66 protein-coding genes, 1 other RNA gene and 1 riboswitch (2 of these 68 only partly in view) are annotated in these 53,652 nt (G+C 61.2%); of the genes, 41 read left to right on the top strand and 26 right to left on the bottom strand.

What is annotated here, in order from left to right; translation table 11 throughout:
• The 7 genes in view from murA to mlaF are tightly spaced (at most 19 nt apart) and all read right to left on the bottom strand, a layout consistent with a single transcriptional unit that may run on beyond the window.
• Window positions 1-1,211: the 5' portion of a UDP-N-acetylglucosamine 1-carboxyvinyltransferase gene (gene murA, locus AB7E19_RS10060; RefSeq protein WP_041211853.1), read on the bottom strand. 46 nt of this gene lie to the left of the window's left edge; the window shows 1,211 of its 1,257 coding nt (coding positions 1-1,211); it begins with the start codon at window positions 1,209-1,211; its stop codon lies beyond the left edge, outside the window.
• Between the two features lie 19 nt (window positions 1,212-1,230).
• The gene (gene ibaG / locus AB7E19_RS10055) at window positions 1,231-1,488 is read right to left on the bottom strand and encodes a BolA family iron metabolism protein IbaG (protein ID WP_010675882.1); all 258 of its coding nucleotides are present in this window, start codon (window positions 1,486-1,488) and stop codon (window positions 1,231-1,233) included.
• A complete protein-coding gene (locus AB7E19_RS10050) occupies window positions 1,488-1,760 on the bottom strand; it encodes an STAS domain-containing protein (protein WP_010675881.1) in 273 nt (90 codons plus the stop codon). The genes ibaG and AB7E19_RS10050 overlap by 1 nt, the downstream gene beginning before the upstream one ends.
• Window positions 1,757-2,389, bottom strand: a complete 633-nt coding sequence (gene mlaC, locus AB7E19_RS10045; RefSeq protein WP_039040470.1) for a phospholipid-binding protein MlaC — start codon at window positions 2,387-2,389, stop codon at window positions 1,757-1,759. The genes AB7E19_RS10050 and mlaC overlap by 4 nt, the downstream gene beginning before the upstream one ends.
• Window positions 2,390-2,391: 2 nt before the next feature.
• Window positions 2,392-2,889, bottom strand: coding sequence for an outer membrane lipid asymmetry maintenance protein MlaD (mlaD, locus tag AB7E19_RS10040; protein ID WP_010675879.1), 498 nt, complete (start codon window positions 2,887-2,889; stop codon window positions 2,392-2,394).
• A 7-nt stretch (window positions 2,890-2,896) separates the two neighbouring features.
• Window positions 2,897-3,676, bottom strand: a complete 780-nt coding sequence (gene mlaE, locus AB7E19_RS10035; protein WP_010675878.1) for a lipid asymmetry maintenance ABC transporter permease subunit MlaE — start codon at window positions 3,674-3,676, stop codon at window positions 2,897-2,899.
• Window positions 3,676-4,476: a phospholipid ABC transporter ATP-binding protein MlaF gene (gene mlaF, locus AB7E19_RS10030; RefSeq protein ID WP_029314846.1), complete on the bottom strand. Its 801-nt coding sequence runs from the start codon at window positions 4,474-4,476 to the stop codon at window positions 3,676-3,678. Before mlaF ends, mlaE begins: the two co-directional genes overlap by 1 nt.
• Before the next feature lie 205 nt (window positions 4,477-4,681).
• On the opposite strand from mlaF, the gene AB7E19_RS10025 reads away from it, so the two are divergent.
• The 10 genes from AB7E19_RS10025 (at window position 4,682) to npr (ending at window position 11,493) form a co-directional block, all read left to right on the top strand.
• Window positions 4,682-5,677, top strand: a complete 996-nt coding sequence (locus AB7E19_RS10025) for a KpsF/GutQ family sugar-phosphate isomerase (protein ID WP_029314845.1) — start codon at window positions 4,682-4,684, stop codon at window positions 5,675-5,677.
• Window positions 5,677-6,231, top strand: a complete 555-nt coding sequence (kdsC, locus tag AB7E19_RS10020; RefSeq protein ID WP_042015859.1) for a 3-deoxy-manno-octulosonate-8-phosphatase KdsC — start codon at window positions 5,677-5,679, stop codon at window positions 6,229-6,231. Before AB7E19_RS10025 ends, kdsC begins: the two co-directional genes overlap by 1 nt.
• Window positions 6,228-6,788, top strand: coding sequence for an LPS export ABC transporter periplasmic protein LptC (gene lptC / locus AB7E19_RS10015; protein ID WP_039040473.1), 561 nt, complete (start codon window positions 6,228-6,230; stop codon window positions 6,786-6,788). The genes kdsC and lptC overlap by 4 nt, the downstream gene beginning before the upstream one ends.
• Window positions 6,775-7,293, top strand: a complete 519-nt coding sequence (lptA, locus tag AB7E19_RS10010) for a lipopolysaccharide transport periplasmic protein LptA (protein WP_010675873.1) — start codon at window positions 6,775-6,777, stop codon at window positions 7,291-7,293. Before lptC ends, lptA begins: the two co-directional genes overlap by 14 nt.
• A 12-nt stretch (window positions 7,294-7,305) precedes the next feature.
• Entirely contained in the window at window positions 7,306-8,031 is a 726-nt protein-coding gene (gene lptB, locus AB7E19_RS10005) for an LPS export ABC transporter ATP-binding protein (protein ID WP_010675872.1), read from the top strand.
• 65 nt (window positions 8,032-8,096) lie between these two features.
• Window positions 8,097-9,536: an RNA polymerase factor sigma-54 gene (locus AB7E19_RS10000; RefSeq protein ID WP_041211850.1), complete on the top strand. Its 1,440-nt coding sequence runs from the start codon at window positions 8,097-8,099 to the stop codon at window positions 9,534-9,536.
• Window positions 9,537-9,556: 20 nt separating this feature from the next.
• The gene (gene hpf / locus AB7E19_RS09995) at window positions 9,557-9,844 is read left to right on the top strand and encodes a ribosome hibernation promoting factor (RefSeq protein WP_005305957.1); all 288 of its coding nucleotides are present in this window, start codon (window positions 9,557-9,559) and stop codon (window positions 9,842-9,844) included.
• 2 nt (window positions 9,845-9,846) lie between these two features.
• On the top strand, window positions 9,847-10,293 hold the full coding sequence (ptsN, locus tag AB7E19_RS09990) for a PTS IIA-like nitrogen regulatory protein PtsN (protein ID WP_010675870.1): 447 nt from the start codon (window positions 9,847-9,849) through the stop codon (window positions 10,291-10,293).
• A 40-nt stretch (window positions 10,294-10,333) separates the two neighbouring features.
• A complete protein-coding gene (gene rapZ / locus AB7E19_RS09985) occupies window positions 10,334-11,200 on the top strand; it encodes an RNase adapter RapZ (protein ID WP_010675869.1) in 867 nt (288 codons plus the stop codon).
• A gap of 20 nt (window positions 11,201-11,220) precedes the next feature.
• Complete coding sequence (npr, locus tag AB7E19_RS09980) at window positions 11,221-11,493, top strand: PTS phosphocarrier protein NPr (RefSeq protein ID WP_010675868.1); 273 nt, start codon at window positions 11,221-11,223, stop codon at window positions 11,491-11,493.
• Between the two features lie 15 nt (window positions 11,494-11,508).
• On the opposite strand, the gene AB7E19_RS09975 is transcribed toward npr, so the two are convergent.
• From AB7E19_RS09975 to AB7E19_RS09920, 12 genes are all read right to left on the bottom strand, one after another.
• The gene (locus AB7E19_RS09975; protein WP_427935119.1) at window positions 11,509-13,413 is read right to left on the bottom strand and encodes a BglG family transcription antiterminator; all 1,905 of its coding nucleotides are present in this window, start codon (window positions 13,411-13,413) and stop codon (window positions 11,509-11,511) included.
• Window positions 13,414-13,516: 103 nt separating this feature from the next.
• Window positions 13,517-14,257 carry a 2-dehydro-3-deoxy-phosphogluconate aldolase gene (gene dagF, locus AB7E19_RS09970; RefSeq protein WP_113978331.1) on the bottom strand — a complete coding sequence of 247 codons (741 nt, stop codon included), beginning with the start codon at window positions 14,255-14,257 and terminating at the stop codon, window positions 13,517-13,519.
• Complete coding sequence (locus tag AB7E19_RS09965) at window positions 14,257-15,372, bottom strand: DgaE family pyridoxal phosphate-dependent ammonia lyase (RefSeq protein WP_427935117.1); 1,116 nt, start codon at window positions 15,370-15,372, stop codon at window positions 14,257-14,259. Before AB7E19_RS09965 ends, dagF begins: the two co-directional genes overlap by 1 nt.
• The gene (locus tag AB7E19_RS09960) at window positions 15,356-16,495 is read right to left on the bottom strand and encodes an amidohydrolase/deacetylase family metallohydrolase (RefSeq protein WP_427935115.1); all 1,140 of its coding nucleotides are present in this window, start codon (window positions 16,493-16,495) and stop codon (window positions 15,356-15,358) included. Before AB7E19_RS09960 ends, AB7E19_RS09965 begins: the two co-directional genes overlap by 17 nt.
• 142 nt (window positions 16,496-16,637) lie before the next feature.
• The gene (locus AB7E19_RS09955) at window positions 16,638-17,288 is read right to left on the bottom strand and encodes a DUF4310 family protein (RefSeq protein ID WP_010675863.1); all 651 of its coding nucleotides are present in this window, start codon (window positions 17,286-17,288) and stop codon (window positions 16,638-16,640) included.
• Window positions 17,289-17,299: 11 nt separating this feature from the next.
• Entirely contained in the window at window positions 17,300-18,076 is a 777-nt protein-coding gene (locus AB7E19_RS09950) for a DUF4311 domain-containing protein (protein ID WP_010675862.1), read from the bottom strand.
• 25 nt (window positions 18,077-18,101) lie between these two features.
• Window positions 18,102-18,398 carry a DUF4312 family protein gene (locus AB7E19_RS09945; protein WP_041211841.1) on the bottom strand — a complete coding sequence of 99 codons (297 nt, stop codon included), beginning with the start codon at window positions 18,396-18,398 and terminating at the stop codon, window positions 18,102-18,104.
• Complete coding sequence (locus AB7E19_RS09940) at window positions 18,398-18,763, bottom strand: SFCGS family glycine-rich protein (protein WP_010675860.1); 366 nt, start codon at window positions 18,761-18,763, stop codon at window positions 18,398-18,400. The genes AB7E19_RS09945 and AB7E19_RS09940 overlap by 1 nt, the downstream gene beginning before the upstream one ends.
• The gene (locus AB7E19_RS09935) at window positions 18,764-19,126 is read right to left on the bottom strand and encodes a transcriptional regulator (protein ID WP_010675859.1); all 363 of its coding nucleotides are present in this window, start codon (window positions 19,124-19,126) and stop codon (window positions 18,764-18,766) included.
• Window positions 19,127-19,434: 308 nt separating this feature from the next.
• The gene (degS, locus tag AB7E19_RS09930) at window positions 19,435-20,562 is read right to left on the bottom strand and encodes an outer membrane-stress sensor serine endopeptidase DegS (RefSeq protein ID WP_103858103.1); all 1,128 of its coding nucleotides are present in this window, start codon (window positions 20,560-20,562) and stop codon (window positions 19,435-19,437) included.
• Window positions 20,563-20,651: 89 nt separating this feature from the next.
• The gene (locus AB7E19_RS09925) at window positions 20,652-22,010 is read right to left on the bottom strand and encodes a Do family serine endopeptidase (RefSeq protein ID WP_103858102.1); all 1,359 of its coding nucleotides are present in this window, start codon (window positions 22,008-22,010) and stop codon (window positions 20,652-20,654) included.
• An 81-nt stretch (window positions 22,011-22,091) separates the two neighbouring features.
• Window positions 22,092-22,472 (bottom strand): YhcB family protein, encoded by a 381-nt coding sequence (locus AB7E19_RS09920; protein ID WP_010675856.1) that lies wholly within the window; start codon window positions 22,470-22,472, stop codon window positions 22,092-22,094.
• 139 nt (window positions 22,473-22,611) lie between these two features.
• Here AB7E19_RS09920 and zapE point away from each other — a divergent pair, with 139 nt between their 5' ends.
• The 8 genes from zapE to AB7E19_RS09880 all read left to right on the top strand — a co-directional run bounded on the left by zapE (window position 22,612) and on the right by AB7E19_RS09880 (window position 28,795).
• Window positions 22,612-23,706 (top strand): cell division protein ZapE, encoded by a 1,095-nt coding sequence (zapE, locus tag AB7E19_RS09915; protein WP_263308387.1) that lies wholly within the window; start codon window positions 22,612-22,614, stop codon window positions 23,704-23,706.
• 266 nt (window positions 23,707-23,972) lie between these two features.
• Window positions 23,973-24,401, top strand: coding sequence for a 50S ribosomal protein L13 (gene rplM, locus AB7E19_RS09910; protein WP_005336289.1), 429 nt, complete (start codon window positions 23,973-23,975; stop codon window positions 24,399-24,401).
• 14 nt (window positions 24,402-24,415) lie between these two features.
• Window positions 24,416-24,808: a 30S ribosomal protein S9 gene (gene rpsI / locus AB7E19_RS09905; protein ID WP_005336286.1), complete on the top strand. Its 393-nt coding sequence runs from the start codon at window positions 24,416-24,418 to the stop codon at window positions 24,806-24,808.
• A gap of 300 nt (window positions 24,809-25,108) precedes the next feature.
• Entirely contained in the window at window positions 25,109-25,699 is a 591-nt protein-coding gene (petA, locus tag AB7E19_RS09900) for a ubiquinol-cytochrome c reductase iron-sulfur subunit (RefSeq protein ID WP_010675854.1), read from the top strand.
• A 2-nt stretch (window positions 25,700-25,701) separates the two neighbouring features.
• The gene (locus AB7E19_RS09895) at window positions 25,702-26,919 is read left to right on the top strand and encodes a cytochrome b (RefSeq protein WP_010675853.1); all 1,218 of its coding nucleotides are present in this window, start codon (window positions 25,702-25,704) and stop codon (window positions 26,917-26,919) included.
• Window positions 26,916-27,650 carry a cytochrome c1 gene (locus AB7E19_RS09890; protein ID WP_039040484.1) on the top strand — a complete coding sequence of 245 codons (735 nt, stop codon included), beginning with the start codon at window positions 26,916-26,918 and terminating at the stop codon, window positions 27,648-27,650. Before AB7E19_RS09895 ends, AB7E19_RS09890 begins: the two co-directional genes overlap by 4 nt.
• A gap of 87 nt (window positions 27,651-27,737) precedes the next feature.
• Window positions 27,738-28,367, top strand: a complete 630-nt coding sequence (gene sspA, locus AB7E19_RS09885; RefSeq protein ID WP_039040485.1) for a stringent starvation protein SspA — start codon at window positions 27,738-27,740, stop codon at window positions 28,365-28,367.
• A complete protein-coding gene (locus tag AB7E19_RS09880) occupies window positions 28,364-28,795 on the top strand; it encodes a ClpXP protease specificity-enhancing factor (RefSeq protein ID WP_029314842.1) in 432 nt (143 codons plus the stop codon). Before sspA ends, AB7E19_RS09880 begins: the two co-directional genes overlap by 4 nt.
• Window positions 28,796-28,838: 43 nt before the next feature.
• Here AB7E19_RS09880 and dolP read toward each other — a convergent pair whose 3' ends face one another.
• From dolP to AB7E19_RS09860, 4 genes are read right to left on the bottom strand one after another with little or no spacing between them, the layout of a single operon-like run.
• The gene (gene dolP, locus AB7E19_RS09875; RefSeq protein ID WP_010675849.1) at window positions 28,839-29,417 is read right to left on the bottom strand and encodes a division/outer membrane stress-associated lipid-binding lipoprotein; all 579 of its coding nucleotides are present in this window, start codon (window positions 29,415-29,417) and stop codon (window positions 28,839-28,841) included.
• 4 nt (window positions 29,418-29,421) lie between these two features.
• The gene (locus AB7E19_RS09870) at window positions 29,422-30,012 is read right to left on the bottom strand and encodes a D-sedoheptulose-7-phosphate isomerase (RefSeq protein WP_010675848.1); all 591 of its coding nucleotides are present in this window, start codon (window positions 30,010-30,012) and stop codon (window positions 29,422-29,424) included.
• Between the two features lie 9 nt (window positions 30,013-30,021).
• Entirely contained in the window at window positions 30,022-30,417 is a 396-nt protein-coding gene (locus tag AB7E19_RS09865) for a YraN family protein (RefSeq protein WP_049637187.1), read from the bottom strand.
• The gene (locus AB7E19_RS09860; protein ID WP_319921790.1) at window positions 30,335-32,125 is read right to left on the bottom strand and encodes a penicillin-binding protein activator; all 1,791 of its coding nucleotides are present in this window, start codon (window positions 32,123-32,125) and stop codon (window positions 30,335-30,337) included. Before AB7E19_RS09860 ends, AB7E19_RS09865 begins: the two co-directional genes overlap by 83 nt.
• 199 nt (window positions 32,126-32,324) lie before the next feature.
• Here AB7E19_RS09860 and rsmI point away from each other — a divergent pair, with 199 nt between their 5' ends.
• The 16 genes from rsmI to lfiJ all read left to right on the top strand — a co-directional run bounded on the left by rsmI (window position 32,325) and on the right by lfiJ (window position 47,449).
• On the top strand, window positions 32,325-33,158 hold the full coding sequence (gene rsmI, locus AB7E19_RS09855) for a 16S rRNA (cytidine(1402)-2'-O)-methyltransferase (RefSeq protein ID WP_201888087.1): 834 nt from the start codon (window positions 32,325-32,327) through the stop codon (window positions 33,156-33,158).
• 62 nt (window positions 33,159-33,220) lie between these two features.
• An RNA gene (gene rnpB / locus AB7E19_RS09850) (RNase P RNA component class A) lies at window positions 33,221-33,607 on the top strand.
• Between the two features lie 219 nt (window positions 33,608-33,826).
• Entirely contained in the window at window positions 33,827-34,702 is an 876-nt protein-coding gene (lfiM, locus tag AB7E19_RS09845; RefSeq protein ID WP_319921791.1) for a lateral flagellar motor switch protein LfiM, read from the top strand.
• A 7-nt stretch (window positions 34,703-34,709) separates the two neighbouring features.
• Complete coding sequence (gene lfiN / locus AB7E19_RS09840) at window positions 34,710-35,087, top strand: lateral flagellar motor switch protein LfiN (protein WP_041211834.1); 378 nt, start codon at window positions 34,710-34,712, stop codon at window positions 35,085-35,087.
• The gene (gene fliP, locus AB7E19_RS09835) at window positions 35,087-35,821 is read left to right on the top strand and encodes a flagellar type III secretion system pore protein FliP (protein WP_041211833.1); all 735 of its coding nucleotides are present in this window, start codon (window positions 35,087-35,089) and stop codon (window positions 35,819-35,821) included. The genes lfiN and fliP overlap by 1 nt, the downstream gene beginning before the upstream one ends.
• Before the next feature lies 1 nt (window position 35,822).
• Window positions 35,823-36,092, top strand: a complete 270-nt coding sequence (gene fliQ / locus AB7E19_RS09830; RefSeq protein WP_041211832.1) for a flagellar biosynthesis protein FliQ — start codon at window positions 35,823-35,825, stop codon at window positions 36,090-36,092.
• Window positions 36,089-36,871, top strand: a complete 783-nt coding sequence (lfiR, locus tag AB7E19_RS09825; protein ID WP_104452187.1) for a lateral flagellar biosynthetic protein LfiR — start codon at window positions 36,089-36,091, stop codon at window positions 36,869-36,871. The genes fliQ and lfiR overlap by 4 nt, the downstream gene beginning before the upstream one ends.
• A complete protein-coding gene (gene flhB / locus AB7E19_RS09820) occupies window positions 36,868-38,004 on the top strand; it encodes a flagellar biosynthesis protein FlhB (protein WP_041214022.1) in 1,137 nt (378 codons plus the stop codon). The genes lfiR and flhB overlap by 4 nt, the downstream gene beginning before the upstream one ends.
• 3 nt (window positions 38,005-38,007) lie before the next feature.
• A complete protein-coding gene (lfhA, locus tag AB7E19_RS09815; protein WP_041211829.1) occupies window positions 38,008-40,083 on the top strand; it encodes a lateral flagellar biosynthesis protein LfhA in 2,076 nt (691 codons plus the stop codon).
• Between the two features lie 193 nt (window positions 40,084-40,276).
• Window positions 40,277-40,364, top strand: a riboswitch (cyclic di-GMP riboswitch).
• A gap of 251 nt (window positions 40,365-40,615) precedes the next feature.
• A complete protein-coding gene (gene lafK, locus AB7E19_RS09810) occupies window positions 40,616-41,878 on the top strand; it encodes a lateral flagellar response regulator transcription factor LafK (protein WP_286700740.1) in 1,263 nt (420 codons plus the stop codon).
• Between the two features lie 11 nt (window positions 41,879-41,889).
• Entirely contained in the window at window positions 41,890-42,216 is a 327-nt protein-coding gene (gene lfiE / locus AB7E19_RS09805) for a lateral flagellar hook-basal body complex protein LfiE (protein WP_128271445.1), read from the top strand.
• A gap of 17 nt (window positions 42,217-42,233) precedes the next feature.
• On the top strand, window positions 42,234-43,979 hold the full coding sequence (fliFL, locus tag AB7E19_RS09800) for a lateral flagellar M-ring protein FliFL (RefSeq protein ID WP_371175428.1): 1,746 nt from the start codon (window positions 42,234-42,236) through the stop codon (window positions 43,977-43,979).
• On the top strand, window positions 43,966-44,994 hold the full coding sequence (fliGL, locus tag AB7E19_RS09795) for a lateral flagellar motor switch protein FliGL (protein ID WP_041211827.1): 1,029 nt from the start codon (window positions 43,966-43,968) through the stop codon (window positions 44,992-44,994). Before fliFL ends, fliGL begins: the two co-directional genes overlap by 14 nt.
• A 12-nt stretch (window positions 44,995-45,006) precedes the next feature.
• A complete protein-coding gene (lfiH, locus tag AB7E19_RS09790) occupies window positions 45,007-45,699 on the top strand; it encodes a lateral flagellar assembly protein FliH (RefSeq protein WP_041211826.1) in 693 nt (230 codons plus the stop codon).
• Complete coding sequence (lfiI, locus tag AB7E19_RS09785; RefSeq protein ID WP_041214019.1) at window positions 45,692-47,023, top strand: lateral flagellar FliI-like assembly ATPase LfiI; 1,332 nt, start codon at window positions 45,692-45,694, stop codon at window positions 47,021-47,023. The genes lfiH and lfiI overlap by 8 nt, the downstream gene beginning before the upstream one ends.
• 9 nt (window positions 47,024-47,032) lie before the next feature.
• A complete protein-coding gene (gene lfiJ / locus AB7E19_RS09780) occupies window positions 47,033-47,449 on the top strand; it encodes a lateral flagellar protein LfiJ (RefSeq protein ID WP_041211824.1) in 417 nt (138 codons plus the stop codon).
• Window positions 47,450-47,453: 4 nt separating this feature from the next.
• Here the strand turns inward: lfiJ and flgN are convergent, their stop codons facing one another.
• From flgN to lfgA, 3 genes are all read right to left on the bottom strand, one after another.
• Entirely contained in the window at window positions 47,454-47,897 is a 444-nt protein-coding gene (gene flgN / locus AB7E19_RS09775) for a flagellar protein FlgN (RefSeq protein WP_042015073.1), read from the bottom strand.
• Window positions 47,894-48,166: a flagellar biosynthesis anti-sigma factor FlgM gene (flgM, locus tag AB7E19_RS09770; RefSeq protein WP_322131487.1), complete on the bottom strand. Its 273-nt coding sequence runs from the start codon at window positions 48,164-48,166 to the stop codon at window positions 47,894-47,896. The genes flgN and flgM overlap by 4 nt, the downstream gene beginning before the upstream one ends.
• 79 nt (window positions 48,167-48,245) lie before the next feature.
• Entirely contained in the window at window positions 48,246-49,037 is a 792-nt protein-coding gene (lfgA, locus tag AB7E19_RS09765; protein ID WP_322131486.1) for a lateral flagellar basal body P-ring formation protein LfgA, read from the bottom strand.
• A 61-nt stretch (window positions 49,038-49,098) separates the two neighbouring features.
• Here lfgA and lfgB point away from each other — a divergent pair, with 61 nt between their 5' ends.
• The 7 genes from lfgB to flgH all read left to right on the top strand — a co-directional run.
• Window positions 49,099-49,488 carry a lateral flagellar basal body rod protein LfgB gene (lfgB, locus tag AB7E19_RS09760; protein WP_322131485.1) on the top strand — a complete coding sequence of 130 codons (390 nt, stop codon included), beginning with the start codon at window positions 49,099-49,101 and terminating at the stop codon, window positions 49,486-49,488.
• A 2-nt stretch (window positions 49,489-49,490) separates the two neighbouring features.
• Window positions 49,491-49,916: a lateral flagellar basal body rod protein FlgCL gene (gene flgCL, locus AB7E19_RS09755; RefSeq protein ID WP_041211819.1), complete on the top strand. Its 426-nt coding sequence runs from the start codon at window positions 49,491-49,493 to the stop codon at window positions 49,914-49,916.
• Complete coding sequence (locus AB7E19_RS09750; protein WP_319894525.1) at window positions 49,917-50,600, top strand: flagellar hook assembly protein FlgD; 684 nt, start codon at window positions 49,917-49,919, stop codon at window positions 50,598-50,600.
• A gap of 17 nt (window positions 50,601-50,617) precedes the next feature.
• On the top strand, window positions 50,618-51,811 hold the full coding sequence (gene flgEL / locus AB7E19_RS09745) for a lateral flagellar hook protein FlgEL (RefSeq protein ID WP_041211817.1): 1,194 nt from the start codon (window positions 50,618-50,620) through the stop codon (window positions 51,809-51,811).
• A gap of 10 nt (window positions 51,812-51,821) precedes the next feature.
• The gene (lfgF, locus tag AB7E19_RS09740; RefSeq protein ID WP_041214015.1) at window positions 51,822-52,556 is read left to right on the top strand and encodes a lateral flagellar basal-body rod protein LfgF; all 735 of its coding nucleotides are present in this window, start codon (window positions 51,822-51,824) and stop codon (window positions 52,554-52,556) included.
• Window positions 52,557-52,631: 75 nt separating this feature from the next.
• Window positions 52,632-53,417, top strand: coding sequence for a lateral flagellar basal-body rod protein LfgG (lfgG, locus tag AB7E19_RS09735; RefSeq protein WP_041211815.1), 786 nt, complete (start codon window positions 52,632-52,634; stop codon window positions 53,415-53,417).
• A protein-coding gene (gene flgH, locus AB7E19_RS09730; protein ID WP_041211814.1) for a flagellar basal body L-ring protein FlgH crosses the window boundary here: on the top strand, window positions 53,417-53,652 show its 5' end (the start). 436 nt of this gene lie beyond the right edge of the window; the window shows 236 of its 672 coding nt (coding positions 1-236); it begins with the start codon at window positions 53,417-53,419; its stop codon lies beyond the right edge, outside the window. Before lfgG ends, flgH begins: the two co-directional genes overlap by 1 nt.

Genomic DNA, 53,652 nt, shown 5'->3' with positions numbered 1-53,652 from the left:
TGCTCGATGTCTTCGTAGCCACGGTCGATGTGATAGATGCGATCGACGATGGTGGCCCCTTCGGCCACGAAGCCGGCCAGCACCAGGCTGGCGGAGGCGCGCAGATCGGTCGCCATCACCTGGGCACCCTTGAGCTGCTGGGTGTCGCGGCAGATGGCCACATTGCCTTGCAGTTCGATGTCGGCACCCATCCGAACCAGCTCGGGCACGTGCATGAAGCGGTTCTCGAAGATGGTCTCGGTGACCATGCCGGTGCCCTGGGCGACCGCGTTCAGCACGGTGAACTGTGCCTGCATGTCGGTCGGGAACGCCGGGTAGGGGGCGGTCTTGATGGTGACAGGTTTCAGGGTGCGACCTGTCATGTCGAGGGTTATCCAGTCGTCACCCTTTTCAATCAGGGCGCCAGCCTCTTCCAGTTTGACCAGTACGGCTTCCAGCAGGCTGGGGTCGGTGTTGCGGCAGGTGATCTTGCCACCGGTCACGGCGGCGCCCACCAGGAAGGTGCCGGTCTCGATGCGATCGGGCTGCACGCTGTAGCTGCCACCGTGCAGACGTTCTACGCCGTCGATGGTCAGGGTATCGGTGCCGGCGCCCTGAATGTTAGCTCCGAGCGCGTTGAGGAAGTTGGCCAGATCGACCACCTCCGGCTCACGGGCGGCGTTTTCGATCACGGTGCGACCGTCAGCCAGGGTGGCGGCCATCATCAGGTTCTCGGTACCGGTCACGGAAACCATGTCCATCAGGATGTGGGCACCTTTCAGGCGGCCGTCGACGCGGGCTTTGATGTAGCCCTCTTCGATGACGATCTTCGCACCCATCAGCTCCAGGCCGTGGACATGCAGGTTGACCGGGCGGGCACCGATGGCGCAGCCGCCGGGCAGGGAGACGTCTGCTGCACCGAAGCGGGCTGCCAGCGGGCCCAGGGCCAGGATGGAGGCACGCATGGTCTTCACCAGCTCGTAGGGGGCGACATGATTGTTTACCGCGCCGGTCAGCACGGTCACGTTGCCGTTGACCTTGGTGGTGGCGCCCAGCATCTCCAGCAGCTTGAGGGTGGTACCCACGTCTTTCAGGCGCGGTACGTTGGAGAGTTGAACCTCTTCGTCACACAGCAGGGTGGCAAACAGGATGGGCAGGGCGGCATTCTTGGCGCCGGAGATGGTCACTTCACCGGAGAGGGTGCAGGGGCCGGTGATCTTGAATTTGTCCATGGTTTACTTCTTTACCAAATCAGGAGGGCAGCTGGAATTTACGCTCGCGTTTCCACTCGGCGTCGGTATAGGCCTTGATGGAGAGAGCGTGGATCTCGTTGGTGGCGATCTTGTCCATCAGCGGGGCATAGATGGCCTGTTGTTTCTTGACCCGGCTCATGCCGTCAAACATGTCGCCGACGGCGATCACCTGGTAGTGACTGCCGTCCCCTTTGACATGGACTTCGGACAATGGCAAAGCCTCGAGGAGTATCGCTTCAATTTCAGAGACTTGCATTATGAGTCCTCAGTTGTGAGCGGGGTTGAATGAAAGAGGCTGGCCACCCCGTAGAGGTTGGCCAGTGTATGGAAATCGTTAGAGGCACCCACCAGTGTCGGAGTGGCACCCCGTGCCAGTGCCGCCTTGGCCCACTTGACCAGCAGGGCAAGGCCGGCGGAATCCAGGGTAGTGACGGCACCGAGTTCGAGCCGATCGTCCTGCCACCAGTCGGCGCGGCGTTGCCACAGATCGTTGACCTGCGGGGCCTGCAAGTCACCGCTCAGGATCATGACTTGATCACCAGCGGCTTGGCGTTGTGTTCACGCAGCTGGGCGATCACCGCATCGATGCCGTTCTGGCGAATGAGGCCGCCCAGCTCGTTCTGCTTGGCAGAGAGCAGGCTGATCCCTTCGGCAACCATGTCGAAGGCTTTCCACTCGCCGGTCTTGTTGTTCTTGCGCAGCTTGAACTCGAGGAAGATGTCCGGCTTGCCAGCCTCTTTCACGCTGACGTTGACGGCGGTGATGTTGCTCTCGGCGGCTTTGCCGGGCTGGACCTTGACGGTCTGCTTGTCAAAGTGTGCCAGGGCGTCGGCGTAGGAGCTCACCATGTACTCGGTGAAGACGTCCACAAAGGCGTCACGCTGGGCAGGGGTCGTCTGTTTGATCTGGTTGCCGAGCACCTTGTAGGCGGCGAAGCGGTTGTCCACGTAGGGCAGCAGCTCCTCGCGGATGATAACGCGCAGGTGATCGGGGTTGCTCTTCACCTGGGCCTGATCGGCTTTCAGGCGGGCAAAGGTCTGCTGGGCGGCCTGATCCACGAGGGCATAGGGGTCCGAAGTGTTGACATCCGCACGGGCGACGAGGGAGAACAGCATGCTGGTCATCAGACCCAGCATCAGGGCGATCTTCTTGAACATGGTTACTCCTTGGTTGCGGGTGTGTTGGCCGGGGAGGACTGGCTGTAGAGGAACTTGCCAATCAGATCTTCCAGCACGATGGCGGACTTGGTGTCTTCGATCATGTCGCCATCCTTGAGCATGCTGGTGCCCATCTCCTCATCGCTGAACCCCGGTGCCAGACCGATGTACTGCTCACCGAGCAGGCCAGAGGTCAGGATGGAGAGGGTGCTGGTCTCGGAGAACTCGCCGGCACTCTTCTGCATCTGCAGGGAAACGATGGGGACCTGGCTCTTGGGATCCAGGGTGATGTCGCTGACACGACCGACGACGACGCCGCCGACCTTGACCGGCGAGCGCACTTTCAGGCCGCCGATATTATCGAAATGGGCGCGCAGGGTATAGGTTTCTCCTTCCGGTTTGAAACTCAATCCCGCCACTTGCAGTGCCAATGCCAGAATGGCCGCGATGCCAGCCAGCATGAAGGCGCCAACCAGAAATTCTACTTTGCTGAACTTCATCTTTCCCTTATCCAAACATGACTGCGGTGAGTATAAAATCCAGACCGAGCACGGCCAGGGATGAGTGAACCACGGTACGGGTGGTCGCCTGACTGATCCCGGCCGAGGTCGGTTTGGCATCATAGCCGTTGAAGAGCGCTATCCAGGTCACCACCAGGGCGAAGATCAGGCTCTTGATGGCGCCCTGCATGATGTCGTCCTGCCAGTCGACGGAGGCCTGCATGGCGGACCAGAAACTGCCTTCGTCCACCCCCAGCCAGTCGACACCAACCAGCTTGCCGCCAAAGATGCCGATCAGGCTGAACATGAAGGCCAGCAGCGGCATGCTGATAACCCCGGCCCAGAAGCGGGGCGCCACGACCCGACGCAGCGGATCGACCGCCATCATCTCCAGGCTAGAGAGCTGCTCGGTGGCCTTCATCAGGCCGATCTCGGCGGTGAGGGCGGAGCCCGCACGACCGGCGAACAGCAGGGCGGTGACCACAGGGCCCAGCTCACGGAGCAGGGAGAGGGAAACCAGAGGCCCCAGGCTCTGCTCTGCGCCGAAATCCTTCAATACGTTGTAACCCTGCAGGGAGAGCACCATGCCGATGAAGAGGCCGGACACCAGTATGATGGCGACGGATTGCACTCCCACCACATACAGTTGCTGCACCAGCAGCGGGAAGTGCTTGCGTGGCTGGGGTCGTCCTGCCAGTGCATGAAACAGCATGATGGTTGCCCGGCCGACGGCGTTGATGAAACGCACACCGCTGCGGCCCAGCTTGCTTATCTGACTTGTCAACATCACAGATCCTGTAGCAGGTCGCCTGCCGGAAAATGAAACGGAACAGGACCGTCGGGCAATCCCTTGAGGAACTGCTCGACTTCGGGATTGTGCTCCTCGCGCAGCTGCTCCGGTGTGCCGTGTGCCACTACCTTGCGGTTGGCGATGATGTAGGCGTAGTCGGCGATGCTCAGCACCTCCTTCACGTCGTGGGTGACGATGACGGAGGTGATGCCGAGGGCATCGTTGAGCTCCTTGATGAGCTTCACCAGCACCGCCATGGTGATGGGGTCCTGCCCCACGAAGGGCTCGTCATACATGATGAGATCCGGATCCAGCGCGATGGATCTCGCCAGGGCCGCGCGACGCGCCATGCCACCGGAGAGCTCGGACGGCATCAGCTTGGCCGCCCCGCGCAGACCGACAGCCTGCAGTTTCATCATGACGATGGTGCGGATCAGCTCTTCCGGCAGGCCGGAGTGCTCCCGCAGCGGGAAGGCCACGTTGTCGAATACGGTCATGCCGGTGAACAATGCGCCACTCTGGAACAGCATGCTCATCCGTTTCCGCACTTCATACAGGCGTGAACGGGAGAGCGTGGGAACGTCTTCCCCGTCAAACAGGATGTGACCGGACTCAGGCTTGAGCTGGCCCCCGATCAGGCGCAGCAAGGTGGTCTTGCCGATCCCGCTCGGACCCATGACGGCGGTGACCTTGCCACGGGGAATGGTCAGGTTGATCCTGTCGTACAGCAGCCGATCCCCGTGACTGAAGGTCAGGTCGGAGATGGTGATCAGGTCATCGTTCAAACAATTGTCCATCCGGTATAAATGAAGAGCGAATTTTATGGGCTAGTCTAGGTCTAAGCAACAGCGAGGAACAACTATTGAGCGGGTTTCCCCCCAAGTACGCGACAGTTTTATGTAACAACCTGCGTCAATGACCGCCCATTCCGCATCCGATTCGCTTATCTCGGCAGACTTTTTTATAATCCCGCAGCAAATTTCGGCCCGGAGCTGTGCCTTTATGTCTGTAAAGCCTGAAAAAGTGTCTGAATTGTTCGATTTCCGTCGCAGCGCCCGAGCGGTGCTGGACATAGAAAAACAAGCCATTGATGGACTCTACCAGTACCTTGACGAGGCGTTCGAGCGCGCCTGCGAGATGGTGCTGCGCTGTGGCGGCAAGATAGTGGTGACCGGCATGGGCAAGTCGGGTCATATCGGCAACAAGATTGCCGCGACCCTGGCCAGCACGGGAACGCCCGCCTTCTTCCTGCACCCGGGCGAGGCCAGCCACGGGGATCTCGGCATGATCTCAGCCGGGGATCTCATCATCGCCATTTCCAACTCCGGCGAGAGCGACGAGATCCTGGCCCTGCTGCCGGTGCTCAAGCGCCGCGGTATTCCACTCATCTGCATGACAGGCAATCCTGCTTCCACCATGGCGAAAGAGGCCAACGTGCACCTGTGCATCAAGGTGGAGAAAGAGGCCTGCCCCCTCGGTCTGGCCCCGACATCCAGCACTACCGCCACCCTGGTGATGGGGGACGCGCTGGCCGTGGCCCTGCTGGAGGCCCGTGGTTTCACCGCCGATGACTTTGCGCTGTCGCATCCGGGCGGGTCCCTCGGCAAGCGGTTGCTGTTGCGAGTGGGCGATCTGATGCACAGCGGCGAGCTGTTGCCCAAGGTGGGGATAGATGCCACCATCAGCCAGGCGCTGCTGGAAGTGAGCCGCAAGGGGCTCGGCATGACGGCGGTGGTGGACGATCAAGGGCTGCTTGCCGGTCTGTTCACCGATGGTGACCTGCGCCGCATTCTGGACCTGCAGGTGGATATTCATCACACCCCCATCAGCCGCGTCATGACGGTGAACTGTGTTACCGTAGGGCCTGAGATGATGGCGGCCGAGGCCGTCAAGCTGATGGAAACCAGGAAAATCAACGGGTTGTTGGTTGTGGATGGAGAGAGACACCCGCTGGGTGCCTTCAACATGCATGACCTGCTGAAAGCCGGAGTAATTTGATGCAAGACGTACCGACCCTCTATGGTCCGGTGACGCGCAGCCAGTACGAGAAGGCGGCGCAGATCCGCCTGCTGGTGTGCGATGTGGATGGGGTGCTCTCCAACGGCTTCATCTATATGGGCAATAACGGCGAAGAGCTGAAGACTTTCTGCACCCGTGACGGTGCCGGCATGCGTGCCCTGCTCAATGCGGGCATCGAGATTGCCATCATCACGGGGCGAAACTCCCGCATCGTCAGCGATCGCATGAAGAGTCTAGGAGTCCAGCACCTGGTGCAGGGGGCAGACAAAAAGCTGCCCCACTTCGAGGCCTTGCTGACCAAGCTCGGGCTGGATGCATCGCAAGCCGCCTATATGGGAGATGACACCATCGATCTGCCGGTGATGCAGGCTTGTGGCCTGGGTATCGCCGTTGCCGACGCCCATCCGCTTGTGCTGGCGAAGGCGGAGCTGGTGACGCGGCTTGGCGGTGGCGTCGGGGCCGTGCGCGAGGTGTGCGACCTTATCTTGCAGGCCCAGGGATTGGCTGACTATCAACCCGAGGCGTCGCGATGAACAAACAGACTGTGCTGTTCGGCCTGCTGTTTCTGGCTGCGCTGGCGGCCTGGCAGCTGGGGGAGATCGAGCTGGTCCCCGAGCCGACCACCAAGACGGAAAATTTTCAACCGGACTTCACCGCCAGAGAGTTGGTGACGACCCGCTTCAATGAGCAGGGCAAGCGCACCGAGCGGCTGGAATCCGAATATGCGGAGTACTACCAGGTGCTCGAGCAGGCCACTTTCACCAAGCCGGTGGTCTACATGTTCGATGACAAGGGCGCGGCCGAATGGAAGCTGACGGCCGAAACCGGGGTGCTCAACACCGATGACAATGTGATCCTCCGTGACAAGGTGCATCTGGACGGTCTGCTTCCCGCCTCCTTCATCTCCACACTGGATACCTCCTATCTGGAGCTGGATCTGGTGACGCAGGGGATGAGAAGCAACCAGCACATCAGCATTGTGGGCCAGGAGTTCCAGACCGAGGGCGTTGGCCTCAAGGGTCACCTGGAACGTAAATATTTCGAGTTACTGGATAAAGGCCATGCCACTTATTTCAATGAAAAACGTTAATCTGGCCCTCACGGCCCTGTTGCTGTGCGGTTCCCTGAATGCCAAAGAGTCCGACTTTGCCGAGAAGGTCTATGTGGATGCGGTCAAGCAGGTGGCCGAGATGCAGGACAACCGCATCACCTTCAGCGAGGATGTCATCATCACCCAGGGCACCATCAAGATTAAGGCCGACAAGGTGGTGGTGATCCGCTCCGGCGACAAGGGCGCCGAGGTGATGACCGCGTATGGCAACCCAGCCACCTTCTTCCAGGTGCTGGACAACGGCAAACCGGTCAATGCCCATGGCAACAGCATCCGCTACGAGCTCAAGAACCGACTGGTGACCATCACCGGCAACGGCCAGCTCAAGCAGGAAGACAGCCAGGTGACCGGCGATCTGATTCGCTACGACATCGTCAAGCAGAAGATGATTGCCGAGAGCAAGGGGCCCACCCAGCGCGTCAAGACGGTGTTCCTGCCGGATCAGGTGGAGAACTTTGACAAACCCGCCGATCAGAAGAAGTAGGAAACAACAGCCATGGCAGTGTTAAAAGCAACGGGTCTGCAAAAGAGCTACAAGCGCCGCATGGTGGTCAGCGATGTGAGCCTGGAGGTGGGAACGGGCCAGATCGTGGGCCTGCTCGGCCCGAACGGTGCGGGCAAGACGACCTCCTTCTACATGATCGTGGGCCTGGTGCAGCGGGATGCTGGCCTCATCACCATCGACGAGCAGGACATCAGCCTGCAGCCCATGCATATCCGTGCCCGCAATGGCATCGGCTATCTGCCTCAGGAGGCCTCCATCTTCCGGCGCCTGTCGGTGTTCGACAACTTGATGGGGGTCATGCAGACCCGCAAGGGGTTGAGCCGCGAAGAGCGGGAGGATAAGGTCGAACAGTTGCTGGAAGAGTTCAATATCACCCATATCCGCGACAGCCTGGGCCAGAGCCTCTCGGGTGGGGAGCGGCGCCGGGTGGAAATCGCCCGGGCGCTGGCGGCAGAGCCGAGATTCATTCTGCTCGATGAGCCTTTCGCAGGTGTTGATCCTATTTCAGTCATCGATATCAAAAAGATCATCCAGCATCTGAAAGAACGCGGGTTGGGTGTGCTGATAACGGACCACAACGTCAGAGAGACGCTGGATGTGTGCGAGAAGGCCTACATCGTCAGCCACGGCAAGATGATTGCCGAGGGTGCGCCGGCCGATATCCTCGCCGATGAGCAGGTCAAGCGCGTCTATTTGGGCGATCAATTCAGTCTATAGTAAGGGGGCACCCCTCATTTTTGTTAGGTGACTGCCTCGCTGAACATAAGGATATCCCGACGTAGATGAAGCCGACATTACAGTTGCGTCTCGGTCAGTCCCTGACCATGACGCCACAATTACAACAAGCGATTCGTCTGCTCCAGCTCTCCACCCTGGAACTCCAGCAGGAAATTCAGCAAGCGCTCGACAACAACCCCTTGCTGGAGCAAGAGGAGAACGAGGCGCAGGAAACCAGTCAGGCAGAGACACAGGACGCCAGTCAACTCGACTCCAGCGATGCCATGGCCCAGGAGAGCATGCCGGATGAACTGCCGGTGGACACCACCTGGGACGAGGTCTACTCGGCCGGTACGGCCCAGAGTGCAGGCCCCATCCATGACGGGGAAGACAGCGTCTATCAGGGGGAGACCACCGAGAACCTGCAGGACTACCTGCTGTGGCAGATGCGGCTCACCCCGTTCAGTGATGTGGATGCGGCCATCGCCCTTGCCATCATCGATGCCATCGACGAATCCGGGTATCTGACTGCCACCCTCGAGGATATTCAGGCTGCAGTCAGCAGCGAGGAGGTAGAAGTCGAACTGGATGAGATCGAAGCCGTGCTCAAGCGGGTGCAGCATTTCGATCCGGTCGGCATCGCCGCCCGTTCGGTGCAAGAGTGTCTGCTGATCCAGCTCGGCCAGTATTCGCCGGACCTGCCCTGGCTCGACGAAGCCAGAGAGGTGATCCGCGAACACATGGACCTGCTCGGCAATCGCGACTACCGCACCCTGGCTCGCAAGACCCGCCTCAAGGAGAGCGATCTCAAGGAGGTGCTGGATCTCATCCAGCAACTGGAGCCCAGACCCGGCAACGGCATCATCCAGAGTGAATCCCAGTACGTGATCCCGGATGTGTCCGTGGTCAAGAAGGGCAGCAAGTGGGTGGTTGAACTCAATCCGGATTCTGCTCCGCGCATCCGTGTCAACGAGGCCTATGCGGCCATGGCGCGCAATGCCCGCAGCAGCACGGATACCCAGTTCATCCGTTCTCATTTGCAGGAGGCCAAGTGGTTCATCAAGAGCCTGGAGAGTCGTAACGACACCCTGCTCAAGGTGGCCAGCTGCATCGTCGAGCAGCAGCAGGGCTTTTTCGAGTACGGCGAAGAGGCCATGAAACCCATGGTACTCAACGATATCGCGGAAGCGGTGGAGATGCATGAGTCGACCATTTCACGGGTCACGACCCAGAAGTACATGCATACGCCCCGCGGCATTTTTGAACTGAAGTTTTTTTTCTCCAGTCACGTCAATACGGAGGGAGGAGGAGAGTGCTCATCGACCGCTATTCGCGCCCTGATCAAGAAGCTGGTGACGGCGGAAAACCCCGCCAAGCCGCTTAGTGATAGCAAGATCGCGGATTTGCTGGCCGAACAGGGTATTATGGTGGCGAGACGCACGATCGCAAAGTACCGTGAATCCTTGTTGATCCCGCCATCCAATCAGCGCAAACGCCTGGTTTAGGCAAACAAAAGGAAGACGTTATGCAAATTAACCTGACCGGACACCATGTCGAGATTACCGAAGCTCTGCGTGATTATGTGAACAACAAATTTGCCAAACTCGAGCGTCACTTTGACCATATCAACAACGTACACGTGGTGTTGAGCGTCGAAAAACTGAACCAGATCGCCGAAGCCAAGCTGCATGTCAGCGGGGGAGAGGTGTTCGCCAATTCGCAGCATGCCGACATGTATGCGGCGATTGATACCCTGCTGGATAAACTGGATCGGCAGATCATCAAGCACAAAGATAAGTTAAATCAAAAATAACTATGCAACTTGAACACATACTGAGTCGGGACTGCACCAAGAGTGCGGTCCCTTGTACCAGCAAGAAACGCGCGCTCGAGATCATCAGTGAACTGGCCGCAGAGCGCCTCGGCGCTTCCCGCCAGGTCCTGTTTGAAAGCCTGCTGGCGCGAGAAAAGATGGGCAGTACCGGGATCGGAGCCGGTATCGCCATCCCCCACGGCCGGATTGACGACGCCTTCGCGCCGACCGCCGTGTTGATGACCTTCTCCGAGCCCATCCCTTTCGATTCTATCGACAATCAACCGGTTGACCTGCTCTTTGCATTGCTGGTGCCGGAAAGCGAGTGCAAGCAGCACCTCAAGACTCTTTCCCTGATGGCATCCAAACTGGGTGACAAGGCCGTCTGCCGCCAGCTGCGCCAGGCGACCAGCGACGAAGAACTCTATCAGATCATGACGTCGGCCTGAGGCCGGGTCTGACACAGCCACGTTGGCGTGAGGGGACAAGATGCAGTTAATAGTAGTAAGCGGTCGTTCGGGCTCCGGCAAGACGGTGGCCCTGAGGGTGCTCGAGGATCTCGGGTACTACTGCGTGGACAACCTGCCGGTCAACCTGCTGCCCCAGTTGATCGTGTCGGTGGAGAGCCAGTATGACAAGCTGGCTGTCAGCATCGACGTGCGCAACCTGCCTGCCCAGGCAGACAGGCTGGAGAACCTGCTGAGCCAGGTGCGCAACGAGGGGCGAGTCAAGTTTTCGAGCTTCTTCTTCGATGCGGACAACGCGACCCTGCTCAAACGCTACGGTGAGAGCCGCCGTCTGCACCCTCTGTCCCGCAACAAGCTTTCGCTGGACGAGGCGATCCGGGAAGAGACCCACCTGCTGGCACCGCTCTCCTCGACCGCCGACCTGCGCATCGACACCACCAACCTCAGCATTCACGATCTCAGCGAGCTCATCAAAACCCGGGTGCTTGGCAAGAAAGAGAACGAGCTGGTGCTGGTGTTCGAGTCATTCGGTTTCAAGTACGGCATTCCCAAGGATGCGGACTTCGTGTTCGACGCCCGTTTCCTGCCCAACCCGCACTGGATCCCGGAGCTCAAGCCCTTCACCGGCAAGGATGAGCCCGTGGCCAACTACCTCTCCAGCCAGCCGGATGTCATGCTGTTCATCCAGCAGATCGAGAACATGCTGGGGACCTGGTTGCCCCACCTGGAGCGCAACAATCGCAGCTATGTGACCGTCGGGATCGGCTGTACCGGCGGACAACACCGCTCGGTGTTCATCGCCGAGCGGCTGGCCAGCGCATTCCGGTTGCTTGGCAAGAACGTGCAGATCCGCCATCGCACGTTGGACAAGCGTTCAAACCCCGCCTGACAGATCCACAGGATGCTCAGATGACCGTTTCCGCCTCGGTAGAAGTCAAAAACAAGTTAGGCATTCACGCGCGACCGGCCATGATGCTGTTCGAGCTGGTGCAGGGGTTCGATGCCCACGTGTTGCTGCGCAACGAGGAGGGGGTCGAGGCCGACGCGGACAGCGTGATCGGCCTGCTGATGCTGGACTCCGCCCAGGGCAAACAGGTGGAGGTGCAGGTGGAGGGCCCCGAAGAGGTGGAGGCCCTGGCCGCCGTGGTGGCGCTGTTCACCTCGGGCTTCAATGAGGAGTAATACGCCTCGGCGTGCTCAAGGTGCGCTGCGAGCCAGCGCCTTGAAAGCGGCAAAATCCCGACAAGCCAGCAGACTTCTGCTGGCTTTTTCGTTCATCAGTGCCAGAAACAGATCATAAAGTCCCATGGCTTCCTCATAATCCGCCTTGGCGATGGCCAGCACGAAGATGAGGGTAGCGCTCTCGCCGTTGCCCCAATCGATCCCTTGGGGGGCCAGCACGGTATAGACCAGGGTGCGGCGCGCCAGCAGGCCGAGGGAGTGGGGCAGAGCGATGCCGTCCCCCAGCATGGTTGAGACGATCCGCTCCCGCTCCTGCAAGGATCCCCGGAATCCGCTCTGCACCAGATCCTCCGCCTCAAGCTGGCTGCAGATGCGATCAAACAACGCCCCCTGGCTGATGGGTTCATCAAGCACCATGAAGTGGTCGGCATCGAAATACTTGTCGAGCAGATAGGGACGGGTGCGATCGACGAGCACCAGCTTGCCGAGCTGCTCCAGCTGGTACTGGGTCGGGAAGGGGGAGACCTGCACCACGGGAGCATTCTTCTCGCTCACCTTGAGGGTGCTGATGACGAAATCCTGCTCGACTCGTACCAGTCCCTCATAGTCCCGCACCGACTCCAGCGTGGTCAGCTGCAGTTGGGGGTATTCCCGCCGGATGCGTGCTTCCAGCACCCGGAAGGTGGCGTTGCCCGCATCGCACAGCAGCAGCGCCTGGGGGCGCCGGGTGTAACCGATGTCGTAGTGGCGCTCCAGGCCGACCCCGATGTGGATCACCAGGTAGCCGATCTCGTGGTGGGTCAACCGGTAGGGGGTCTGCCTGATCCACTCAGAGATGGCCGCCAGGGTGATGTCGTAGGCGAGGGGGTAATACTGCTTGATGTGGTCCGCCAGGGGATTGTGGCTGCCAATCTGGTATTTGACCCGCAGCAGCATGGCGCCGATATGGGTCTGCAGGTCGGCTCGCAATTGCGGGTCGCCGCGCAGGTCATAGGGGTAGTGGTGGTGGATGTAACCCAGCAGGTGCGTAGTCAGCTGCTCGCTCTCGGCCGCCATGGCCGGGCTGAGCAGGGGCGTCTCTGCAGTGAGGCGAGCCTGGATCTGGATGGCGAGACAGGCGATCTCTTCCTGCCCCGGTGAAGTCAGGGTTGGCAGCTCGGCATAGATGTCGCGGGCCACCACTACCAGGGGCGGGGTGATGTCGTCGCTGGCAAACTGGCGCAACTCGTGGCCAGACGCCTGGCGAAGCAGGGCGACGGCACAGTAGACGGTGACTTGCTGCAGGCTCTCGTCGGCCAGGCGCAGCTGATGGCGACCGAGTTGCTCGTGAATGTGGTTGCCCACTACCTCCAGCGTCTTGCTGGGGCAGAGGGTGGGCAACAGGCTCTGGAGCGGATGCTGGTGCAGCAGCTCCTGGCAGAGCAGTTGGGTGAGGCAGGCGCGGATCGCCATCTCGCTTCCCGCAATGCGCATCCCCACTCTGGGTTTGCTGTCGATGGTGAGCCCGAAGTGGGCGAGCCGCTCCCGCACCTCCGTCATGTCCCCTTGCAAAGCCGCCCGGCTCAGATACCAGGTGTCCGCCAGCTCGTCGAGCTTGATCCCCTGTTCCGCCGTCAGCAGCAAGACCTGGAGGTGCAGCACCCGCTCGCGGCTGGTGCGAGGCAGAGGGCTCTCCTGCCCCTGGGCGGCCAGCAGCGCATCGAACAGTCCCTGATTGTAGATCTTGAGCTGGTAACCGCTGCCCCGCTGATGGATCAGGTGGGCGCCCCGGGTGGCAATGAGCTCGTTCAGGGTCGCCACGTCGGTACGCACCGTGCGGGTGGAAACATTGAGACGGCGGGCCAGCTCCTCCTGTGGCAGAGGCTCGGCGTGAAGCAGGGCGAGCAGTTGCTGGAGTCTGGGGTGGGGCAGCTTGGTCATGAGGGGGTGAGGACTCCTGTCGCGCATGGTGGGTCGATGTTAACAAGGGGGTCATTAACAAGCCAGGCACCGCCCAGTGATCGGACCGGTGCCTGTGGGATTGTTATGCCAGCAGTGCCTTCACCATGGCGAGGAGGGTACGCACATCCTCGGGGCGGGTCTGGCCACTGACACTGTCGATGATGGAGCTGTAGACGTGGGGGATCACCTTCTCGACTCCTGCCTCCAGCGCGATCCGCACTATCTCCTCGAAGTTCTCAAGATCGATGCCGCCGGTGGGCTCCAGCCAGAAGCCGTGGCGGGCACAGGCCTCGGCCACTGCCTGATATTCGGCGCGGCAGGCGAGTCCCCCCATGGGGAAGAACTTGACCGAGCTGCCGCCCATGTCCTTGAGCAGGGCAATGGCGGTGTCGATGGGGACGATGCCGTCAGTCTGCTGTGCGCTGAGGGGGCCAGTGGAGATCTTCACCATGCCGGGGATGCCGGTGGGGGAGACAAGGCCATTGACGAGGGTGTCAGCTTGACCGAGCAGCGCCCGGCTGGCCCCGACCCCGGTGAACACCTGATTGACATGCTGAGGCTGCAACTGGCGGGCCAGCTCGGCCACCATGGCGGACTGGCGCGGATCACCTGCTCCCAGCCCGATGGAGAGGGCGTTGTCGATAAGTTTGGCGTAGGCCTGCATGTCGGCGACGGCAGAGGGGATGTCCGGGTAGTTCTTGGAGAGCACACCGACCAGGACGTGGCCCTCGGCGGCCTCATAAATGTCGACGGCATTCTCTTTGGAACCTGCCAGCACGTTGAGGCAGACCCGATCGCGGTAGTAATTGGGGGTAAGAGACATCAGTTGTTCTCCTGAACGAGGTGGGCAATGGCGGAGTGGATCTGGTCGAGCTGGGGCAGGGTGACGCTGCGCACGTCTATCTCGATGTGCCCCTCGTTGGCCTTGTAGCCGCGGCAGTAGATGGCGGGGGTACCCTGTTGCAGACGGGAGACCACTTCCACCGTGGTCATGCCGATCTGCTGGTGGTCGAAGGCGATGTCGGTGCGGGCGATGTCGCGCCCCGCGCTGTCCCACACCACCTTGGCGCTGACGCCGGGCAGCTGGTTGAGGCGCTCGATGAAGGGGGTCATCTTGGCGACCATGGCGGTGCCGCTTTCCTTCTCTTTGGCCAGGTAGCGCTCGATGGCGTGGGTCAGGCCGAGGATCCCCTCCTTGCCCACCTTCATGGCACGGCCTATGCCGCCAGCCTGCTGCTTGACCCACCCCACATACTGACGCCTGCCGAGCACCAGGCCGCTGGTGGGCCCTTCGATGGCCTTGGCGCCGCTGTAGATGACCAGATCTGCACCCTGGTTGTAGTAGAGACGCAGATCCTCTTCGGCAGCTGCATCGACGATGAGCGGGATCCCGTGTGCCTTGGCCACCTCGGCCGCCTCGGCCACCGACAGAATGCTCTTCTGCACGCAGTGGTGGGACTTGATGTAGAGGATGGCGGCGGTATTGGCATGGATGGCGGCGGCCAGCTGGGCGGGTGAGCACTCGTTGGCGTAGCCTGCCTCCACCACCCTGCCGCCCCCCAGGTTGACCATGGTGCCGACGGGGGCACCAAAGTTCACGTTGTGGCCCTTGGGCAGCACGATGTCGCTCGGCACGTCGTGGGCATGAGCATGCAACTGCTCGAGGCGATAGGGGTCGCCGCGCACGATCACGGCGGCCACCGACTGGGCGATGCCGGCGCTGGCGCAGGAGACCACTACCGCATCTTCAACGCCCAGCAGATCGGCCAGATAGGCGCCGGTCTTGTTGACCAGATCCTTCACCTCGAAGTAGTGGCCGAGGCCGAAGTTGACCGCGTTGATCACCTCCTGCTCGGGGGTGGATACGCCGAGGATGGTCATGCGCCCGGAGGCGTTGATCACCGGTTTGAGCCGGTATTTCTCATACACAGAAGGCATGGTGTGATTTCCCGTAGTGAGTCAGAACCAGTTCGCCGCCCACCAGGGCGGCGAGAGGGAGCAGTTGCCGGTCACCGTTGCGGGTGCCGGCCTCGGTATCGGTAAAGAGAGTGGGGCCGCAGCTCACCTCGAACAGGGTGATGTCTGCATCGGCGCCCACCTCGAGTCGCCCCTTGCCGGGCAGGCGCAGGGCATCGGCGGCATGGTGAGTGACGCAGGCGAGTACCTGCTCCAGGGTCATGCCGATGGCGAAGAACTTCGACATCACGTGGGCAAGGCTGTAGACGGGCCCCTTGATGCGGTTCTTGCAGTAGATGTCTGAACTGATGGTGTGGGGCAGGATGCCCTGGGCAATGGCCAGCTCCGCCACTTCGAAGCTGAAGCTGGCGCCACCGTGGCCGATGTCGAGCAAGAGTCCCCGCCGCATCGCCTCGCGCACCGCCTGGCGCAGTTCACCCGCAGGGGTCAGGATGCGGTTGGGCTTGCCGTTGAAGCAGTGGGTCAGCAGATCGCCCTCCCCCAGCAGGGCGACGATCTCGTCCAGATCCGGCGGCGTGTTGCCCACGTGCACCATCAGTGGCAGGTTGCCATTGGCCTGCTGGATCTGCTTGGCCATGCGCAGGGGTTGCAGACCGCTTTCACCCACCACGCTGCCGCTCATGCGCGCCTTGATGCCGACGATGAAGCCGGGATGGCGCCGGATGGCCGCCTGGGCGAGGACGGGATCGATGTCTGCCGGATCCGCCAGCTCGTTCTGACGCAGCAGACCGATGCGGGAGATGTTGAGCAGGGCATGCACCCGGGTCTTGCAGGTGGCGGCTATGCGCTGGAAGTCGTCCACATCGTCGGCTCCGGTGCTGCCGGCGTCGATGACGGTGGTGACGCCGGATTCCACGCCCACCTTGTCCGGCTCATCGTGATAGATGGGAGAGGCGGGGTAGCAGTGGGTGTGGCCGTCGATCCAGCCGGCGCTCACATGGACCTGCCCGCCCAGAGTGAGGGTTTGCTTCGCCTCCGTGCTCTCTGGCAGCGAACCCAGCGCCGCTATCTTGCCATGCTTGATGGCGACGTCGACAAGCTGCCCGTTTCCCAGGCGTCCCGCCCTGATGATCATGTCGTACATGCTGATATCCCTCTTGGAACCTGCTTGTGCTCTTACTGCGAGGCCGCTTCCAAGGCTCATGTGTTGCTCTTCACCTTGCTGACGACCTTTCGCGACAGAGCGCAAACAGGTTCTTGAATGCCGCCCAAGAGACGGCCTTGGATTAAGCCAGGGCGATGGGGAAGACGGTCCCGAACAGCATGGCCCCCAGAATGGCGCCGCCCGTGATGGGCTTCTCCCAGATGTAAAACAGCAGGGCACCCAGCAGGGAGCCTATCCCGATGGGAATGGAGGCGCCCATGGCGGAGAGGATGATGAGGGGACCGAGGAAGCGGCCGGAGCTGTTGCCAGCCCCCATCATGACGTCCGCCCCGTAGGTGGAGTTGCTCTGGTTGATGGTGAACTTGCGCGCCAGGATGATCACGTAGCCGATGGCCATCCCAATCCCCATGCCGGTGATCAGGGAAGCGGTGAAGTTTTCCACCGGATAGATGATGCCGGCCCCCAGCAGCAGGGCGGGCACCCCGAGGCCGACTCCGGTCTGGATGGCGCCGCCGATGTCGAGGATGCCCACCAGGGAGCCCTCGATGATGCGGGCGAACAGGAAGCTGGCACCGAAGGCGGCGACTGCACCATAGGCCCCCGTGTCCATACCGGCCTTGAGCATGGCAACGAAGGCCACTTCGTTGAAGGCGCCGACCCCGTAGAGGTAGAACATGTGGGTACCGGCGAAGACGCCGGAAGAGAGCAGACCGACAAAGATGGGGAAGGACCAGTCGGCATACCAGAAGTTGTTTCTCAGTTTCTCATCCATGGTGTGCTTCCTTATTTTCCGCTCATGAGGTTGTGGACGTTTTCCAGCCACAGGGGAACGCCCAGGTGGAAGGATTCAATGAGTTTCATGTCAAAGCCGCGGAAGAAGCCGCTCAGCACGAACAGCAGGACGATGGCACTCATCATCACCTTGGTGACGTGGTTCCAGCCGCTCTCTTCCACCCCCTTGCCGATCAGGATGCCAAGCACCAGGCCTGGTACCGCGTTGCCCATGATGAGCTGGGCCAGACCGCCGAAGATGGTGGCCCAGAAGCCGGACTTCTTGCCTGCCTCGATGGCGGCCAGCCAGAAGATCACCGGCATGACGGTGTTGACCAGCAGGTTGGCGGCGGGCACCAGCACCTTGACCGCGGTCACCTGCAGGGCGGCAGGTACGGCGGCGGCCGTGCTGTTGAGGAAGGCGACCACGATGGCACCAATGATGCCGCAGGCGATGGCCATCTTTTTGGGATCATGGAGGGTGGTGGCGAGATCCCGGTTCTTGATCATCAGGGCCGCTGCACCCCAGTTCGGCAGGATGCGGTGATCCACGTCCTGAGTGAAGGCGCCGGCCGCGACCGTGGAGGCCCAGGCGTTGAAGAAGAAGCCCAGACCGAACGAGAAGTGGGATGCGGGGTCCCCTTCGCAGGAGTTGAGCTCGCCCAGGGTACGGAACGCGCCCATCCCCTGCACGGTCGGGGCGTGGAACATCCGCGCCGCGCCAGCCCCCACCCCGACGCCTACCAGGCCGCCGATGATGAGTGACTTCATCAAAATGATTAGAAACATCCAACTTGTCCTTTTGGTTGTGGGGTCAGGCCCGGGTGAAATCCACCTTGTCGACATCCAGGCTGGTGACCTTGACGGTGATCGCCAGCCGGACCCGGAACTCATGGCGCTGGCGTGGAAGGAAGAAGAACAGGAACTTCTCCACCCGTACCGACTCCTCGGCCTCGAGCACCTCGACTTCGAGGGGTTCGATGCGCAGCATCACCTTGGGGCTCTCCTTGAGCAGGCTGGGTTGCACCTGGCTGAGGGCTGCTGCGAACGCCTGCTGGCGAGTCGCCCCCTTGCCGTTGACCGTGATCCGGGTGGTGAAGTGCTCTTTCATCAGGCGCGTCCGTGTTTCTTGGCGAAGGCTTCGATCAGCTTCTGGCCCAGCTCTTCCTTGTCCATGAAGCCGAAGCCCAGTACCACGCACCCCTCGTTGATGGCGGTGACACCCTCTTCGATGGATCGCATGCCGTAGCGGCACTTGTAGCCGTACTTGGTCTGGGCCGTGATGGCGCCCGCGCCACCGCTGCCGCAGAAGGAGATGCCAAGGTCGGCCTGCTCCTTGTTCATCACATCACCGAGCTTCATGTCGGCGGCCATGCCGGGGATGACGGTCACGGTGGCGCCGGCGGCTTCTGCGCCTGCCCCCACTTTCTGACCCTTGCCGAGACGATCTCCAATCACGAGTTTGATGGCAGTCATTTAGCTTTCTCCTTTTACTGAGCTGAGTTCGTTTTCTTTGGCCACTTCAAAATGGACGGACAAGAGGTGCGCCTCCTCGTAGGCGAGGCGGTCGAGCCAGGCGACGACCTGTTCGGCCAGGCGCAGGGAGAGGGGGGAGATCTCCTCGAACAGGCTGAGGTCGACCTCCGGCAGGGATTCCCCGCTGTAGGAACGCCACACCATGGCCTTAACGTGGGAGGCCAGCATCTGTTGCTGCACGTCGTTGGGGCGTATGCCCTGATCCGCCAGCAGGTTGTGAATGCGGGCCAGGGTCAGGTCGGTCTTGCGCAGCAGTGCCGGGCTGTCCGGGGTCAGTGGGGCGTCATGGGTGTCGGTATTCAAGGTCTGCTCTCCAGGCTGGCAGAAAGGATGGGATCACCATAAAGCGGAGGAGAATGCGGGAGGAGGCAGGTTTTTTCCGATTCGAAGTGGAAATCCGGAGGGAAAGGCATCAAAAGAAGCCCTTTTGGCGATCAAGAAGAGGAAAGGAGCGGACTGGCGGCAAGGGAGTGTGATCGGTGGCGGGTTTTGACGGCACCTTCGCCCGATCGTTTATTGGCGCAATATGTGAGCTGTCTCACGCACAGGTGGGAGCTGGAGGAAAGCGGGCACAAAAAAGGGCCCTGTCGGGCCCTGCGAGGATCCGCCTCTCAGGTGGCGGGTGCCGCACTGCTGGTCGGCAGGGTCTGATTCTGGTAGCGCAGGTCCTCTTCGATGATGACATCGACGTCCAGCGGCTTGCCGTTGCGGATCACCGAGATGGTGAGCTTGGTGCCGGGGCGGCTCTCTACGATCTTGTCCATGACGGGACGCACGCCGGTGATGGCCTCTCCGTTGATCTTGAGCAGTACATCCCCACGTTTGAGACCGGCCTTGGTGGCTGGGCCATTGGGATCCAGGCTCTCCACCACCAACCCCTGCAAGTCACCCAGGTTCAGCATGCGCGCGACGATGGGATTGATCTCGACGCTGGAGATGCCGAGGTAGCCGCGGATGACCCGACCGTTGGCGATCAGCTCGTCCATGATGCGCTTGGCCAGCTTGTAGGGGATGGCAAAACTGATGCCATAGCTCTCCTGATTGCCGTTGAGGTGGTAGGCGGCGGTATTGATACCCACCAGATCGCCACGGCCATTGACCAGGGCGCCTCCGGAGTTGCCCTCGTTGATGGCGGCATCGGTTTGCAGCAGATCCTGTCTGCCATTGCTGTCCGGCCCCATGCTGGAGAGGCCGATACGCCCGGTGGCGCTGATGATGCCTTGGGTGATGGTCTGGCCGACGTTGTAGGGGTTGCCGATGGCGAGCACCACGTCTCCCACGTCCGGCAGACGATCCGGGTCCTGCGGGATCACCGGCAGGTTGTCCGATTCGATGTAGAGCACGGCCAGATCGGTCAGTTTGTCGGTGCCGACCAGCTCTGCACTGAATACCCGACCATCTTGCAGGGCGACGATGATCTGGTCCGCATCGGCGATGACGTGATAGTTGGTGAGCACGTGGCCGCGCTGGTTCATGATGACGCCGGACCCCAGCCCCTGGGGTCTGAGTTCGGCTTTTTCACCGCGATTGCCGGCGAAGCTGCGGGTGTAGATGTTGACGACGGCAGGGCCGGCGCGATGGGCCGCGTAGGAGAAGCTCAGCTCGCGGGCGTTGGTGATGAGGCCCGGCAGGGGAGTGCCTCCGCGAAAATCGGGGAACACCAGCAACAAAAGCGCAGCCATGGCGAGGCCAAAGCCGACGGACTTGCCCAAGTAGCTGATCAGTGGTGGGATTTTCATGTCATTCTCGTCCGTACAGGCTGCGGGCAGAGAATAACATTATCGATGGATAAAAATCACCCGCGGCGGTTGCCGCGGGTGTGAGGGGCTTAACGGATCACCAAATAGAGCGAGGAGTCGCCGCGCTGGATGTTCAGCGCCAGGACTTCCGGCTTGTTTTTCAACACCTTGGTCAGTTCACCCATGGAGTTGATGCGCTGGCGGTTGACTCCGATGATGATGTCACCCTTCTGCAGGCCGGAGGCGGCTGCCGGTGAGCGGGGATCGATGTCGGAGACGGCCACGCCGGACACGGGGTCCGTGATGGTGCTCAGCTTGGCCCCTTCCAGGGCCGGATGCAGGGCGCTGGCCAGGATCTCGCTGTCATCCGCTTTCTTCAGGGTGACCTTGACGGTCTGCTCCTTGCCGTCACGAATGAGGCCGAGCGAGACCTGCTTGTCGGCCCCCATGGTGGCGATTTTGGCACGCAGCTCGCCGAAGGAGCGGATGGGCTTGCCATCGATGCTGATGATGATGTCGCCTGCCTTGATGCCTGCCTTGGCGGCAGCGGAGTCAGGCATGACCTGGTTGACGAAGGCACCGTCCTTCTTGTTGTAGCCGAAGGTCTTGGCGATTTCGCTGGTGAGCTCGGTGCCGGTAATCCCCAGCTGGCCACGGCGCACTTCGCCGTATTTCACGATCTGCTCGGAGAGATCGCGCACCATGTTGGACGGGATGGCAAAGCCGATGCCGATGTTGCCGCCGTTGGGGCCCAGGATGGCGGTGTTGATGCCGATCAGCTCCCCGCGCAGGTTGAGCAGGGCGCCGCCCGAGTTGCCGGAGTTGATGGCCGCATCGGTCTGGATGAAGTTCTCCAGATTTTCGATGTTGAGGCCGCTGCGACCCAGGGCGCTGACAATGCCGGAGGTGACGGTCTGGCCCAGGCCGAACGGGTTGCCGATGGCCAGCGCGTAGTCACCGACTCTCAGCTCGTCGGAGTCGGCGAACTTGATCTGCACCAGATCCTCGGCCTTGATTTGCAGCAGGGCGATATCCGACTGTTTGTCTTCCCCTATTTTCTTGGCTGCATACTCACGGCCATCCTTCAGGTTGACCTTGATTTCGTCCGCCTCGTGGACCACGTGGGCGTTGGTGATCACGTAGCCTTTCTTGGCATCGATGATGACGCCGGAACCAAGCGCCTGGAAGGGCTGCTCGCTCACCTGCTCGTCAGGCATGTTGGGGCCGAAGAAGAAGCGGAATTGTTCCGGCAGGCGCTGGCGGGTGATCTTCTTGCCAGAGACGGAGATGTTGACCACGGCAGGGGTCACCTGCTCGAGGACGGGGGCCAGGCTCGGCATCTCCTGGTTGTTCGCCATCAGGGGCAGTGCGGCCTGCGCCGGTGCTGAGGACATGGCGATACCGACACTGAGGGCTAAGACACTGAATACAGAAAGAGATTTACGCATATGAGAAACAGCTCCCAGAAAAAGTTGCAGTGCAATCGTCAAGGTCTGACCACGATAAAGCGTAATTAGTTCAACCGACGATCAGCCCGGCTGCTTGAGCAGGCCGGACGCACCGGCGTAATCGCGGGGAGGAAGGCCCGGCTCCTCGCTGTTGGCGGCATCGCCTGTTTCTTCCACTTCGGGTTCGCGGAACAGTGGTTCCTGTACCTTGGCCAGGAACTTGCTCTGTTCCGCCATATGGCGATAAAGGGTCTGGTACTGTTCGGCCAGTTGCTCCATCAGGGCTGCGCTGTCGGCGAAGTGGGTGGTGATCTGCCCCTGGTAGCTTTCCAGCTCCTTGTGGGCTTTTTTCAGCTCCTGTTCCAGGCGTCCGGCATCCCGGCTACGGACAGAGAAGCGGCCGATCAGCACGCCGATGATCAGGGCGGCGATCGCCAGCAGGATCCCGTTAAACAGAGTCATAGAAGCTCCTTGTTACAGCTAACACGATGAATTTGAAGCGGTCGGATGGACCGCAACGCCTCGTTGGCACTATACCGTGCCCCCCGAGAGCGTGATACCATTTTGTCCCTCATTCAGGGACTTGGAGGCGGTTTACAGGATGACCCCGCAGCAAAAATATCAGCAGGATTTGCAGCGCCCCGGCTTTGTGGCCGATCCGGCCCAGGCCATGGCAGTCGCCCGCCTGGAGCGACTCTATCAGGATCTGTGCGCAAGCCCGACTCCGACCAGATCCCGTGGCCTGCTGGGTTGGCTGCAAAAGCCGAAAACCCGTGACCCCGTCCAAGGGTTATATATGTGGGGCGGTGTGGGCAGAGGCAAGACCTGGCTGATGGATACTTTTTTTGAGAGCCTGCCGGGGGAGCGCAAACTGCGCATCCACTTCCACCGTTTCATGCACCGTGTGCACGACGAGCTCAGAGGGCTGACCGGTCAGTCCGATCCGCTCAAGCTGATCGCCCGCAAGCTGACCGACGAGACCGACGTCATCTGTTTCGACGAGTTTTTCGTCTCGGATATCACGGATGCCATGCTGCTCGGCACTCTGTTCCAGGAACTCTTTGGCCATGGCGTAGTGCTGGTGGCCACATCCAACATCCCCCCTCAGGATCTCTACCGCAACGGGTTGCAGCGTGCTCGCTTCCTGCCTGCTATCGCGCTTATCGAGCGTCACTGCGAGGTGATCAATGTCGATGGCGGTGTCGATTACCGGCTGCGAACCCTGGAACAGGCAGAGATCTATCACTTCCCGCTGGATGAGCAGGCCAGGAGCAACCTGGATCGTTATTTCAGCCAGTTGACCGGGACTGGGCAGGTGACTGCCGCCGCACTGGAAGTCAATCATCGCCAACTGAGTGCACTGGGCGTGGGGGAAGGGGTGCTTTATATGGAGTTTGAACAGCTGTGCTGTACTCCACGGTCCCAGGGCGACTACATCGAACTGGCCCGTGAGTTCCACACCGTCCTGCTGGCCAATGTGCAACCCATGGGCAGCGGCACGGATGACGCGGCCCGCCGCTTCATCGCCATGGTGGACGAGTTTTATGAGCGGCATGTCAAGCTCATCATATCGGCGGCGGTCCCCATGACCGGGCTCTATGGCGAAGGCTTGCTGAATTTCGAATTCAAGCGTTGCCTTTCACGGCTTCAGGAGATGCAATCGCACGAATACCTTGCCAGAGTGCACCTTCCTTAGTCACAATACCGCGCCTGCCAGTCGGATGGGCATCTGCGGCAGGTAGGGCCGGGCGACATTTGCTAGCTTCATGGCAGTGAAATTAGCAGGTGATATTTAAGGCAACTTCACTTATAATCGCCCGGCCCACGTTACAGCTGTCGATAAGACAGCAACACTTTAAGCTTTACTTGTATTCGAAGGGGTACAGGTAGGCCATCGTTTGTTGTTTGTGGGAGAGCCCCCATAAGCAATTGGGTCTGTAACAGGTAATTGGGTTTAACTTAATGAAAACTTTCGTTGCCAAGCCAGAAACCGTAAAACGTGACTGGTACATTGTGGACGCAGAAGGTAAAACTCTGGGTCGTATCGCAACCGAGATCGCTGCTCGTCTGCGTGGTAAGCACAAAGCCGAGTACACTCCGCACGTTGACACCGGTGACTACATCATCGTTGTAAACGCTGAGAAGGTACACGTAACCGGTAAGAAATTTACCGACAAAATGTACCACGCTCACTCCGGTTTCCCGGGTGGTATCAAGTCCATCAGCTTCGACAAGCTGATTCAGCGTAAGCCGGAAATGGTAATCGAAGCTGCCGTAAAGGGCATGCTGCCGAAGGGTCCGCTGGGCCGTGCCATGTTCCGTAAGCTGAAAGTTTACGCAGGCGCAGAGCACGCTCATGCTGCTCAGCAACCTCAAGTACTGGATATCTAACGGGAACTGGCAACATGGCAGAAAATCAATACTACGGTACCGGCCGTCGCAAAAGCTCCACTGCTCGCGTATTCATCAAAGCGGGTAGCGGTAAAATCGTAATCAACCAGCGCTCCCTGGAGCAATACTTCGGCCGTCCGACTGCCCGCATGGTAGTTCGTCAGCCGCTGGAACTGGTCGAGATGACCGAGAAACTGGATCTGTACATTACCGTTAACGGTGGTGGCATCTCCGGTCAAGCTGGTGCGATCCGCCACGGTATCACTCGTGCTCTGATGCAGTACGACGAGACCCTGCGTTCCGAACTGCGTAAAGCTGGCTTTGTTACTCGTGATGCCCGTAAGGTTGAGCGTAAGAAAGTCGGTCTGCACAAAGCGCGTAAGCGTCCGCAGTACTCCAAGCGTTAATTCGCTTTTGGTACGCACTCTCAGGAGTGTCAAAAAAGCCTGGCAATTTGCCAGGCTTTTTTTTATTGGTAATGTTACATGTGACAATGCTAAGCATACGTCACAAAAGACAAAAAATTGTGTATTTATTGTTTTTGCCCATCGACTCCCTTTCTTGTCAAATTGTTATCTTTTCTTTAAAATTTCCATGGTCTTTCTGTGTCAATTGCCACTCCGCTTCCATTGCAGTTGTCAGAGGGAGAGGAGAAGTAAACAGGGACACTATAAGAATGAGCGGAGTCCACATGGGAGAGTTTTTGGATGAGCAATGCGCCAGTTGATACCGGTCGCCGCAGATTTCTTACCTGGTCAACGGTTGCCGTTGGCGGTGTAGGAGCTGCTTTTACCGCAGTGCCGTTTATTAAGTCATGGAATCCGAGTGCCAAAGCCAAGGCGGCAGGCGCCCCGGTTGAAGTGGATATCAGCAAGCTGGAGCCGGGTCAGCTAATCCGCGTCGAGTGGCGTGGTAAACCGGTCTGGGTGGTGAAGCGTACCAAGCAGACGCTGGATGCTCTGGCTGCACACGATGACAAGCTGCGGGATCCTGCGTCAGACGAGCCACAGCAACCGGACTATGCCCACAATGGCTACAGATCCATCAAACCGGAAATCTTCGTGGCCGTTGGCATCTGCACTCATCTGGGATGCTCCCCCTCCTATCTGCCCGACAGCTTCGGCGAGCAGGTTCAAGGGGTAACTTCCGGCTTCTTCTGCCCCTGCCATGGCTCCAAATTCGACATGGCTGGTCGAGTGTTCCAGGGCGTCCCCGCACCGCTGAACCTGGTCATTCCGCCATACCAATTTCTTAGCGACACCACCATTCTGGTCGGTGCCGATGGCAAGGAGGCCTGACCATGTTTGCCAAACTCATGGGCTGGATCGATGATCGTTTCCCGCTCACGGCCATGTACAACGACCATATGGCCAAGTATCCGGCGCCCAAGAACCTGAACTTCTGGTACTTCTTCGGCTCTCTTGCCATGTTGGTGCTGGTCAACCAGATCATCACCGGCATCTGGCTGACCATGAACTACAACCCTTCGGCGGAAGGTGCCTTCGCTTCCGTGGAATACATCATGCGGGATGTGGATTACGGCTGGCTGCTTCGCTACATGCACTCCACCGGGGCATCCGCCTTCTTCATCGTGGTCTACCTGCACATGTTCCGCGGCATGATCTACGGCTCTTACCAGAAGCCACGGGAACTGCTTTGGATCTTCGGCATGCTGATCTTCCTGGTGCTGATGGCCGAGGCCTTCATGGGTTACCTGCTGCCCTGGGGGCAGATGTCGTTCTGGGGGGCCCAGGTCATCATCTCGCTGTTCGGTGCCATCCCCGTTATCGGTGACGATCTGACCCTGTGGATCCGGGGGGACTATGTCATCTCGGGTGCGACCCTGAACCGCTTCTTTGCGCTGCACGTCATCGCTCTGCCGCTGGTACTGGTGATGCTGGTGGCCATGCATATCCTGGCGCTGCACGAGGTGGGCTCCAACAACCCCGATGGCATCGACATCAAGAAGCACAAGGACGAGAACGGCTGGCCACTGGATGCGGTCGCGTTCCACCCCTACTTCACCGTGAAGGACATGATCGGGGTAGCCGGTTTCCTGTTCTTCTTCTGTGCCATCATCTTCTTCAAGCCGGACATGTGGGGCTATTTCCTCGAGAAACCGAACTTTGAGGTGGCCAACGGCCTGAAGACACCGGCGCATATCGCTCCGGTCTGGTACTTCACCCCCTTCTACGCCATCCTGCGTGCGGTGCCTGACAAGCTGCTGGGGGTCATCATGATGGGCCTCTCCATCGTGGTGCTGTTCCTGTTGCCTTGGCTGGATCGCTGCAAGGTGCGCTCGGTGCGTTACCGCAGCACCCTGCACAAGCTGAACATCGCCCAGTTCGTGGTCTGCTTCATTATCCTGGGGGTGCTGGGCGTGCTGCCATCAACCCCGACCCTGACGCTGATTGCACAACTCTGTACTCTGGGTTATTTCGGATTCTTCGTCCTGTTGTTCTTCTACAGCAAGAATGAGAACACCAAGCCGCTGCCGGAGAGGGTGACATTCAAATGAAAAGAATAATTTTTGCAGTGTTGGCCCTGCTGCCTGGTCTGGTGTTGGCCTCTGGCGGTGGCTTCCCCCTCGACAAGGCGGAGTACGATCTGAGTGACAAGGCATCTCTGCAACGGGGGGCCGCCACCTTCATGAACTACTGTGCCGGCTGTCACTCCACCCAGTACCAGCGTTATAACCGGGTGGCGGCCGACATTGGCATTCCGGACGATCTGATGAAGGAGAACCTGGTCTTCACCGGCGCCAAGATCGGCGACCTGATGAAGAGCGCCATGTCCGAGAAGGATGCTGCTCGCTGGTTCGGCGCGCCGCCCCCCGACCTGACCCTGGTTGCCCGGGTGCGTGGTGCAGACTGGATCTACACCTATCTGCGTTCCTTCTACGTGGACGAAACCCGTCCATTCGGGGTGAACAACGCCGTCTTCCCGTCCGTGGGTATGCCCCATGTGCTGGAGCCGTTGCAGGGGACGCCCCGCGCCGAGTTCGAGACGCACACCCTGGATGGCGTGGAGATGCAGCAAGTCGTCAGCATCAAATCTGACGGCAACGGTGAAATGAACAACGAAGAATATGATCAGACGGTACTGGATCTGGTAAACTTCTTGGTCTACTCGGCTGAGCCGGTGCAGCAGGAGCGCGAACGCATGGGCTTCTGGGTACTCGGATTCATCGCTATCTTCTTCATCTTCACTGTGCTGTTGAAGAAGGAATTCTGGCGCGACGTTCACTAAGCGACCAGATCGGAGTAATATGACGCACGGCAATGAAGACAGACATGCTTCATTGCCGTTTCTGCTTTTTAATGACGGGAGGGTTCAATGGCTGTAGCTGCCAATAAGCGTTCGGTAATGACGCTGTTTTCCGGTGCCAACGATATGTTCAGCCATCAGGTGCGTATTGTCCTGGCGGAGAAGGGTGTTAGCGTGGATATCTGCCAGGTTGATCCTGCCAACCTGCCGGATGAGCTGGCCGAGCTGAACCCGTACAACACTGTACCGACTCTGGTGGATCGCGAGCTGGCGTTGTACACCTCGCGCATCATCATGGAGTATCTGGACGAGCGTTTCCCGCATCCGCCCCTGATGCCGGTTTATCCGGTCGCGCGCGGCAACAGCCGTCTGATGATGCACCGCATCGAGCTGGACTGGTACTCTCTGGCCGACAAGATCATGGCGGGCACCGATACCGAAGCCGCCCGTGCCGAGTTGCGCGACAACCTGCTGGCCATCGCCCCCATCTTCGGCGAGATGCCCTATTTCATGAGCGAAGAGTTCGGTCTGGTCGACTGCTACATGGCGCCGTTGCTGTGGCGTCTACCGAGCCTGGGCATCGATTTCACCGGCCGTGGCGCCAAAGAGCTGAAGGCTTACATGGTTCGCCTGTTCGAGCGTGAATCCTTCCAGGCTTCCCTGACCGAGGCCGAGCGCGAGATCCGTGCCGGCGTATGAGCATGGAACCGACAATGACACCCAGTCGCCCGTATCTGCTGCGGGCGTTTTTTGACTGGTTGCTGGATAACGATCTGACTCCCCATCTGGTGGTCAATGCCAACATTCCCCATGTGATGGTACCGATGCAGTTCGTGCAGGATGGCCAGATTGTTCTGAACATCGCCCCCCGGGCCGTGGGCCAGTTCCACATGGACAATGACGCTGTCAGCTTCAGCGCCCGTTTCGGTGGCGTATCGCAGCAGGTCTATATCCCCATGGCGGCCGTACTGGCCATCCATGCCAGGGAGAACGGAGTGGGGACCCTGTTCCCGCCTGAGCCCGGGTATGACCTCTGGCTGGAACAGGCACAGACACCCACGTCGGTTGACCCCGAGCCGGAACCACCGCGCCCGAGCGGTCGCCCGACTCTGAAAGTCATCAAATAAAAAACGCAGCCTGAAGGCTGCGTTTTTTCATCCTGCCAGATGGTCAATTCTGGGCAAACTCGAAGGCTTTGATCACCTGCTTAACGCCGCTGACGTGGCGGGCGATTTCCACGGCTTGATCCCCTTCCTGGCGGGTGACCAACCCAATGAGGAACACCTCGCCATTCTCGGTGACAACCTTCACCTTGGCGCTATCGAAGTTCTTGGTGCCCAGCATGTCGGCCCGCACCTTGGAGGTGATCCAGGTGTCATTGCTGCGCACGCCGATACTGACTGGTTTGCCAAGGCGCAGCTCGTTGTAGACATGGCGAACCCCTTCAATCCGGCTCACGATTCTGCCCGCTTCCTGTTTGTAAGCGTCAGAGGGTGTCTGACCCACCAGCAGCACACGGCCGTTGTTGCTGTAGACACTGATCTTGCTGGCGGCGCTCAGGGGCTTGTTGTCGGCCAACAGGTTGGCGGCTTTCAGCTCTATGGTCTGATCGTCCCACTGGGCACCCAGGGTGCGGCGATCGCCGCTCGCTTTGGCGGTGCCAGCCGCGCCACCGACCACCACGGCAGCACAGCCTTGCAGCAGCAGGACGCCGGTCAGCAGGGCAAGAGCGAGAATAGGCTTCTTCATGGTTTCAGTCTTCCTGTTGCGGGAAAAGTGTCTGGTCGATGAGATCACAGAGACAGTGCAGGGTCAACAGGTTCACTTCCAGAATACGAGGACGGCGAGCGGAAGGAACGCGGATCTCCACGTCATTGGGGCCCAGCAGACCGGCGATCTCTCCCCCGTCTCCGCCACCGAGCACAATGATGGTCATGTCGCGGGAGAGGGCGGCCTCCGCAGCCTTGATGAGGCTGCGGCTGTTGCCTGTCGTGGTGATGACCACCAGAATGTCGCCTGGTTGTCCCAGAGCACGTATCTGTTTGGCATAGACCTCTTCGAAACCGTGATCCGTGGCGATGGCGCTGATGGTCGCCATGTCGGGCGTCAGGGCGAGACCGGGCAGGGAGGGGCGAGGAGTTTCATAGCAGTTCACCAGTTCGGAAATGAACAGCTGTGCCAATGCCGAGGAGGGACCATTGCCACATGCCATCACCTTGTGGCCATTGAGCAGGCAGATGGTCAGCATCTGGGCTGCCGTATGGATGGCATCCGGCAGTGCTTCGGCGGCAGCTATCTTGGTCTGGATGCTTTCGGTGTAATTCTCTTTGATGGGATCAGTCATGGGGTCCTCTTAAAACGCGTTCTGGATCCAGTCCGGCTGGTCGCCCTCGAACGCGATCACATCGAATCGACAGGCCTGGTTGGCCTCATTGATGGCATGTTGCTTGAAATAGTGGCGCGCGGCCAGCACGATCTTGTGCTGCTTGCGCCGGGTGACCGAGCTGGCTGCACCGCCATGGGTGGCGTGGGCACGATATCTCACTTCAACGAACACCAGGGTCTCCCCCTGGCGCATGATGAGATCGATCTCGCCGCCACGACAGCGGTAGTTGCGGGTCACGGGTTGCAGGCCGCGGGCCTGCAACCAGCGCTCCGCTATTTGTTCAAAGTGTTGTCCCTTGCTCGTCGCTGCCGACGGCAACAGGTTCAACCACTGCTGGTGAAGTTGTGTCAGTAGCCTCTTCATGAGTCGCATCCTCCAGCTGGGGGGCGGCGCTGTCGCTGACCAGCTTGCCATTCTGGTAGGTGGCCCAGTCCAGCATGCGCACTATGTTGCCCTGGGGATCCACGCTCAGCTGGCCACTCATGCCGGGTTGCTGCATGGCATTGACCTTGCGCATTTGCGGCAGGTTGCCTGCCAGGCTGACGGCATCGTAGCCGAGGGCGAACAAGCGCAGCAGGTCGCCCTGGGTCTGGGGCCAGAGCAGGGCAATCTGTTCACGCTGCGTCTCGAAGCCACCCAGCAGCAGTGGCATGTCGGAGATATGCATGCCGTTGAGCTCGGATGCCACCTCGGTCGTCCCGCCGTCGTATCCCCGAGAGCTGCTGTAGATGGGCAGGCTGCCCATGGGGTTGACCGAGATGTCCACATAGGGCTTGATCATCCGGGTCTCCAGGCTGTTGGCCACCACATAGACGGCGTCGATGCTGCGCGGCGTGGCATCGGACAGCTGGACAATCTCCCCGGCTCGTGCGGTGGAACGGCCGCTCAGAGCGTTCTTGACCATGCCCTGCACTTCGTTGCGTGCCCCGAAGGTGGCAACCACGGGCTTCTCCTGGCTGACGCCGGCCCAGGCCTGCTCAAACGCCTTGATACTGCTGTAGCCAATCCGGCCTTGTGCCGCGATCAGCAGCGGCTTGCGATAGCCCTGACCATAGAGGTACTGGGCCGCCTGGCTCGCATCGGCAGCGGCGGAGAGCGAGAAATAGAAGGTGTTGTCGTTGACGATCGGCTTGTCCAGCTCGTTGAGCGCCAGCACCGGCACGGTCGGATTCGACTTGAGCAGCTCCTCCACCTGATCCTTGAGCAGGGGGCCGATGATCATGTTGGCCCCTTCCTGAATCGCCTGCTTGTAGAGATCCCCCATCGCCTTGCCCTGGGTATCGTAGAAGTTCAGGGTGAACTGGCTCTGATTTTCCTTGTAGGACATCAGCATGCCGTTGCGGATGGCGGCCCCCTGGGCTTCCAGGTTGCCGGAGAGCGGCAGGAAGACGGCGATCTGCTGCAGCGAACCGTTGTCCGTGATAGCGAGATCCCCAAGGCCGGCCGGCATGTCGCTCTGGGCAGGGTGGTTAGGGAAGCTCTGCTTCCAGCCGGCAAGCTGGCGGGCCAGCTGGCTCGGCTGTGCCCCGAACTCGTTCACCAGCGCCGCCAGTCGCAGCCAGCCGGTGGTGACATCGGGAGCTGGCTCCTCTTCGAGCGCCTGCAGGGTGGAGGGGGTCATGCTTTTCAGCAGTGACCAGATCTGCTGGTGATTGGTGGCCAGCTCATTCTTGGCCAGATAAGGTTCCAGCAGGATCAGCGACTTGGCCGCACCAAACTTGTTGTTGATGTCGAGCTGCAGCACCACGCGCTGGCGGTACCAGTCCTTCTGGGTATCGGCATCCAGCACCACATCCGGCTTGCCTTCCAGCAGGATCAGCGCCTGGTTGGCGTTGCCCTGGGCGAGCAGCAGGTGTGCCTGCAGCAGTTGCAACTGCGCCTGCTGCACCGGGCTCTTCGCCTGCTTCTGCAACTGCTGATACAGAGCGGCAGCCGGTTTGGCCTGGCCGAGCGCCAGATAGCTGCGCGCCGCCATCATCTGCCACACGAAGGCCTCTGCCGGTTTGGCGGGATCCACCTGCTCCAGATACCACTGGGCATTCTTGGTCAGATCCGAGAAGGCTGACGGCATGCCGGGTTGTCCGGAAGATTGATTGGGCTCCGACGCACAGGCGGCGAGCAGGACTGCCGCGAGTAGGATGCCGAAGAGTCGTGATACACTTAGCTGCTTTATAACCCGGTTCAAGTTCATTCCCCGACCAGTGTTGAAATTCTCCATAGTGTAAACGGGCCAATATGGCGACACAATTGTCGGGACACTCGGAGCTCCCATGAGTGACATCCCAACCCTGTATATAGTCCCCACTCCGATCGGCAATCTGGCCGACATCACCCAGCGAGCACTGGACGTGCTGCGCAGCGTCGATCTGGTGGCCGCCGAGGATACCCGGCATACCGGGATCCTGCTCAACCACTACCAGATCTCGGTACCGACCTTTGCCCTGCACGATCACAACGAGCAGCAAAAAGCGGATGTGCTGATCGCCCGCATCAAGGAGGGCAAGAGCGTGGCCCTGGTCTCCGATGCGGGGACGCCGCTCATCAGCGACCCCGGTTATCACCTGGTCACCCGTTGTCGCGAAGCCGGGGTCAAGGTGGTGCCGCTGCCCGGTCCCTGCGCTGCCATCACGGCGCTGTCCGCCGCCGGGCTGCCCACCGACCGCTTCGCCTTCGAGGGTTTCCTGCCGGCCAAGGCCAAGGGGCGGGATGATCGCCTGCAAGCCGTCATCGAAGACACCCGCTCTCTGGTGTTCTACGAATCGCCGCGCCGGGTGCAGGAGACGGTGGAAGCCATTGCTCGCATCCTTGGCGAGCGCCAGGTGGTGGTGTGCCGCGAGCTGACCAAGACCTTCGAGTCCATCCACGGTCTGCCCGCCTCCGAGATGCTGGCCTGGCTCGGAGAGGACGATAACCGTTGCCGCGGGGAGATAGTGCTGGTGGTCGCCGGTGCCAGCAAGGTGGATGACGAGTTGCCTGCGGAGGCGATCCGCACCCTGGGCCTGCTGGTCGGCGAGCTGCCCCTCAAGAAGGCTGCGGCCCTCACCGCCGAGATCCACGGGGTGAAGAAGAACGCCCTCTACAAATACGGTCTCGAGCACTATTAATTGCCGTAAACCGGAATTGACGGTTTACCCCGTCTGTCTCGCGAGGCTATAATCCGCGCCTCGGAGTTGGCTGGGCAATCGCTGCTTCGTCGTTGTGTCCCTCGGGACAGACGGGCGGAGGGGAGGAAAGTCCGGGCTTCACAGGGCAGGGTGCCAGGTAACGCCTGGGGGGCGCGAGCCTACGACCAGTGCAACAGAGAGCAGACCGCCGATGGCCCGCAAGGGATCAGGTAAGGGTGAAAGGGTGCGGTAAGAGCGCACCGCGCGACTGGCAACAGTTCGTGGCACGGTAAACTCCACCCGAAGCAAGACCAAATAGGCCCCTATTGGCGCGGCCCGCGTTGGGGGCGGGTAGGTTGCTTGAGCCAGCGAGCGATTGCTGGCCTAGAGGAATGATTGCTACCCGGGGCAACCCGGTACAGAACCCGGCTTACAGGCCGACTCCGACCTCTTTCTGGTAAGTGATTACCTCGAAATCCCGGCACCTTTTGGTGCCGGGATTTTTATTTTCGGCTGGTCACGCGGTCGCGTGGCGCCTTTTGGGGTTTTGTAATAAAGTTCTCGCCCCTTTCGGTCGCTCTGTGTCGTCTGGGCTATCGGTATCGATCATGGAGCCGGCATGTCTCCATGCAGCAGGACGAGATGAAAATGGCAAAGGTGGATTTGTAATGTCATCAAGCGGCGTAATGCACACCCCTTCCCGGTTGATCTGTGCCGAGCGGGGCAGAGCCCTGCCTCAATATGACTTGCTGGGGGTCGAGAGGGCCAATCAGGCCCGTCTCAGGCAACTCAACACCCAACTGAGCATCTTTTCCCAGCAGGCGTCGGGCTGCATGGCCCAGTTGTTCAATGCGGCGGATTGCGATCTGGGTTACCAGGACTTTTCTTCTGCGTTGCCGCAAGAGGAGGATAATCATCAGGTCTGGGTCGAAGCCCGTACTCCTCTGGATGCCCAGCGTGTCGCCTTTTTCTCCATCTCTCCTGCGGTCATCTATCGGCTTGCCGTGCTGTTTTTCGGCGGCACTCTGCAACACAAGGGGGCCACGGCACCCCATGGCAGGGGATTGACCGACACCGAACAGCGACTGCTGCTACGGCTGTGCCAGTATCAGGTGGAAATCTGGTCGACCTGTCAGGGGCAGGGAGACCTCTCCTGGCAGCTGAATCTGATCTCCCGGGAGGCCCTGCCCGCAGGCCCGCTCTGGAAGGCGCAGGCCAGTATGCTGGCCGGTGGCAGCCAGCACGATTGGCAGTTCTGGCTGGCGCCCCCCGAAGAGGCGCCCGGTATCGCTGAAGGTCAGCGTGTGCAGGTGGCGCAACTGGAAGAGGCGCTGATCCAGGTGCCGGTGCGGCTGCGGGTAGTCATGGGGCAGATGTCCATGACGCTGGCGGATCTCGAATGCCTCAAGGTGGGAGACGTGCTCTCGCTGGATTTACCCGAGGTGGTGCCGGCCCTGATCGGCCAGCGCCCCTGTTTCAATGGACGCATTGCCGAACATAAAGGCAGCCTGGTGTACCAGGTCGCAACAGTGGTAGAGGAGTAGTCGAATCGTGAACGAGCACAACATGAATGACCCGCTGGATCTGGATGGCCTGGATCAGCTGTTTGGGGACGACATCAGCATGCCGAGTGCGGCCGACTACATGGCGCCGACCAGCAGTACCAAGCAGCGGGATCTCTCCTTCTTTCACCACATTCCGGTCAAGGTGACGCTGGAAGTGGCCAGCACCGAGGTGGCGCTGGGCGAGCTGATGAAGGTGGAAGAGGGGGCCGTCATCGAGCTGGACAAGCTGGCGGGCGAGCCGCTGGATGTCCGCGTCAACGGGCGCCTGCTGGCCAGGGGCGAGGTGGTGGTGGTCAACGGCAAATACGGGCTGCGGCTGGTGGACGTCGTAGACACCAAATTGCTGGGCGGCATGAACGACTGATGCGTTACCTGCTGGTTGCCCTGCTCCTGCTGGCGTTGCCGAGCTGGGGCGCGGACATGACGCTGTTCTCGGTATCGCCGAGCGAAGCTGGGGGAGAGGACTACAGCGTCAAGCTGCAGATCCTCTTCTTCATGACCCTGCTGGGTCTGCTGCCGACCCTGCTGCTGATGATGACCAGTTTTACCCGGATCATCATAGTGCTGGCCATCCTGCGTCAGGCCCTGGGATTGCAGCAAAGCCCACCCAACCGGGTGCTGATCGGCATCAGCCTGATCCTGACCCTGGTGATCATGAGGCCGGTCTGGACCGAGATGTACCAGAACGCCTTCGTGCCATACGACCAGAACGAAATCACGTTGACGGAGGGGCTGGCCCGCGCCGAAAAACCGCTGCGCCAATTCATGCTGGCCCAGACCCGGGAGCCGGATCTCGAGCAGATGCTGCGCATCTCCGGAGAGCCGACCACCCTCGCCAAGAGCGAGGTGCCGTTCGGCGTGCTGTTGCCGGCCTTCGTGCTGAGCGAGCTGAACACCGCCTTCCAGATAGGTTTCATGCTGTTCATCCCCTTTCTGGTCATCGATCTGGTGGTCGCCAGCGTGTTGATGGCCATGGGGATGATGATGCTCTCCCCTCTCATCATCTCGCTGCCATTCAAGTTGATGGTCTTCGTGCTGGTGGATGGCTGGTCCATGACGGTCGGTACCCTGGCGGCCAGTTTCGGCGGGGGAGGCTGACGTGACCCCCGAGCAGAGTGTGGCCCTGGTGGGCGGGGCCGTGAACCTGGTGGTCATCATGGTCTCGGTGCTGATCGTGCCCGGTCTCATCGTCGGGCTGGTGGTCAGCATCTTCCAGGCGGCGACCCAGATCCAGGAACAGACACTGAGCTTCCTGCCCCGTTTCATCGTGACCCTGCTGACCCTCATCTTCACGGGAAACTGGCTGCTGTCGCAGATCACCACCCTGTTCGCCGACCTGTTCCAGAAGATCCCCGGGCTTATCGGATGAACTCCCTGCTGTCGTTCAGTGCGGCCGAGCTGACCGCCTGGCTGGGACAGTGGTGGTGGCCCTTCATTCGCATCGCGGCCGCCTTCTGGGTGATGCCGGTATTCGGTGACGGCCGGGTGCCTGCACAGGTTCGCATCCTGCTGGCCTTCGTCATCAGTCTGCTGATCGCCCCCATGATGAAAGGCATGCCGGCGCTGGATCCCCTCAGTGCCGGCATGATGGTGCTGACCCTGGAGCAGTTGCTGTTCGGTCTGCTGTTCGGGCTCTGCATACAGATGCTGTTCATGGTGATGACCATGGCGGGGCAGATCCTCTCCATGCAGATGGGGTTGGGGATGGCGGTGATGAACGATCCTTCCAACGGAGACACGGCGCCCATCGTCAGCCAGATCATGCTGGTCTTCTGCTCCCTGTTGTTCCTCGGTCTGAACGGCCATCTGGTGACTTTGGATGTCCTGGTGCAGAGCCTGCGCACCTGGCCGCCGGGAACCTCGCTCTACGTCCTCGATCTGAAGGGGGTCATCGGCCTGTTTGGCTGGAGCATCGGAGCTGCCCTCATCCTGACCCTGCCTGCCGTGGTGGCCATGCTGATGGTGAACCTCACCTTCGGGGTGCTCAATCGTACGGCCCCTTCCCTGAACATCTTCTCTCTGGGCTTCCCCATGACGTTGCTGCTGGGGCTGCTCACCATGGCCATCTCCATCAGCGGCGTCCCGGCCCGCTATCTGGATCTGGTCGGTTACGTGCTGACCCAGCTCAGGGCATTGACGCCGACATGAGCCAGCACAGCGCCCAGGACAAAACCGAAGAGGCCTCCTCCCAGAAACGGCGCAAGGCGCGGGAAGAGGGCCAGATTGCACGCTCCAGGGAGTTGAGCTCGGCCGGCCTGCTGCTCGTCGGCGGTCTGGTCATGCAGTGGATGGTGCCGAGTTTCGGGCTCTTCTTTGCCGAGCTGATGAAGCAGCCCCAGCGTTTCAACTGGCAGGGGGCACGGGATCCCCAGATGATGATCCAGTGGACCGCGGACGCCCTGATCGGGATGCTGTGGGTGCTGCTGCCTCTGTTTGGCGTGCTGGCCCTGCTGCTGGTGCTGCTCAGTAGCGTGCCTGGCGGCATGGTGCTGGTCTGGAAGAAGCTGATGCCAAGCGGGGAGAAGCTCAACCCGCTCAAGGGGCTCAAGCGGATGTTCTCCACCCACAGTCTGATGGAACTCCTGAAATCCCTGCTCAAGGTGCTGCTGATCGGCGGCACCCTGGCCATGATGCTCCAGCACCAGTGGCCCACCCTGATGATGATGAACCGTATGCCGCCCCAGGCGGCCATGGAACAGGCGCTGCGGATCCTCTCCCAGGCATTCATCTTGCTAGGCAGTGTGCAGATGCTCATCGCGGTGCTGGATGTGCCCTACCAGCGCTGGTCCTTGAACAAGCAGTTGAAGATGACCAAGCAGGAGGTCAAGGACGAGCACAAGAACAGCGAGGGGCGTCCGGAAATCAAGGCGAGGATCCGCCAGGTGCAGGGGATGCTGGCCAGGGCCCGCATCGAACAGCGTGTGCCCCAGGCCGATGTCATCATAGTGAACCCGACCCATTATGCGGTGGCCATCAAGTACGATCCCGAGCGGGCCAACGCCCCCTATGTGATTGCCAAAGGGGTGGACGGCATGGCGGAGCGGATCCGCGAGGTGGCCAAAGCCCATGACAAGCGGGTGATGAGCCTGCCCGAGCTGACCCGGGCCATCTACTACTCCACCCGGGTGGATCAGGAAGTGCCGGCGGGTCTGTACACCGCGGTCGCCTATGTATTGAACCATGTATTGCAGCTACGGGCCTATGAGGCTGGCAAGGGCAGGAAACCCAATCCCCTTGCCCCCCTGCACGTACCGCCCGAATTACGTCAACCTGAGAGGTAAGTTGTGAACTGGCGTGTCTTTACCCAATCCTATACAGCCATCCCCATGATGCTGCTGGCCATCCTGGCGATGATGATACTGCCTCTGCCAGGCTGGCTGCTGGATGCCCTGTTCACCTTCAACATCGTGCTGGCGGTGCTGGTGCTGCTGGTCTCCGTCTCGGCCCGCCGGCCCCTCGACTTCTCCGTCTTCCCGACCGTGCTGCTGGTGGCCACCCTGATGCGCCTCTCCCTCAACGTCGCCTCCACCCGGGTGGTGCTGCTGCACGGCCATGAGGGCAACGAAGCGGCCGGCAAGGTGATCCAGGCCTTCGGCGAAGTGGTCATCGGTGGCAACTACGTGGTGGGTCTGGTGGTCTTCGTCATTCTGATGATCATCAACTTCGTGGTGATCACCAAGGGGGGCGAGCGGATCTCGGAAGTGTCCGCCCGCTTCACCCTGGACGCCATGCCGGGCAAGCAGATGGCCATCGACGCCGACCTCAATGCGGGGACCCTGGATCAGCACCAGGCCCGGGCAAGACGGGAGGAGATCGCCAGGGAAGCGGACTTCTACGGGGCCATGGACGGGGCCTCCAAGTTCGTGCGTGGTGATGCCATCGCCGGTCTGCTGGTGCTCATCATCAACCTGGTAGGGGGCCTGGCCATCGGCATCTTCCAGCACTCGCTGCCGGTTTCCGATGCCTTCCGCATCTATGCCCTGCTCACCATAGGTGACGGTCTGGTCGCCCAGATCCCCTCCCTGCTGATGTCCACGGCGGCAGCCATCATCGTCACCCGCGTGAGTGACGAAGGGGAGATGTCGGATCAGGTTGGCCAGCAGATCCTGGCCTCTCCTCGGGTGATCTACACGGCGGCGACCGTCATGCTGATCCTGGGGCTGGTTCCCGGCATGCCCATGCTGGCCTTCCTCAGCTTTGCGGCCGTGCTGGCCTGGACCGGCTGGAGCGTCAGCAAGCGCCGGGTGCAGGATCCCGCGCTGGATGCGGCCGAGGCGCTGACGCGCCAGATGGTGCAGCCGGAGCCCCAGGGACTGGAGTGGCAGGATCTGCCCCCGGTGGATGCGGTCGCCATCGAACTGGGTTATCGCCTGGTACCACTGGCGGAGGCGGACAAGGGGGCCGAGCTGCTGGCCCGGGTGCGCGGTATTCGCAAGACACTCTCCGAGCAGTACGGCTTCCTGCTGCCCGAGATCCGGGTGAGGGACAACCTGCAATTGCAGCCGGACCAGTACCGCATCAAGCTCTCCGGCATCCCTTTGGCCTCGGGCAATGTGGATTGCCAGCGGTTGATGGCCATCAGCAGCGGTGAGACCTATGGCGCCCTGGATGGCGAGCTGACACAGGATCCTGCCTATGGCATGAGTGCGGTCTGGATTTCGCCGGACAACAAGGCCAAGGCCCTCAATCTGGGCTACTCGGTGGTGGATTCCGCCACCGTCATCGCGACTCACGCCAGCAAGCTGCTCAGGGAGCAGCTCGACGGCCTGTTTGGTCATGACGAGGTGGGCAAGCTGGGTCAGCATCTGGCGACCCAGTCTCCCCGTCTTGCGGAAGAGCTCAATCTGGCCCTGACCCAGATGCAGCAGCTGCGGGTCTTCCGCCAGTTGCTCAAGGAGCAGATCAGCCTCACCGACATCCGCACCATCGCCACCACCTTGCTGGATGCGAGCGAGCTGACCAAGGATCCCGTCCTGTTGGCGTCCGATGTGCGCTGCGCACTGAAGCGCCAGATCGTCAGACAGGCGATAGGGTCCCGCGACGTGCTGGCGGCCTTCACCCTGGATGACCGGCTGGAGCAGACCCTGCTGACGGCCATGAGCCAGTCACAGCAGCAGGGCAAGATCCAGCTGGACAGCTTCCCGGTGGATCCCCAGTTGCTGGCGCAGTTGCAGCAGAACATGCCGCTGGTGAAGGAGCAACTGCAGCAACAGGGATATGCGCCCGTGCTGGTGGTGATGCCCCAGCTCAGACCGCTGATAGCCCGTTATGCCCGTTCCTTCTCGAAAGGCCTCAAGGTGCTCTCCTATAACGAGATACCGGAAGATTTGCGAGTCGAAGTCATCGGGACTCTGGGCTGAAGTGGAATTGCCTTGGCGTCACAGGGACAGGAAGCGCCTATTCCGCATATCTGCTTGAATTGTCATATAAAGCCGCTATCATGTGACGACTTTTGACGCGATACATACTGACAGCAAAGAAAAAATAGAAATAGTCGGATGTATCACATGGCTTCAGGGACAACGTAGCCATGCCATCCAAATACGGGTCGTCGCATGATAAAGGCAAACTGAACTGAAAAGTCAGGACGCAAAGCCTCCGGTCTAACAGCATTGATGCTAATGATAGCGGGGTTACCAAGGCCATGATTTCCCGCCTTGTTTTTATACCGATACAGACCATTCACTCAATAACGGGTGCGGTCTCTATTTGTGTGTCTTTATTTTTCACGCATCAGTTCTGTTGATTGATTCATGTGCAATCACAGGTTCGGGATATATGTTTTCTGATTTATCTAGCAAGGAAAATTCAATACCGACCGGTATTGAAACGCATGCTCATTTATTATTAGTTTCCGCTTCGTTATCAAATGGAAACGATGTTGATCGTATATTGCTCAGTGCCGGTTATCGTGTTTCCTGTGTCGATTCCGTGTCGCTGGCCAAGCAATTTCTCTCGAACAATGCGGTCGATCTCATTCTGCTCGACATGGCGGTCATGACCGAGGCCGGGCCCGCCATGGTGCAGACGCTGGCAGGGACCGACTGCGTCATTCTGGTCAACGAGCATCAGGCCTACCTGGCGGCGGAAGCCATGCGGGCCGGCGCCATCGACTACATCATCAAGCCCTTCAGCCAGCGCCAGATCCTCGATGTGGTGAGAGGGGCCCTGCGCCTGCGCCAGGCCATTCCCAATCTGATCGCCACGTCTCCCCAGAGCCTGCAGGTGTTGCAGCTTGCCCGGCGGGCAGCCAAGACATCGGCCACCATCCTCATCGGTGGCGAATCCGGGACAGGCAAGGAGCGACTGGCTCGCTACATCCACGAGATGTCCAGCCGGGCCGGCAAGCCTTTCGTGGCCATCAACTGTGCGGCCATCCCGGAAGCCATGCTCGAATCCATCCTGTTCGGACACAGCAAGGGGGCCTTCACCGGGGCAACCGCCAACCAGCAGGGAAAATTCGAGCTGGCCCAGGGCGGTACTCTGCTACTCGACGAGATCTCCGAACTGCCGCTGGCGCTGCAGGCCAAGTTGCTGCGGGTGTTGCAGGAGAAAGAGGTGGAACGCCTCGGCAGTCATCAGGTGATCGCGCTGGATGTGCGGATCATCGCCGCCAGCAACCGGGACCTGAGGGAGCTGGTGCTGCAGGGCGCGTTTCGCGAGGACCTTTTCTACCGGCTCGACGTGCTTCCCATGAGCTGGCCGGCACTGCGGGAGAGACGGGATGACATCCTGCCTCTGGCGGAATACTTCATCGAACGCTACGCCGCACAGCAGGGGTATCGCCTCGGCGAGAGTGCCCGTCAGCAACTGCTCTCCTATGACTGGCCTGGCAATGTGCGTGAACTGGACAACGTGATTCAGCGAGCGCTAATTATGGCTCGCGGCTTGCATATTCAGGCCGTCGATCTGATGTTGCCCCATTACGCCGCCGAAGCCGACACCCCGCAACCGCAGGCGCTTGCGGCCCCCGAGGGGCTCAGCGAGACCAAGCGGCATGCTGAATTTCAATTCGTCCTTGAGACGTTGCGCCGTTTCCGTGGTCACCGGACACGCACGGCCGAAGCCCTCGGAATGACGACCCGGGCACTTAGATACAAGCTGGCTGCCATGCGCGAGCAGGGCATCGATGTCGAGCAGCAGATACAAAACTAAGGGATAACCGAGTGAAGATTGAGATCATGTCATCACAGGTGACGCTCCTGCAGCAGATGCAGGAAATGCAGCGAGTCGCCAGTCAAGCCCCTTCCATCGAACCGAACGAGGCGTCAGGCGTCTCGTTCAGCGACGCCATGCGCGACGTCGTCGGCCGCGTCAACGAGCAGCAGAACATCGCCTCCCGATTGATGACCGCCGTCGATGCGGGTCAGAGCGACGATCTGGTGGGGGCCATGGTGGCCAGCCAGAAGGCCGGTCTCAGTTTTTCCGCCCTGATGCAGGTGCGCAACAAACTGATGACGGGCTTTGATGACATCATGCGCATGCCGCTCTGAGGTTGATCATGACTGAACTGGTATCCTCCGCACCGGGGGCGTCGGGCTCCCTGCTGGCCCGGGTGCAGGACGGGGTGCGCAACTGGCGTACCCTGTCTCGCGACAACAAATCCATTCTGACCATCGCGCTGCTGGCCGCCGTGGTTGCCGCCACCATAGTGGTCATCCTCTGGACCTCCAGCAAGAATTACGTGCCCCTCTACGGCAAGCAGGAGCTTTACGACACCGCCAACATCATGGAGATGCTGGAGAAGGAGCAGGTACCCTTCCGGCTGGAGAAAAGCTCCGGCCAGATCCTGGTACCTGAAAGCCAGTTGGCCCACATCCGCATGGCGCTGGCCGCGCGGGGCGTGAGGGCGGCCATGCCGTCCGGCCTGGAGGGGCTCGACAATGTCACCGGCCTTGGCACCAGCGAGTTCATGGAAGGGGCGCGCTACCGCCATGCCCTGGAAGGGGAGCTGGCCAGAACCATCATCTCCCTGGATGCAGTGCGCAGTGCCCGGGTACATCTGGCCATTCCGAAGCGGACCCTGTTCGTGGGGCGCGACGAGGAAAAACCCAGCGCGTCCGTGATGCTGGATCTGCAACCGGGCCAGACCATGGAGCCGGGCCAGGTCGAGGCGATTGCCAACCTGGTGGCGGGCAGTATCTCCGGCATGAAGCCCGGGGCCGTCACCGTGGTGGATCAAAGCGGCCAGCTGCTGAGTGCCGAGCTCGGCGACAAGGCCGGTTTCGGCAAGCAGAGCGTCCAGCAGATGGAATATGTGCGCAAGCTGGAGCAGTACATTCGCCAGCGTGCCAGCGACATGCTCTCCCCCATGCTGGGCACGGGCAACTTCCGGGTGCAGATCGCCGCGGACGTCAATTTCAATGCGGTGGAAGAGACCCAGCAACAGCTCGATCCCAATGCCGTGGTGACCAGGGAGTCCAACAAATCGGACAAGACCATTGATGCCCTGGCCCTCGGTATCCCCGGTGCGCTCTCCAATCGACCGCCCGAAACCGCTCCCAAGACCGATCAGGCCGCCACCGAGGGGAATGCTGCCCAGGAGCCTGCCAAGAACGATACCCGCACCGAGCGGCAGGAAGTCAGCAGGCAGTATGAAAGCAGCCGCACCATAGTGCATACCCGCTATCAGCAGGGACGACTGGAGAAAATGAATGTCTCCATCCTGCTCAATCAGCAGAGCGCTCCCAAGGAGGGGTGGAGCCCGGAACAGCTCGAGCAGATCCGCCAGATGGTGGAGCGTTCGGTGGGCTTTGACGGCTCCCGTGGCGACCAGATCAGCCTGCAGGTCTTCGATTTCACCGGTGCGGTGCCGGTGGAGCCGCCAGCGTCGAGCTGGCTGGAAACCCCTTACTGGCAAGACTCCCTGCGTTACCTGGTGGGTGGTTTGCTGGGGCTGACCCTGGTGTTCTTCGGCATCCGTCCTCTGGTGAAGCACCTGGTGCGTACCCAGCAATATCCCGACACTGATGCCGCACAGGAGCCGGACGAGGAGCAGGAGCCAACCATGGGCCTCTCCATGCGCCGGGAAGGGGATGGGGAACTGGAAGAGTCTGCGACGGGCAAGAGCCTGTCCCAGTCTCAGTCCGAGTTCCGGCTCGAGCCCCAGTTCTCCTCCCTGGATCTGGAGGCGCTGCCCGAACCGGGTTCCGAGCTGGAAGTCCAGCTCAAGCACCTGCAACTGCTGGTAGACAAGGACACGGCCCGGGTGGCGGAAGTGGTCAGACAATGGGTGAGTGGCAATGAGCAACGTTAATCTGAATCAGAACGCGGTCGACATCGACATCGACAATCTGGAAAAAGCCGCGATCCTGCTGCTGAGCATGGGCACCGAGGCGGCGGCCAAGGTGATGCAGAAGTTGTCCCGCGACGAAGTGCAGCGCCTCATCTCCAAGATGGCCAGCCTCTCCGGCGTGAGTTCGATAGAAGCCAAGTGGACGTTGCAGCAGTTCTTCAACCAGTATCGCGAGCAGAGCGGCATCGGCAGCGCCTCCCGGGAATATCTGGAACAGACCCTGGATCTGGCGCTGGGCCAGCGGCTTTCCCGCAGCCTGCTCGACAGCCTCTATGGCGATGCGATGAGCCAGGACATCCAGCGTCTGCAATGGGTGCCGGCGGATGTGCTGGCCCGCTTCTTCCGCAATGAGCATCCCCAGATGCAGGCTGTCTTGCTCGCCTTCCTGCCACCCCAGACCGCCTCTGCCGTGCTCGATGCCCTGCCGGGGTCGGTGCACGACGATCTGCTGGTGCGGGTCGCGAGCCTCAGCTCGGTCAGCGAACACGTGCTGGGTGAGCTGCGGCTCACCCTGGATCGCTGCCTCGCCTATGTGGCCGATCAGTCCGGCGCCAAGGTCAACGGGGTGCGCCAGGTGGCCGATATCCTCAATCGCTATCAGGGGAACAAGGAGCAGATGCTCACCCTGCTGCGGGAGCACGATGGTGAGCTGGCCCTCGAAATCGAGAAGAACATGTTCGACTTCATGGCCCTGCGTCGCCAGAGCGACGATACCCTGCAACGTCTGGTGCAGGAGCTGCCGGCGGATCTGCTGGCCCTGGCCCTGAAGAACACCGATGCCGGTTTCCGCAAGGTGGTGCTTGGCGCCATGCCCAAACGGATGGCACAGGCACTGGAGGCCCAGATCCAGGATCAGGGCAGCGTCTCCCTGCGCAAGGTGGAGCAGGCCCGGGAAGAGGCCATGAAGCTGGTGCGCGAGCTGGTGGAGCAGGGCGAGATCGAGTTCCAGCTGTTCGAAGAGCCCACCGTCAGTTAACAGGAGACAGGCATGAGTCAGCATGTGCGCAAACTGGCGGCAGGTGCCACCCGTCTCTACCGCTTCCCGGCGCTGGGCCAGAGCGGGGAAGAGGCCAGAAGCCAGCAGGAAGAGTTCGAATACGGCTACCAGCAGGGGCTGGAGCAGGGACAGGCGGAAGGGTATCAGGCCGGTTACCAGCAGGGGCTGGCCAGTGGCCTGTTCGAGGGGGAGGCCAAGGGGCTGCAACAGGGACAGGTGCGCGGTCTGGCCCAGGGGCTGGCCGAGGGACGTGCAGCCTTCGATGAGGCCATGGTGCCCTTTGCAACGTTGCAGCAGCAGTGGGAATCCCTGACCCGGGCCCGGATGCTGGAACAGAAGGCCCTGGTCGCCCAGCTGGTGGCCCAGGTGGCCAAGCGCGTGATCCAGGCCGAGTTCACCCTCAATCCCCAGCAGGTGCTCCAGCAGGTGGAGCAGGCCATGGCCAGTCTGCCGAGCGAGTCGGAAGAGCTGGTGATCTACCTCAACGAAGGAGATCGGCAGCGCCTGGCCGAGCAGGGGGTGACCCGCTGCGAGAAGTGGCCGTTGCAGGTGGACCCGGCACTGGCCGTGGGGGACGCCCGCATCGAGACACGGGCCGCGGTGGTCGAGATCAACACGGGGGAGCGCCTCGGCCGCTGCATAGAACAACTCAACCAGACCCTGGAACTCTCTTCGGATGCATGATGCGCTGCAACAGGCGCTGACCTGTGCCCTCGATAGCCTGGAGGAGGTGCCCGGCTATCGTCGTTATGGCAGGTTGGTGCGCGTGACCGGCCTGACTCTGGAAGTCGTGGGGTGCCAGCTCATCATGGGGCAGCGCTGCGAGGTGGAGACCGCCACCGGCGCCGCCCTGCTGGCGGAAGTGGTCGGCTTCAACCGGGACATTTCCTACCTGATGCCGCTCCAGCCCATGAGCGGTCTCTATGCCGGCGCCCGGGTGCTGCCCGTCGACGGAGAGGAGACCATCCGGGTCGGCGAGCATCTGCTTGGCCGGGTCGTGGATGGCCTGCTGCAACCGCTGGACGGCCGTCCCCTGAAAGAGGAAGGGGAACGGGTTCCCCTGTTTTCCTCCCCTCCCAATCCCCTGTTGCGCACCCCGGTGCGCGAGCCGCTCGACGTGGGCATCCGGGCAATCAATGGCCTGCTGACGGTGGGCAAGGGTCAGCGTCTGGGACTGTTTGCCGGTTCCGGTGTGGGCAAGAGCATGCTGCTCGGCATGATGACCCGCAATACCAGCGCCCGCATCGTGGTGGTGGGGCTCATCGGCGAGCGTGGCCGGGAGGTGCGGGAGTTCATCGAACACAGCCTGGGCAGCGAGGGGCTTGCCCGCGCCGTGGTGATCGCGGCACCGGCGGATCAATCCCCCCTGATGCGGCTGCGCGCCGCCCAGCTGTGCCACCGCATCGCCGAATATTTCCGCGAACAGGGTCAGGATGTGTTGCTGCTGATGGACTCCCTGACCCGCTACGCCCAGGCCCAGCGGGAAATCGCGCTGGCCATCGGCGAACCCCCTGCGACCCGCGGCTATCCGCCCTCGGTGTTCAGCCTGCTCACCCAGCTGGTGGAGCGGGCGGGCAACGGCACGCACCCCGAGGGCAGCCTGAGCGCCTTCTATACCGTGCTGGCGGAAGGGGATGACCAGCAGGATCCCGTGGTGGATTCCGCCAGGGCCATTCTCGATGGTCACATCGTGCTGACCCGCCGCCTGGCGGAGGAGGGGCACTATCCCGCCATCGACATCGGTGCCTCGGTGAGCCGGGTGATGCCTCAGGTGGTCTCTCCCGAATGGCAGGGGCTGGCGGTGAATCTGCGCCAGCTCTGGGGCCGTTACCAGCAGGTGCGTGAGTTGCTGCCCCTGGGGGGTTATCAGCCCGGGGCGGATCCCCAGATGGACGAGGCGGTCCAGCGCTATCCTGCCATCGCCAGCTTCCTGCAGCAGGGCATTCAGGAAGAGACGCCCATCACCCAGGTGCTGGGCGGTCTCAAGCATGTGCTCGGCAGGGCGTAAGGAGGCGGCGTGCTGAAATCCTATCTCGGTCTGCAGCAGGATGCCCTGGAGGCCATGGGCAAGGAGCGGCAGCGTCTGCGCGAGGTGGCGATGAAGGAGGAGCACCGAGCCCTCAGGCTGCAGGAGGTCATCGAGACGATGCACCCGGGCTCGTCGAGCTTTCATCCCCTGCTGTGGCAGAACAAGCAGCAGATGCAGGGGCAGCTTCGCCACCTGCTGACCCACCAGTTGCAGCAGTGTGCGCTCGCCAGCCAGGATCTGGCTCATCACGAGGGGCAGCTCGTCAGGCAGTTCGGTCGGGTCAAGGGGCTGGAGCTGTTGCTGGACAAGCGGGCCCTGGCGGCCCGTCAGCGTCAGGAGTCAGGTGAGCAGCGGCAGCTCGACGAACTCGCCGCACTGGGTCATCGTGCCCGGCAGGGAACGTAAAGGGTCAGTCGGGGAAGTGCTCCTGCCTGCCATAGGATGACTCCTGGCCCAGCAGGGTGTGGATGGTCTCTATCTGGCCTGCCAGCAGGCGGCCGTTCTGCTCGTTCTGGCGGCGGCACTGTAGCAGCAACTGCTCCAGCCGCTGCCACTGCTCGTCCACTTGCTGGCGCAGCGGGGAGGGGAGCTTGCCGATGAGGATGGCCATGCCCCGTTCGTCAGGTTTGAGCCCCAGTGCCTGGAGATGTTCGCAGCGCAGCCTGACCTGGTGCTGGATCTCGCCCATGAGCCGGGTCTGTTGCCGGTTGTGTTCCGTCAGCCCGGCCACGTCGTGGCTTGCCAGCAGACGGTACTGATTGAGCAGCAACTGCAGCAGGTCGGCGTAGCGGCCACAATCCTGCCGGATGCCGATGATCAACTGCTGGATCCGTTGTTTGGGAGGCAGACTCATCGGCGATGCATGTCCAGAATGGCCTGGCTCAGGGCATCCATGTCCAGTTCGAGCCGACCCTCGCTGATGGCCTGGCGGATCTGGTTGACCTTCTCCATGTCCACATCAGAGGTGGAGGCCAGCTCGACCCTCGCCTGATTGATGGTCTGGGCGGTGGCGCTGATCCTGGCTTCTCCCTGGTTGGCCTGGGGCTGGGGTGCCGGTGTGGCTCCCGCCTTGCGCTGAGACTGGGGTTGAACGTAGACAGGGTCGGTGCGTGTGATTTTCATAACGTGAATTCCTGGTGGTCTCTCTTGTGACAGGCGACCCTGAGGTGGCCGAACTTGAATCAAACTCGCCATTTCTGCGCTAAAAGCGGGTTTCGACTTCCCCCTTGTCAACCACCCAAGCCTGGATCTCTTTGCCGGAGCCGAGATTCCTGACCCTCACCCCTTCACCGATGGCACCATTTGACAAGGCCGTTCCACGGGTCGTGGCGGAAAAGCCCGGTTGCCCGGCCCGGATCAGCACCCCTTCCCCTGCCCGGACGGCCCAGGCCTGTTGCAGATCGAGTTCACCGACCAGTTGCCCCATCCTCAGATGGCGAAGGCTCTTGCTGCCTGCCAGGGGCTGCGAGCTGTGGGTGAAGCCCCGCTGCAACCGGCTGGCATCGAGGGATTTCTCCAGCAGATCCTCCGGGGCGATGACATGTCCCTTGGGGATGTCCCGTGCAGCCGCCCAGACCGGCAACATCAGGGTGACCTCCACCCGGGCCCGCAACTGCCAGGCGGGCTCGGTACATTCCACCAGATAGGGGCGCCGCCCCCAGGGCTGGCGATACTGCCCGCCAGCCTGGAAGCGAACCGCCTGACGACATGCCGGCAGGTGGGCCACGGCGGGGGAGAGCCAGACCTGATAGTCGGCCCGGGTCTCTGGCCAGCCTTGCTGGCGCTGATACTCCCCCAGTGCCGTTTCGGCATCCGCCCTCAGACCGTCGGTCAACTGCTGCGACAGCGACGAAGTGGCCGCCCACGAGGGGAGTGCCAGGAGCAGCAGGGCAAGGAGACCTGCTCGCTTCCCTATGGGAAACAATGCTTCCCCTTTTGTCACTCTTGTCAGCCAGGGGTGATGGCCTGACCAGCGGAAACAACGGTTTTTCATGATTGGCATGAGTCTTGATAAAGGATGCACCGGTCTGACTGGTTCACAAGAAGGATGAAGCATGAGTATCTCATTTGACAGTGCGCTTGGCGTACACCCCTATGCCCTCGATGTGCGGGCAGACAGGGCTCGTATTCTGGCAGGGAACTTGGCCAATGTGGATACCCCGGGCTATCTGGCACGGGATGTGGATTACAAGGCCATCCTCGGCCGGGTCGCCCGGCAGGTGGAGGCAGGAGAGCCGGGCAGCACCATCAGCGAGGGCACCATCGGCAATGACATGCAACATCCCCTCTACCGCATACCCTATCAGGTCTCCATGGATGGCAACACCGCAGAGCTCAGCGTGGAGCAGAGCAAGTTTGCCAGCAATGCCACCGACTTCCAGACCAGTCTCACCTTCCTGAATATGAAAATCACCGGGATCGCCAAGGCGATCGAGGGCCGTTAATCATGTCGTTCAATCGCATCTATGACATCGCCGGCAGCGCCATGCGGGCGCAGACCGTCCGCCTTGACACAGTGGCTTCCAACCTCGCCAACGTCGACAGCGCCGCCGGCAGCGAAGAGGCCGCCTTCCGCGCCATCAAGCCCGTCTTCTCCACCCTCTATCAGCGGGTGCAGGAGGCCGAGGGGCTGGGGGCCGCCCAGGTGCAGATCGCCGGTATCGTCCAGTCTGACCGCCAAGTGGAGAAACGTCTGGAGCCGACCAATCCCCTGGCCGACGGGGATGGCTTCGTTTACTACTCCAACGTCAACGCGGTGGAAGAGATGGCGGACATGATGAGCGCCTCCCGGGGATTCGAGACCTCGGTCGAGGTGATCAACCGCATCAACAGCATGCAGCAAGGGCTGCTGCGTCTTGGTCAGGGGGTGTAAATGAGCCTGCCTCAAGTCAGCAGCCTGGATACCGCCCGCAGCGCCAGCCAGCGCGCCGCCACCCCTGAGATCGCCGCCAACGGTACTTCCGAGGGGCAGGGGGTCCAGCTTCGCAACGAATTCCTGCAGATGATGGTGGCCCAGATCCAGAACCAGGATCCCACCAACCCCCTGGATGGTGCCCAGTACGTTACCCAGCTAGCCCAGTTCAGCATGGTGGAAGGGGTCGAGAGCCTGAAAGTGCTGCAGCAGAAGTCCATCAACATGATGGACACCCAGCAGGTGCTCCAGAGCACGGATCTCATCGACAAGGAAGTGATGGTGCCGAGCCAGACCCTTGGCCAGGAGCAGGAGAAAGCGATCCGCGGTCAGGTGGAGCTGGGCGGCGCGGCCGACACGGTCGAGCTCAAGGTCTATGACAAGCACGGCACCCTGGTCGCCACCAAGAACTGGGGCGAGAGCAAGGCGGGGGCGCTGGATTACGAATTGCCGGTACTGCCCGTTGGCGAATACAGCTTCGAGGTGAAGGCTTCCCTGGGGGGAGTCGCCACCACCACCCGCAATTATGTAGCCAGCCAGGTGGAGCGCGTCAGCTTGCCGGGCACGGGCGAGATCATGCTGCAAGTGGCAGGCGTGGGGGAGGTTCCCCTGTTCAGCGCCGTCCAGTTTGGCAAGTCGGCGTAACCAGATAGGAGCGAAACATGTCTTTTAATATCGGACTGAGTGGCCTGCGCGCCGTCAACCAGGAATTGAGCGTCATCAGCAACAACGTGGCCAACGCCAGCACCGCCGGTTTCAAGTCCAGCCGTGCCGAGTTTGCCGCCATCTACGGTGGCGGCCAGGCCGGCGGCGTGGAGATGAGCAACGTCTCCCAGAACTTCGATCGCAACGGGGATGTGACCCGTACCGGGCGGGGCCTGGATCTGGCCATCTCCGGCAACGGCTTCTTCGTGCTCAAGGATGACAACGGTCAGACCTCCTATACCCGGGCCGGCCTGTTCCAGCGTGATGCCAGCAACTACCTGATCACCGCCAGCGGCAACCGTCTGCAGGGTTATGTGACCAATGATGCGGGTGAGCTGCAATCCGGCGTGGTGGGTGACATTCAGGTCAAGGCGGGCAGCCTGGCGGCCAAGCCGTCCGACACCCTGGAGTTCGTGGCGAACCTCAAGGCGGACGCCAGCGTCATCGACCAGGGGCTGCACCCCTTCGATCCCGCCAAGGCGGACAGCTTCAGCTACTCCCAGTCCAGCAAGGTGTATGACTCTCTCGGGGTCGAGCACACCGTCACCCAGTATTTCGTGAAGACCGGCGAGAACACCTGGCAGGTCAACTATGCCTTCAACGGGACCCAGACCGGTGCGCCGGTGACCATGGAGTTCAACACCAACGGCACCCTGAAGTCGCCGACCACGGCCCCCGTGCTGAACCTGGCCCCCGCCGGTGCCGAGCCCATCACCCTCACCGCCGATCTGGCCCGGGTCAGCCAGTACGCCTCCGATTTCAACGCAACGCGCAACCAGTCCAACGGCTATACCGCCGGGGATCTGACCGGGGTCAGGGTGGATGCGGACGGTGGCGTCTACGCCACCTTCACCAACGGCCAGAGCCTGCTCCAGGGTCAGGTGGTGATGGCGAACTTCGCCAATCCCCAGGGCCTGCTGCAAGCCAACAACACCACCTGGCAGCAGTCGTTCAGCTCGGGCCAGCCCGTGCTGGGGGCACCGGGCAGCGGGACCCTGGGCGGCCTGACGGCGGGAGCCTACGAGGCATCCAACGTCGACTTGACCGGGGAACTGGTCAGCCTGATGACCTCCCAGCGCAACTACCAGGCCAACGCCAAGACCATCAGCTCGGCGGACAAGATGACCCAGGTCCTGTTCAACTCCTTCTAAGGCGTGATCCGTGGAAAAGCTTATCTATACCGCCATGTCGGGGGCGCAACACACCCTCATGGCCCAGCAGATCCGGGCCAACAACCTGGCCAACGTGAATACCGCAGGTTTTCGTGCCGACTTCGAGCGGGCGTCCGCCTATGCCCTGACCGGCGATGGCTACCAGAGCCGGGTCATGGCCAGGGAAGAGCAGGCGGGAACCGACTTTCGGGCGGGTGCCCTGATGCAGACCGGCCGCAAGCTGGACGTGGCGATCCGCGGCGACGGTTTTCTCACCGTGCAGACAGCAGACGGCAAGGAGGCCTACACCCGTGCCGGCAACCTGGAGGTGGACGGGGAGGGGTTGCTGACCCTCAACGGCCGTCCCGTGCTCGGGGATGGCGGCGAGATGGTGCTGCCCGCCTATCGGGATCTGAGCTTTGGCAAGGATGGCTCCCTCAGCATCACCCCGCCGGGGGGCGGTGCCCGTCTGGACGTGGGCCGGCTCAAGCTGGTGAACCCGGATCCGGCCGAGCTGGTCAAGGGGGCTGACGGCCTGTTTCGCCAGCGCCAGGGCGGGGATGCGGAGATCAGCGAGCAGGTGGTGCTGGCGTCCGGTTTCCTCGAGGGGGCCAACGTGAACGCGGTGGACGAGCTGATCGGCAGCATGTCCCTGACCCGCAATTTCGAGTTGCAGGTCAAGTTGATGAAGACGGCGGACGAGCAGGCCAGGCAGGGTGCCAGGCTGATCTCTGGCCAGGGCTGACGGTCGGCCATGGCGGCCGGGAATGAATACTGACGGGATGCACCCCGTTCGAACGAATCAGGTGGAGAAACGAAGATGCATGCAGCGCTTTGGGTGAGCAAGACGGGTCTGTCGGCACAGGATGCCAAGATGGCCAGCATTTCCAACAACCTGGCCAACGTCAACACGGTCGGTTTCAAGCGTGATCGGGTGGCGTTCGAGGATCTGTTCTATCAGGTTCAGCGCCAGCCCGGTGCCCAGCAGGATCAGCAGAACCTGTCCCCCATCGGCATCCAGATGGGTAACGGTGTGCGGGTGGTCGGCACCCAGAAGGTATTCACGCCAGGGCAGTTCCAGAACACCAACCAGGAGCTGGACATGGCGGTGGTGGGGGCCGGTTTCTTCAGCGTCGAGCGCCCGGATGGCGAGACGGCCTATACCCGCAACGGTCAATGGCACCGCAATGCGGAAGGGCTGCTGGTCAATGCCGACGGCCTGCCCATGCTGCCGCAGATCCAGATCCCGGACAACGCCACCAAGATCGCGATCGGCACCGACGGCACCGTGAGCGCCACCCTGCCGGGACAGCAGGAGAACGTGGAGCTTGGGCGCATCACCCTGACCAACTTCTCCAACCCGGCCGGTCTGGAAGCCCTGGGGGGCAACCTCTACCGGGCGACCGGTGCCTCCGGTGAAGCCATCGAAGGGGTCCCGGGTGAAGAGGCCATGGGGGCCATCAAGCAGTTCACCCTGGAGAGTTCCAACGTGAACGTGGTGGAAGAGATGGTGGACATGATCACCACCCAGCGCGCCTACGAGATGAATGCCAAGGTGGTCTCCTCCGCCGATCAGATGCTCAAGTTCGTGACCCAGGCGCTGTGATGATGAGGCCGGTGTGGTATTGCGTCGTGCTCGCCCTGCTGCTGGGGGGCTGCTCCACCTATGAGTTGCAGGCCCCCGAGCCCGGTGACGAGAAGTGGGCCCCTTCCCGCTCCGAGCTGACGAAAGCCGGGGTGGGGGAGGATGGCAGCCTCTACCGTAACGACTACATGATGACCCTGTTCCAGGATCGCCGTGCCTACCGGGTCGGCGACATCCTGACCGTCATGCTGGAGGA

Source organism: Aeromonas sp. (assembly GCF_050252055.1).
GTDB classification, from domain to species: domain Bacteria; phylum Pseudomonadota; class Gammaproteobacteria; order Enterobacterales; family Aeromonadaceae; genus Aeromonas; species Aeromonas caviae.
This window is presented reverse-complemented; position numbering and strand designations above follow the sequence as displayed.

Excerpts from the sequence above, each read along its gene's own strand:
- ibaG (WP_010675882.1), bottom strand. The coding sequence starts at position 1,488 with ATGCAAGTCTCTGAAATTGAAGCGATACTCCTCGAGGCTTTGCCATTG.
- AB7E19_RS10050 (WP_010675881.1), bottom strand. The coding sequence starts at position 1,760 with ATGATCCTGAGCGGTGACTTGCAGGCCCCGCAGGTCAACGATCTGTGG.
- mlaC (WP_039040470.1), bottom strand. The coding sequence starts at position 2,389 with ATGTTCAAGAAGATCGCCCTGATGCTGGGTCTGATGACCAGCATGCTG.
- mlaD (WP_010675879.1), bottom strand. The coding sequence starts at position 2,889 with ATGAAGTTCAGCAAAGTAGAATTTCTGGTTGGCGCCTTCATGCTGGCT.
- mlaE (WP_010675878.1), bottom strand. The coding sequence starts at position 3,676 with ATGTTGACAAGTCAGATAAGCAAGCTGGGCCGCAGCGGTGTGCGTTTC.
- mlaF (WP_029314846.1), bottom strand. The coding sequence starts at position 4,476 with ATGGACAATTGTTTGAACGATGACCTGATCACCATCTCCGACCTGACC.
- AB7E19_RS10025 (WP_029314845.1), top strand. The coding sequence starts at position 4,682 with ATGTCTGTAAAGCCTGAAAAAGTGTCTGAATTGTTCGATTTCCGTCGC.
- kdsC (WP_042015859.1), top strand. The coding sequence starts at position 5,677 with ATGCAAGACGTACCGACCCTCTATGGTCCGGTGACGCGCAGCCAGTAC.
- lptC (WP_039040473.1), top strand. The coding sequence starts at position 6,228 with ATGAACAAACAGACTGTGCTGTTCGGCCTGCTGTTTCTGGCTGCGCTG.
- lptA (WP_010675873.1), top strand. The coding sequence starts at position 6,775 with ATGAAAAACGTTAATCTGGCCCTCACGGCCCTGTTGCTGTGCGGTTCC.
- lptB (WP_010675872.1), top strand. The coding sequence starts at position 7,306 with ATGGCAGTGTTAAAAGCAACGGGTCTGCAAAAGAGCTACAAGCGCCGC.
- AB7E19_RS10000 (WP_041211850.1), top strand. The coding sequence starts at position 8,097 with ATGAAGCCGACATTACAGTTGCGTCTCGGTCAGTCCCTGACCATGACG.
- hpf (WP_005305957.1), top strand. The coding sequence starts at position 9,557 with ATGCAAATTAACCTGACCGGACACCATGTCGAGATTACCGAAGCTCTG.
- ptsN (WP_010675870.1), top strand. The coding sequence starts at position 9,847 with ATGCAACTTGAACACATACTGAGTCGGGACTGCACCAAGAGTGCGGTC.
- rapZ (WP_010675869.1), top strand. The coding sequence starts at position 10,334 with ATGCAGTTAATAGTAGTAAGCGGTCGTTCGGGCTCCGGCAAGACGGTG.
- npr (WP_010675868.1), top strand. The coding sequence starts at position 11,221 with ATGACCGTTTCCGCCTCGGTAGAAGTCAAAAACAAGTTAGGCATTCAC.
- AB7E19_RS09975 (WP_427935119.1), bottom strand. The coding sequence starts at position 13,413 with ATGACCAAGCTGCCCCACCCCAGACTCCAGCAACTGCTCGCCCTGCTT.
- dagF (WP_113978331.1), bottom strand. The coding sequence starts at position 14,257 with ATGTCTCTTACCCCCAATTACTACCGCGATCGGGTCTGCCTCAACGTG.
- AB7E19_RS09965 (WP_427935117.1), bottom strand. The coding sequence starts at position 15,372 with ATGCCTTCTGTGTATGAGAAATACCGGCTCAAACCGGTGATCAACGCC.
- AB7E19_RS09960 (WP_427935115.1), bottom strand. The coding sequence starts at position 16,495 with ATGTACGACATGATCATCAGGGCGGGACGCCTGGGAAACGGGCAGCTT.
- AB7E19_RS09955 (WP_010675863.1), bottom strand. The coding sequence starts at position 17,288 with ATGGATGAGAAACTGAGAAACAACTTCTGGTATGCCGACTGGTCCTTC.
- AB7E19_RS09950 (WP_010675862.1), bottom strand. The coding sequence starts at position 18,076 with ATGTTTCTAATCATTTTGATGAAGTCACTCATCATCGGCGGCCTGGTA.
- AB7E19_RS09945 (WP_041211841.1), bottom strand. The coding sequence starts at position 18,398 with ATGAAAGAGCACTTCACCACCCGGATCACGGTCAACGGCAAGGGGGCG.
- AB7E19_RS09940 (WP_010675860.1), bottom strand. The coding sequence starts at position 18,763 with ATGACTGCCATCAAACTCGTGATTGGAGATCGTCTCGGCAAGGGTCAG.
- degS (WP_103858103.1), bottom strand. The coding sequence starts at position 20,562 with ATGAAAATCCCACCACTGATCAGCTACTTGGGCAAGTCCGTCGGCTTT.
- AB7E19_RS09925 (WP_103858102.1), bottom strand. The coding sequence starts at position 22,010 with ATGCGTAAATCTCTTTCTGTATTCAGTGTCTTAGCCCTCAGTGTCGGT.
- AB7E19_RS09920 (WP_010675856.1), bottom strand. The coding sequence starts at position 22,472 with ATGACTCTGTTTAACGGGATCCTGCTGGCGATCGCCGCCCTGATCATC.
- zapE (WP_263308387.1), top strand. The coding sequence starts at position 22,612 with ATGACCCCGCAGCAAAAATATCAGCAGGATTTGCAGCGCCCCGGCTTT.
- rplM (WP_005336289.1), top strand. The coding sequence starts at position 23,973 with ATGAAAACTTTCGTTGCCAAGCCAGAAACCGTAAAACGTGACTGGTAC.
- rpsI (WP_005336286.1), top strand. The coding sequence starts at position 24,416 with ATGGCAGAAAATCAATACTACGGTACCGGCCGTCGCAAAAGCTCCACT.
- petA (WP_010675854.1), top strand. The coding sequence starts at position 25,109 with ATGAGCAATGCGCCAGTTGATACCGGTCGCCGCAGATTTCTTACCTGG.
- AB7E19_RS09895 (WP_010675853.1), top strand. The coding sequence starts at position 25,702 with ATGTTTGCCAAACTCATGGGCTGGATCGATGATCGTTTCCCGCTCACG.
- AB7E19_RS09890 (WP_039040484.1), top strand. The coding sequence starts at position 26,916 with ATGAAAAGAATAATTTTTGCAGTGTTGGCCCTGCTGCCTGGTCTGGTG.
- sspA (WP_039040485.1), top strand. The coding sequence starts at position 27,738 with ATGGCTGTAGCTGCCAATAAGCGTTCGGTAATGACGCTGTTTTCCGGT.
- AB7E19_RS09880 (WP_029314842.1), top strand. The coding sequence starts at position 28,364 with ATGAGCATGGAACCGACAATGACACCCAGTCGCCCGTATCTGCTGCGG.
- dolP (WP_010675849.1), bottom strand. The coding sequence starts at position 29,417 with ATGAAGAAGCCTATTCTCGCTCTTGCCCTGCTGACCGGCGTCCTGCTG.
- AB7E19_RS09870 (WP_010675848.1), bottom strand. The coding sequence starts at position 30,012 with ATGACTGATCCCATCAAAGAGAATTACACCGAAAGCATCCAGACCAAG.
- AB7E19_RS09865 (WP_049637187.1), bottom strand. The coding sequence starts at position 30,417 with ATGAAGAGGCTACTGACACAACTTCACCAGCAGTGGTTGAACCTGTTG.
- AB7E19_RS09860 (WP_319921790.1), bottom strand. The coding sequence starts at position 32,125 with ATGCCGTCAGCCTTCTCGGATCTGACCAAGAATGCCCAGTGGTATCTG.
- rsmI (WP_201888087.1), top strand. The coding sequence starts at position 32,325 with ATGAGTGACATCCCAACCCTGTATATAGTCCCCACTCCGATCGGCAAT.
- lfiM (WP_319921791.1), top strand. The coding sequence starts at position 33,827 with ATGTCATCAAGCGGCGTAATGCACACCCCTTCCCGGTTGATCTGTGCC.
- fliP (WP_041211833.1), top strand. The coding sequence starts at position 35,087 with ATGCGTTACCTGCTGGTTGCCCTGCTCCTGCTGGCGTTGCCGAGCTGG.
- lfiR (WP_104452187.1), top strand. The coding sequence starts at position 36,089 with ATGAACTCCCTGCTGTCGTTCAGTGCGGCCGAGCTGACCGCCTGGCTG.
- flhB (WP_041214022.1), top strand. The coding sequence starts at position 36,868 with ATGAGCCAGCACAGCGCCCAGGACAAAACCGAAGAGGCCTCCTCCCAG.
- fliGL (WP_041211827.1), top strand. The coding sequence starts at position 43,966 with ATGAGCAACGTTAATCTGAATCAGAACGCGGTCGACATCGACATCGAC.
- lfiH (WP_041211826.1), top strand. The coding sequence starts at position 45,007 with ATGAGTCAGCATGTGCGCAAACTGGCGGCAGGTGCCACCCGTCTCTAC.
- lfiI (WP_041214019.1), top strand. The coding sequence starts at position 45,692 with ATGCATGATGCGCTGCAACAGGCGCTGACCTGTGCCCTCGATAGCCTG.
- flgN (WP_042015073.1), bottom strand. The coding sequence starts at position 47,897 with ATGAGTCTGCCTCCCAAACAACGGATCCAGCAGTTGATCATCGGCATC.
- flgM (WP_322131487.1), bottom strand. The coding sequence starts at position 48,166 with ATGAAAATCACACGCACCGACCCTGTCTACGTTCAACCCCAGTCTCAG.
- lfgA (WP_322131486.1), bottom strand. The coding sequence starts at position 49,037 with ATGAAAAACCGTTGTTTCCGCTGGTCAGGCCATCACCCCTGGCTGACA.
- lfgB (WP_322131485.1), top strand. The coding sequence starts at position 49,099 with ATGAGTATCTCATTTGACAGTGCGCTTGGCGTACACCCCTATGCCCTC.
- flgCL (WP_041211819.1), top strand. The coding sequence starts at position 49,491 with ATGTCGTTCAATCGCATCTATGACATCGCCGGCAGCGCCATGCGGGCG.
- AB7E19_RS09750 (WP_319894525.1), top strand. The coding sequence starts at position 49,917 with ATGAGCCTGCCTCAAGTCAGCAGCCTGGATACCGCCCGCAGCGCCAGC.
- flgEL (WP_041211817.1), top strand. The coding sequence starts at position 50,618 with ATGTCTTTTAATATCGGACTGAGTGGCCTGCGCGCCGTCAACCAGGAA.
- lfgG (WP_041211815.1), top strand. The coding sequence starts at position 52,632 with ATGCATGCAGCGCTTTGGGTGAGCAAGACGGGTCTGTCGGCACAGGAT.